The 57,671-nt window shown below is 27.6% G+C and carries 63 protein-coding genes, 1 tRNA gene and 1 rRNA gene (1 of these 65 cut by a window edge); 51 read left to right on the top strand and 14 right to left on the bottom strand.

What is annotated here, in order from left to right:
* The 5 genes from ACQZHJ_RS15395 to ACQZHJ_RS15375 all read left to right on the top strand — a co-directional run.
* A 23S ribosomal RNA gene (locus ACQZHJ_RS15395) occupies positions 1-2,283 on the top strand; it begins 624 nt to the left of the window's first position.
* A 52-nt stretch (positions 2,284-2,335) separates the two neighbouring features.
* Positions 2,336-2,410: transfer RNA gene (locus ACQZHJ_RS15390), tRNA-Asn, on the top strand.
* Positions 2,411-2,684: 274 nt separating this feature from the next.
* Positions 2,685-3,368 carry a response regulator transcription factor gene (locus ACQZHJ_RS15385; protein ID WP_430486414.1) on the top strand — a complete coding sequence of 228 codons (684 nt, stop codon included), beginning with the start codon at positions 2,685-2,687 and terminating at the stop codon, positions 3,366-3,368.
* A 48-nt stretch (positions 3,369-3,416) separates the two neighbouring features.
* Positions 3,417-4,832: an ATP-binding protein gene (locus ACQZHJ_RS15380; protein WP_430486413.1), complete on the top strand. Its 1,416-nt coding sequence runs from the start codon at positions 3,417-3,419 to the stop codon at positions 4,830-4,832.
* Positions 4,833-4,849: 17 nt separating this feature from the next.
* Positions 4,850-6,367, top strand: coding sequence for a hypothetical protein (locus ACQZHJ_RS15375; RefSeq protein WP_430486412.1), 1,518 nt, complete (start codon positions 4,850-4,852; stop codon positions 6,365-6,367).
* 48 nt (positions 6,368-6,415) lie between these two features.
* Here the strand turns inward: ACQZHJ_RS15375 and ACQZHJ_RS15370 are convergent, their stop codons facing one another.
* Entirely contained in the window at positions 6,416-8,308 is a 1,893-nt protein-coding gene (locus tag ACQZHJ_RS15370; protein WP_430486411.1) for an LTA synthase family protein, read from the bottom strand.
* 181 nt (positions 8,309-8,489) lie between these two features.
* Between ACQZHJ_RS15370 and yedF the strand changes: the two genes are divergently transcribed.
* Positions 8,490-9,062: a sulfurtransferase-like selenium metabolism protein YedF gene (yedF, locus tag ACQZHJ_RS15365; RefSeq protein WP_430486410.1), complete on the top strand. Its 573-nt coding sequence runs from the start codon at positions 8,490-8,492 to the stop codon at positions 9,060-9,062.
* Between the two features lie 48 nt (positions 9,063-9,110).
* Positions 9,111-10,073 carry an NAD(P)/FAD-dependent oxidoreductase gene (locus ACQZHJ_RS15360; RefSeq protein ID WP_430486409.1) on the top strand — a complete coding sequence of 321 codons (963 nt, stop codon included), beginning with the start codon at positions 9,111-9,113 and terminating at the stop codon, positions 10,071-10,073.
* A 110-nt stretch (positions 10,074-10,183) separates the two neighbouring features.
* On the opposite strand, the gene ACQZHJ_RS15355 is transcribed toward ACQZHJ_RS15360, so the two are convergent.
* Positions 10,184-10,741 carry a GDSL-type esterase/lipase family protein gene (locus tag ACQZHJ_RS15355; RefSeq protein WP_430486408.1) on the bottom strand — a complete coding sequence of 186 codons (558 nt, stop codon included), beginning with the start codon at positions 10,739-10,741 and terminating at the stop codon, positions 10,184-10,186.
* Between the two features lie 8 nt (positions 10,742-10,749).
* A complete protein-coding gene (locus ACQZHJ_RS15350) occupies positions 10,750-11,382 on the bottom strand; it encodes a RusA family crossover junction endodeoxyribonuclease (protein WP_430486407.1) in 633 nt (210 codons plus the stop codon).
* Between the two features lie 301 nt (positions 11,383-11,683).
* On the opposite strand from ACQZHJ_RS15350, the gene ACQZHJ_RS15345 reads away from it, so the two are divergent.
* From ACQZHJ_RS15345 to ACQZHJ_RS15190, 32 genes are all read left to right on the top strand, one after another.
* Positions 11,684-12,103: a hypothetical protein gene (locus ACQZHJ_RS15345; RefSeq protein WP_430486406.1), complete on the top strand. Its 420-nt coding sequence runs from the start codon at positions 11,684-11,686 to the stop codon at positions 12,101-12,103.
* 14 nt (positions 12,104-12,117) lie between these two features.
* Entirely contained in the window at positions 12,118-12,909 is a 792-nt protein-coding gene (locus ACQZHJ_RS15340; protein ID WP_430486405.1) for a hypothetical protein, read from the top strand.
* A gap of 33 nt (positions 12,910-12,942) precedes the next feature.
* The gene (locus tag ACQZHJ_RS15335) at positions 12,943-13,347 is read left to right on the top strand and encodes a type II toxin-antitoxin system PemK/MazF family toxin (protein ID WP_316317335.1); all 405 of its coding nucleotides are present in this window, start codon (positions 12,943-12,945) and stop codon (positions 13,345-13,347) included.
* A 14-nt stretch (positions 13,348-13,361) separates the two neighbouring features.
* On the top strand, positions 13,362-13,631 hold the full coding sequence (locus ACQZHJ_RS15330) for a hypothetical protein (RefSeq protein ID WP_430486404.1): 270 nt from the start codon (positions 13,362-13,364) through the stop codon (positions 13,629-13,631).
* A 58-nt stretch (positions 13,632-13,689) separates the two neighbouring features.
* Entirely contained in the window at positions 13,690-14,814 is a 1,125-nt protein-coding gene (locus ACQZHJ_RS15325) for a CAP domain-containing protein (protein WP_430486403.1), read from the top strand.
* Positions 14,815-14,914: 100 nt separating this feature from the next.
* Positions 14,915-15,265, top strand: a complete 351-nt coding sequence (locus ACQZHJ_RS15320) for a YopX family protein (RefSeq protein ID WP_430486402.1) — start codon at positions 14,915-14,917, stop codon at positions 15,263-15,265.
* A 158-nt stretch (positions 15,266-15,423) separates the two neighbouring features.
* Positions 15,424-19,257, top strand: coding sequence for a SpaA isopeptide-forming pilin-related protein (locus ACQZHJ_RS15315; protein ID WP_430486401.1), 3,834 nt, complete (start codon positions 15,424-15,426; stop codon positions 19,255-19,257).
* 288 nt (positions 19,258-19,545) lie between these two features.
* A complete protein-coding gene (locus ACQZHJ_RS15310) occupies positions 19,546-19,794 on the top strand; it encodes a hypothetical protein (protein WP_208336792.1) in 249 nt (82 codons plus the stop codon).
* Positions 19,795-19,800: 6 nt separating this feature from the next.
* The gene (locus ACQZHJ_RS15305; RefSeq protein ID WP_430486400.1) at positions 19,801-20,397 is read left to right on the top strand and encodes a class D sortase; all 597 of its coding nucleotides are present in this window, start codon (positions 19,801-19,803) and stop codon (positions 20,395-20,397) included.
* On the top strand, positions 20,398-20,712 hold the full coding sequence (locus ACQZHJ_RS15300; RefSeq protein ID WP_430486399.1) for a hypothetical protein: 315 nt from the start codon (positions 20,398-20,400) through the stop codon (positions 20,710-20,712).
* Between the two features lie 175 nt (positions 20,713-20,887).
* A complete protein-coding gene (locus ACQZHJ_RS15295; protein WP_430486398.1) occupies positions 20,888-21,268 on the top strand; it encodes a single-stranded DNA-binding protein in 381 nt (126 codons plus the stop codon).
* A gap of 41 nt (positions 21,269-21,309) precedes the next feature.
* Positions 21,310-21,525, top strand: coding sequence for a helix-turn-helix domain-containing protein (locus ACQZHJ_RS15290; RefSeq protein ID WP_110078283.1), 216 nt, complete (start codon positions 21,310-21,312; stop codon positions 21,523-21,525).
* Positions 21,526-21,558: 33 nt separating this feature from the next.
* The gene (locus tag ACQZHJ_RS15285) at positions 21,559-21,795 is read left to right on the top strand and encodes a helix-turn-helix domain-containing protein (protein WP_221387997.1); all 237 of its coding nucleotides are present in this window, start codon (positions 21,559-21,561) and stop codon (positions 21,793-21,795) included.
* On the top strand, positions 21,785-21,994 hold the full coding sequence (locus ACQZHJ_RS15280) for a hypothetical protein (protein ID WP_003461553.1): 210 nt from the start codon (positions 21,785-21,787) through the stop codon (positions 21,992-21,994). The genes ACQZHJ_RS15285 and ACQZHJ_RS15280 overlap by 11 nt, the downstream gene beginning before the upstream one ends.
* Positions 21,995-22,281: 287 nt before the next feature.
* Positions 22,282-22,467 carry a hypothetical protein gene (locus tag ACQZHJ_RS15275; protein ID WP_003480885.1) on the top strand — a complete coding sequence of 62 codons (186 nt, stop codon included), beginning with the start codon at positions 22,282-22,284 and terminating at the stop codon, positions 22,465-22,467.
* 1 nt (position 22,468) lies between these two features.
* Positions 22,469-22,729 carry a hypothetical protein gene (locus tag ACQZHJ_RS15270; protein WP_060794929.1) on the top strand — a complete coding sequence of 87 codons (261 nt, stop codon included), beginning with the start codon at positions 22,469-22,471 and terminating at the stop codon, positions 22,727-22,729.
* An 83-nt stretch (positions 22,730-22,812) separates the two neighbouring features.
* Entirely contained in the window at positions 22,813-25,008 is a 2,196-nt protein-coding gene (locus ACQZHJ_RS15265) for a VirD4-like conjugal transfer protein, CD1115 family (RefSeq protein WP_430486397.1), read from the top strand.
* A gap of 4 nt (positions 25,009-25,012) precedes the next feature.
* The gene (locus ACQZHJ_RS15260) at positions 25,013-26,893 is read left to right on the top strand and encodes a pLS20_p028 family conjugation system transmembrane protein (protein ID WP_430486396.1); all 1,881 of its coding nucleotides are present in this window, start codon (positions 25,013-25,015) and stop codon (positions 26,891-26,893) included.
* Entirely contained in the window at positions 26,890-27,174 is a 285-nt protein-coding gene (locus ACQZHJ_RS15255) for a DUF5592 family protein (RefSeq protein WP_003480890.1), read from the top strand. The genes ACQZHJ_RS15260 and ACQZHJ_RS15255 overlap by 4 nt, the downstream gene beginning before the upstream one ends.
* Positions 27,175-27,226: 52 nt before the next feature.
* Positions 27,227-27,889: a hypothetical protein gene (locus tag ACQZHJ_RS15250; RefSeq protein WP_430486395.1), complete on the top strand. Its 663-nt coding sequence runs from the start codon at positions 27,227-27,229 to the stop codon at positions 27,887-27,889.
* A 14-nt stretch (positions 27,890-27,903) separates the two neighbouring features.
* Positions 27,904-29,793 (top strand): VirB4 family type IV secretion system protein, encoded by a 1,890-nt coding sequence (locus ACQZHJ_RS15245; protein WP_430486394.1) that lies wholly within the window; start codon positions 27,904-27,906, stop codon positions 29,791-29,793.
* Between the two features lies 1 nt (position 29,794).
* Positions 29,795-30,394, top strand: coding sequence for a hypothetical protein (locus ACQZHJ_RS15240; RefSeq protein ID WP_430486393.1), 600 nt, complete (start codon positions 29,795-29,797; stop codon positions 30,392-30,394).
* A gap of 133 nt (positions 30,395-30,527) precedes the next feature.
* Positions 30,528-31,076, top strand: a complete 549-nt coding sequence (locus ACQZHJ_RS15235; protein WP_430486392.1) for a hypothetical protein — start codon at positions 30,528-30,530, stop codon at positions 31,074-31,076.
* A gap of 184 nt (positions 31,077-31,260) precedes the next feature.
* Positions 31,261-32,412: an NlpC/P60 family protein gene (locus ACQZHJ_RS15230; protein ID WP_430486391.1), complete on the top strand. Its 1,152-nt coding sequence runs from the start codon at positions 31,261-31,263 to the stop codon at positions 32,410-32,412.
* A gap of 22 nt (positions 32,413-32,434) precedes the next feature.
* Positions 32,435-33,280 carry a hypothetical protein gene (locus ACQZHJ_RS15225; RefSeq protein ID WP_430486390.1) on the top strand — a complete coding sequence of 282 codons (846 nt, stop codon included), beginning with the start codon at positions 32,435-32,437 and terminating at the stop codon, positions 33,278-33,280.
* 300 nt (positions 33,281-33,580) lie between these two features.
* On the top strand, positions 33,581-33,868 hold the full coding sequence (locus ACQZHJ_RS15220) for a hypothetical protein (RefSeq protein ID WP_110014615.1): 288 nt from the start codon (positions 33,581-33,583) through the stop codon (positions 33,866-33,868).
* A gap of 3 nt (positions 33,869-33,871) precedes the next feature.
* On the top strand, positions 33,872-34,276 hold the full coding sequence (locus ACQZHJ_RS15215; protein WP_003480912.1) for a helix-turn-helix domain-containing protein: 405 nt from the start codon (positions 33,872-33,874) through the stop codon (positions 34,274-34,276).
* Positions 34,277-34,278: 2 nt separating this feature from the next.
* Positions 34,279-35,406 carry a MobP2 family relaxase gene (gene mobP2 / locus ACQZHJ_RS15210; RefSeq protein WP_430486389.1) on the top strand — a complete coding sequence of 376 codons (1,128 nt, stop codon included), beginning with the start codon at positions 34,279-34,281 and terminating at the stop codon, positions 35,404-35,406.
* A 109-nt stretch (positions 35,407-35,515) separates the two neighbouring features.
* Positions 35,516-35,704, top strand: coding sequence for a hypothetical protein (locus ACQZHJ_RS15205; RefSeq protein WP_430486388.1), 189 nt, complete (start codon positions 35,516-35,518; stop codon positions 35,702-35,704).
* A 49-nt stretch (positions 35,705-35,753) separates the two neighbouring features.
* Positions 35,754-36,131 (top strand): hypothetical protein, encoded by a 378-nt coding sequence (locus ACQZHJ_RS15200; protein ID WP_430486387.1) that lies wholly within the window; start codon positions 35,754-35,756, stop codon positions 36,129-36,131.
* 186 nt (positions 36,132-36,317) lie between these two features.
* Positions 36,318-36,524 (top strand): hypothetical protein, encoded by a 207-nt coding sequence (locus ACQZHJ_RS15195; RefSeq protein WP_430486386.1) that lies wholly within the window; start codon positions 36,318-36,320, stop codon positions 36,522-36,524.
* A gap of 51 nt (positions 36,525-36,575) precedes the next feature.
* Entirely contained in the window at positions 36,576-38,087 is a 1,512-nt protein-coding gene (locus ACQZHJ_RS15190; protein ID WP_430486385.1) for a pentapeptide repeat-containing protein, read from the top strand.
* Positions 38,088-38,281: 194 nt separating this feature from the next.
* Here the strand turns inward: ACQZHJ_RS15190 and ACQZHJ_RS15185 are convergent, their stop codons facing one another.
* The 4 genes from ACQZHJ_RS15185 to ACQZHJ_RS15170 all read right to left on the bottom strand — a co-directional run bounded on the left by ACQZHJ_RS15185 (position 38,282) and on the right by ACQZHJ_RS15170 (position 39,416).
* Positions 38,282-38,590: a hypothetical protein gene (locus tag ACQZHJ_RS15185; RefSeq protein ID WP_430486384.1), complete on the bottom strand. Its 309-nt coding sequence runs from the start codon at positions 38,588-38,590 to the stop codon at positions 38,282-38,284.
* A gap of 70 nt (positions 38,591-38,660) precedes the next feature.
* On the bottom strand, positions 38,661-38,957 hold the full coding sequence (locus tag ACQZHJ_RS15180) for a hypothetical protein (RefSeq protein WP_430486383.1): 297 nt from the start codon (positions 38,955-38,957) through the stop codon (positions 38,661-38,663).
* A gap of 100 nt (positions 38,958-39,057) precedes the next feature.
* Entirely contained in the window at positions 39,058-39,261 is a 204-nt protein-coding gene (locus tag ACQZHJ_RS15175; RefSeq protein WP_430486382.1) for a hypothetical protein, read from the bottom strand.
* Between the two features lie 11 nt (positions 39,262-39,272).
* Entirely contained in the window at positions 39,273-39,416 is a 144-nt protein-coding gene (locus tag ACQZHJ_RS15170) for a hypothetical protein (RefSeq protein ID WP_430486381.1), read from the bottom strand.
* Between the two features lie 432 nt (positions 39,417-39,848).
* Between ACQZHJ_RS15170 and ACQZHJ_RS15165 the strand changes: the two genes are divergently transcribed.
* Genes ACQZHJ_RS15165 through ACQZHJ_RS15155 form a run of 3 tightly spaced genes read left to right on the top strand, consistent with a single transcriptional unit; the run spans position 39,849 to position 42,409 of the window.
* Positions 39,849-40,949 carry a toll/interleukin-1 receptor domain-containing protein gene (locus tag ACQZHJ_RS15165; protein WP_430486380.1) on the top strand — a complete coding sequence of 367 codons (1,101 nt, stop codon included), beginning with the start codon at positions 39,849-39,851 and terminating at the stop codon, positions 40,947-40,949.
* A gap of 16 nt (positions 40,950-40,965) precedes the next feature.
* Entirely contained in the window at positions 40,966-41,832 is an 867-nt protein-coding gene (locus tag ACQZHJ_RS15160) for a macro domain-containing protein (RefSeq protein WP_430486379.1), read from the top strand.
* Positions 41,825-42,409: a TIR domain-containing protein gene (locus tag ACQZHJ_RS15155; RefSeq protein WP_430486378.1), complete on the top strand. Its 585-nt coding sequence runs from the start codon at positions 41,825-41,827 to the stop codon at positions 42,407-42,409. Before ACQZHJ_RS15160 ends, ACQZHJ_RS15155 begins: the two co-directional genes overlap by 8 nt.
* A gap of 692 nt (positions 42,410-43,101) precedes the next feature.
* Here ACQZHJ_RS15155 and ACQZHJ_RS15150 read toward each other — a convergent pair.
* From ACQZHJ_RS15150 to ACQZHJ_RS15140, 3 genes are all read right to left on the bottom strand, one after another.
* Positions 43,102-44,295 carry a ParB/RepB/Spo0J family partition protein gene (locus tag ACQZHJ_RS15150; protein WP_430486377.1) on the bottom strand — a complete coding sequence of 398 codons (1,194 nt, stop codon included), beginning with the start codon at positions 44,293-44,295 and terminating at the stop codon, positions 43,102-43,104.
* 68 nt (positions 44,296-44,363) lie between these two features.
* A complete protein-coding gene (locus ACQZHJ_RS15145) occupies positions 44,364-45,116 on the bottom strand; it encodes a ParA family protein (RefSeq protein WP_430486904.1) in 753 nt (250 codons plus the stop codon).
* Between the two features lie 68 nt (positions 45,117-45,184).
* Positions 45,185-45,409 (bottom strand): hypothetical protein, encoded by a 225-nt coding sequence (locus ACQZHJ_RS15140; RefSeq protein WP_078209830.1) that lies wholly within the window; start codon positions 45,407-45,409, stop codon positions 45,185-45,187.
* A 431-nt stretch (positions 45,410-45,840) separates the two neighbouring features.
* On the opposite strand from ACQZHJ_RS15140, the gene ACQZHJ_RS15135 reads away from it, so the two are divergent.
* The 6 genes from ACQZHJ_RS15135 to eutH all read left to right on the top strand — a co-directional run bounded on the left by ACQZHJ_RS15135 (position 45,841) and on the right by eutH (position 53,301).
* Entirely contained in the window at positions 45,841-47,193 is a 1,353-nt protein-coding gene (locus ACQZHJ_RS15135; protein ID WP_430486376.1) for an IS110 family transposase, read from the top strand.
* A 602-nt stretch (positions 47,194-47,795) separates the two neighbouring features.
* Positions 47,796-48,815 carry a tRNA (adenosine(37)-N6)-threonylcarbamoyltransferase complex transferase subunit TsaD gene (tsaD, locus tag ACQZHJ_RS15130; protein WP_430486375.1) on the top strand — a complete coding sequence of 340 codons (1,020 nt, stop codon included), beginning with the start codon at positions 47,796-47,798 and terminating at the stop codon, positions 48,813-48,815.
* Positions 48,816-48,830: 15 nt separating this feature from the next.
* The gene (locus ACQZHJ_RS15125) at positions 48,831-49,847 is read left to right on the top strand and encodes an alpha/beta hydrolase (protein ID WP_430486374.1); all 1,017 of its coding nucleotides are present in this window, start codon (positions 48,831-48,833) and stop codon (positions 49,845-49,847) included.
* 136 nt (positions 49,848-49,983) lie between these two features.
* The gene (locus ACQZHJ_RS15120; protein WP_430486373.1) at positions 49,984-51,354 is read left to right on the top strand and encodes a S1C family serine protease; all 1,371 of its coding nucleotides are present in this window, start codon (positions 49,984-49,986) and stop codon (positions 51,352-51,354) included.
* A gap of 297 nt (positions 51,355-51,651) precedes the next feature.
* Positions 51,652-51,981 (top strand): PTS sugar transporter subunit IIB, encoded by a 330-nt coding sequence (locus ACQZHJ_RS15115; RefSeq protein ID WP_430486372.1) that lies wholly within the window; start codon positions 51,652-51,654, stop codon positions 51,979-51,981.
* Positions 51,982-52,185: 204 nt separating this feature from the next.
* The gene (eutH, locus tag ACQZHJ_RS15110; protein ID WP_430486371.1) at positions 52,186-53,301 is read left to right on the top strand and encodes an ethanolamine utilization protein EutH; all 1,116 of its coding nucleotides are present in this window, start codon (positions 52,186-52,188) and stop codon (positions 53,299-53,301) included.
* A gap of 42 nt (positions 53,302-53,343) precedes the next feature.
* On the opposite strand, the gene ACQZHJ_RS15105 is transcribed toward eutH, so the two are convergent.
* The gene (locus ACQZHJ_RS15105) at positions 53,344-53,805 is read right to left on the bottom strand and encodes a hypothetical protein (RefSeq protein ID WP_430486370.1); all 462 of its coding nucleotides are present in this window, start codon (positions 53,803-53,805) and stop codon (positions 53,344-53,346) included.
* An 82-nt stretch (positions 53,806-53,887) separates the two neighbouring features.
* On the bottom strand, positions 53,888-54,283 hold the full coding sequence (locus tag ACQZHJ_RS15100; protein ID WP_430486369.1) for a hypothetical protein: 396 nt from the start codon (positions 54,281-54,283) through the stop codon (positions 53,888-53,890).
* Between the two features lie 156 nt (positions 54,284-54,439).
* Here ACQZHJ_RS15100 and ACQZHJ_RS15095 point away from each other — a divergent pair, with 156 nt between their 5' ends.
* The gene (locus ACQZHJ_RS15095) at positions 54,440-54,997 is read left to right on the top strand and encodes a serine/threonine protein kinase (protein WP_430486368.1); all 558 of its coding nucleotides are present in this window, start codon (positions 54,440-54,442) and stop codon (positions 54,995-54,997) included.
* Positions 54,998-55,077: 80 nt separating this feature from the next.
* On the opposite strand, the gene ACQZHJ_RS15090 is transcribed toward ACQZHJ_RS15095, so the two are convergent.
* Both ACQZHJ_RS15090 and ACQZHJ_RS15085 read right to left on the bottom strand, forming a co-directional pair.
* Positions 55,078-56,106 (bottom strand): FAD:protein FMN transferase, encoded by a 1,029-nt coding sequence (locus tag ACQZHJ_RS15090; RefSeq protein ID WP_430486367.1) that lies wholly within the window; start codon positions 56,104-56,106, stop codon positions 55,078-55,080.
* A gap of 31 nt (positions 56,107-56,137) precedes the next feature.
* Positions 56,138-56,581 (bottom strand): FMN-binding protein, encoded by a 444-nt coding sequence (locus tag ACQZHJ_RS15085; protein ID WP_430486366.1) that lies wholly within the window; start codon positions 56,579-56,581, stop codon positions 56,138-56,140.
* Positions 56,582-56,723: 142 nt separating this feature from the next.
* Here ACQZHJ_RS15085 and ACQZHJ_RS15080 point away from each other — a divergent pair, with 142 nt between their 5' ends.
* On the top strand, positions 56,724-57,092 hold the full coding sequence (locus ACQZHJ_RS15080; protein ID WP_430486365.1) for a NusG domain II-containing protein: 369 nt from the start codon (positions 56,724-56,726) through the stop codon (positions 57,090-57,092).
* Positions 57,093-57,110: 18 nt separating this feature from the next.
* A complete protein-coding gene (locus ACQZHJ_RS15075; RefSeq protein ID WP_430486364.1) occupies positions 57,111-57,638 on the top strand; it encodes a Gx transporter family protein in 528 nt (175 codons plus the stop codon).
* The last annotated feature ends 33 nt before the right edge of the window (positions 57,639-57,671 follow it).

Below are 57,671 nucleotides of genomic sequence, written 5' to 3'. Positions count from 1 at the left end.
CGGTATGTAGCAAGGTTAAGTACTTAAGGTACGGAGCCGAAGGGAAACCGAGTCTGAATAGGGCGACTAGTTGCATGCCGTAGACCCGAAACCGGGTGACCTATCCATGGCCAGGTTGAAGCGAGGGTAAAACCTCGTGGAGGGACCGAACCACGTTGCTGTTGAAAAAGCATGGGATGAGCTGTGGATAGCGGAGAAATTCCAATCGAACCCGGAGATAGCTGGTTCTCTCCGAAATAGCTTTAGGGCTAGCGTCGAGTATGAGTAGTGGAGGTAGAGCACTGAATGGGCTAGGGGGCATAGCGCTTACCGAACCTTATCAAACTCCGAATGCCACATACTATGAGCTCGGCAGTCAGACTGCGAATGATAAGATCCGTAGTCAAAAGGGAAACAGCCCAGATCGTCAGCTAAGGTCCCAAAGTGTAAGTTAAGTGGGAAAGGATGTGAGATTTCTAAGACAACTAGGATGTTGGCTTAGAAGCAGCCACTCATTAAAAGAGTGCGTAATAGCTCACTAGTCGAGAGATCTTGCGCCGAAAATGTAACGGGGCTAAACTTACCACCGAAGCTACGGGCTTGAATTTAATTCAAGCGGTAGGAGAGCGTCGTAATCGGGCTGAAGTCGTACCGTAAGGAGCGGTGGACTGATTACGAGTGAGAATGTTGGCATCAGTAGCGAGATGTGGGTGAGAATCCCACAGGCCGAAAACCTAAGGTTTCCTCAGGAAGGTTCGTCCGCTGAGGGTTAGTCGGGACCTAAGCCGAGGCCGAAAGGCGTAGGTGATGGACAACTGGTTGATATTCCAGTACCACTACCATCGTTATTATCGATGGCGTGACGCAGGAGGATAGTGTGTGCTAGCTATTGGATGCTAGTCTAAGCACTTAGGCAGTGAAAGTAGGCAAATCCGCTTTCATAATGCTGAGGTGTGATGGGGAAGGTTCCACGGAACCGAAGTACATGATTCCACGCTGCCAAGAAAAGCGTCTAGAGAGAGAAGTAGTGCCCGTACCGCAAACCGACACAGGTAGGTGAGGAGAGAATCCTAAGGCCGGCGGAAGAATTACAGTTAAGGAACTCGGCAAATTGACCCCGTAAGTTCGCGAGAAGGGGTGCCTACGAGAGTAGGCCGCAGAGAATAGGCCCAAGCAACTGTTTAGCAAAAACACAGGTCTCTGCTAAAGCGTAAGCTGATGTATAGGGGCTGACGCCTGCCCGGTGCTGGAAGGTTAAGGGGAATACTTAGCGCAAGCGAAGGTATGAACTTAAGCCCCAGTAAACGGCGGCCGTAACTATAACGGTCCTAAGGTAGCGAAATTCCTTGTCAGGTAAGTTCTGACCCGCACGAATGGCGTAATGACTTGGGCACTGTCTCAACTGTAAATCCGGCGAAGTTGTAGTGCGAGTGAAGATGCTCGCTACCCGCGATTGGACGGAAAGACCCCGTAGAGCTTTACTGTAGCTTAGCATTGAGTTTTGGTATTGTCTGTACAGGATAGGTGGGAGACTAGGAAACTAGGGCGTCAGCCTTAGTGGAGTCATCCTTGGGATACCACCCTGACAGTACTGAAATTCTAACTGGCGGCCATGAATCTGGTCACAGGACATTGTTAGGTGGGCAGTTTGACTGGGGCGGTCGCCTCCTAAAAAGTAACGGAGGCGCCCAAAGGTTCCCTCAGAACGGTCGGAAATCGTTCGAAGAGTGCAAAGGCAGAAGGGAGCCTGACTGCGACACCCACAAGTGGAGCAGGGACGAAAGTCGGGCTTAGTGATCCGGTGGTACCTCGTGGGAGGGCCATCGCTCAACGGATAAAAGCTACCTCGGGGATAACAGGCTGATCTCCCCCAAGAGTCCACATCGACGGGGAGGTTTGGCACCTCGATGTCGGCTCGTCGCATCCTGGGGCTGAAGTAGGTCCCAAGGGTTGGGCTGTTCGCCCATTAAAGCGGCACGCGAGCTGGGTTCAGAACGTCGTGAGACAGTTCGGTCCCTATCCGTCGCGGGCGTAGGAAATTTGAGAGGAGCTGTCCTTAGTACGAGAGGACCGGGATGGACTGACCTCTGGTGTACCAGTTGTTCCGCCAGGAGCACAGCTGGGTAGCTAAGTCGGGAATGGATAAACGCTGAAAGCATCTAAGCGTGAAGCCAACCTCAAGATGAGATTTCCCATAGCGTAAGCTAGTAAGATCCCTTGAAGAACACAAGGTTGATAGGTCGGGGGTGTAAGCATGGTAACATGTTCAGCTGACCGATACTAATAGATCGAGGGCTTGACCAAATATAGTATTAATTATGTGCAATTTTGAAAGAACAATCTTTCAGTAAAATGTTCCTCGGTAGCTCAATGGTGGAGCACTCGGCTGTTAACCGATAGGTTGGAGGTTCGAGTCCTCTCCGAGGAGCCATTTTTTTTATCTAAAATTAAGTAAGCAGAGCAAGTTATGAATTAATAATTATATTAGTTTATAGCTTTTTTTTATATTCAAAAATAGAGTTGATTATTTTAGGTAATTTTAGTGTAAGCTATTTGTAATTAAAGTAAGGCCAATATTGGATATAATTAAATAAGAAAAATAATGATTTTATTTTGATTAAGCAATGATTTTAAATTCTTTATTTATAAATAAAAAATTTAAGTAAGAGTATATTAAATTAAAGGTGTTATGAGGAGTTGAAGGTATGAAGATTTTACTTGTTGAAGATGAAGAGAGTATAAGAGGATTTTTAAGAATAAATTTTCAAAGAGAAAAATTTGATGTTATAGAATGTGAAAATGGAGAAGAGGGAGTTAGAAAAGCTTTAATTGAGAAGCCTGATATAGCAATATTGGATGTTATGTTACCTGGTATGAATGGCTTTGAGGTTTGCCAAAAATTAAGAGAAACATTTCCGCATATGGGTATAATAATGCTTACTGCTAAAGGAGAAGATATGGATAAGATAATGGGTCTACAGTTTGGTGCAGATGATTATGTTTTAAAGCCATTCAATCCATTAGAAATAACTTTAAGAGTCAAAGCATTAATAAGAAGAATAGAGGGTATAAATGAAGATGAGAATAATGATAGTATAGAAGTGGATAATTTTAAGCTTGATTTATATTCACAGAGTCTTTATAAAGAAGATATTGAAATAGATGTTACCCCAAAGGAATTTTTATTGATGAAAATATTTATGCAAAATCCAGGAAAAGCATTTACTAGAGATGAACTTCTAAATTTAGTATGGGGAATTGATTTCTTTGGAGATCCTAAGATTGTTGATGTTAATATAAGAAGATTAAGATCTAAGATAGAGGATAATTCATCAAAACCTAAGTATATAGAGACTGTTTGGGGGACAGGTTATAGATGGAAGAGATAATAGTTTGATTTAGCATGACTGATAAATGTAGATAGGAGTATATATTGTATGAAAAGTATAAAGACTAGGCTAATGAAAAATTTCTTAGTTGTATTATTATCAACTATTATAATTGTCTCAGCCATGTTTTTGATTTTTATTTCTAGGTATTATTATCAAAATACCGAGGAAATATTATTAAGTCAAATTAATACATCAGTAGAATTTTATAAAAGATATCTTTCTAATTCTAGTTTAGAGAATAATGTTTATGATGATGTAGATATTTTTTGGAAGCAAACTGATGCACAGGTTCAGATATATGATTTAAAAGGGCAATTAATAATGGATTCTATAGGACTTGAGCCAAAAGAATATGGAACACCTATGGATGTTAAGAGAGCCTTAGAAGGAGATACTGCTAAGTGGGTAGGAACTGAACAAGATTACACAGGAAAGGTAATGGCTATTTCAGCACCGCTAAAAAATGCTTCTAATGAAATAGTAGGAGTTATAAGATACATAAGTTCTCTTAGAAATGTTGATAATTTTATACTTAACTTTTTCTTAGTATTTATAGTTATTGGATTAACAGTTTTGGCTATTGGTATAATATTAAGTTATTTCTTGGCTAATAGTATAGTAAATCCAATTACAGAACTTATAAAGGTTTCGGAGCAGATGGCTAAGGGTAATTTAAAGGTAAGAAATAAGATTGTTACTAATGATGAGATTGAGACGCTTGCTGATACTCTTAACATAATGGCAGAGGAAATCGAAAATAGAGAAACACTTAAGAATGAGTTTATATCTTCTGTTTCTCATGAACTTAGAACTCCTTTAACTTCCATTAAGGGATGGGCTATCACATTAAATAATGATTTTACTGACAGAGAAACTTTAAAAATGGGATTTGATATAATTGAAAAGGAAGCGGATAGATTAAGCAATATGGTTGAAGAGTTATTAGACTTCTCTAAGTTTGTCAGCGGAAAAATAAAGTTGAAATATGAAGAGATAAATTTAAAAGATTTCATAGAATATTTAAAGCTTTATATGAATCCTAGAGCTGAAAGAGAAAATAAACAATTAATATTAAAAGGTATAGATGATGATTTTATAATTGTTGGTGATAAGGATAGATTAAAGCAGGTATTTATTAATATTCTAGATAATGCTTTTAAATTTACACCAGAGAATGGCTCCATAACAATTGAATTTTTATGTGGAAAAGAAGGAATATATATAAATATAATTGATACTGGTTGTGGAATAAGTAAGGAAGAATTGCCTAGAGTAAAAGAAAAGTTCTACAAGGGTAAAAATTCAAAATCTCAAAATGGTATAGGACTTTCTATATGTGATGAAATAGTATTATTACATGAAGGAACTTTGGATATTACAAGTGAATTAGGAATGGGAACAAAAATAACTATATATTTACCTAAAAAGTTAATTAAAAGCATTGAGGATAATACAGATTAAATTATAAGAGGTGATTTATGAAGAAAATTTTTACATTCTTCTTGATTATTATTAGTGTATTAATGGTTGGTTGTTCTCAGAATGATGAATCTTTTGATGTATCGAAGATAACACCACCTGAATCAAATAATATAAAGATATTAGGGGAATGGGAAGTCACAAATAATATTTATAGTGAAAAAACTACTGATGATTCAGATATTACAAATGGAATTTTTCATTTAAAATCTGGAGACAAAATAATTATAGGAAAAGATAAAGTTGTATTGAATGATATTTCTGTTGAAAATCCAAATTTTAAGCTAAAGAGAATGGAAAGAGATAAATTTTTTCAAGAAGTAGATGATGTTGAAATAAAAAATGAAATAAAAAATACAATAAAAAGTGATTATGTAGATATAACATCAATTTATGATAGTAATAAAACTTATATAAATATAATTTCTATAAATAATGATGAAGCATATCTATTACTTTCAGATAAATTAGTCAAACTAAAGAAAATATCAGATAAGCTAGAGGAACAATCTGTTGTTGAAGATAAGAATGAAAAGGTAGCTAAAAGTAATGATATAAAGAGTAATGAAAATTCTGAGTATTATAATAAGGATGTTGGAGTATTACTTGGTATAAAGAAACCAGCAAAAATGGAAGATGGATACTATGAAGCTTCTACTTATAAAACATTATGGATATCTATAATTAATGATGAGCTTCAACCAATAAATATTTTAGACAATTCTCTTTTACTACCTAGAATAAATGGATTCTCTAACATAAGTTTAACATCAGAGTATAATGGGGATGAAATTGAAAATAAGCTTACAGTTACAAGTAGGAAAAAAGATGAGAAGGAAGTTAAGGGAGAACAAATTAGAAAAGGTATCTATGAGGAAATAACTTTTGTAGGAAATGATTATATTGGACTAGAATCCTATGTTGGCAATAACTTCGATGGACAGTATAATTCATATAGCATAACACCCATAGATAAAGTTGATTCGGCTAGAAGTATGGATATAGCCAATCTTTTTGGAAAGCAAGAAGAAGAAAATTATAATACTAGTGAAAAGAATGCAATACAAAAATATGATGTGGATGGAAAATCATATTATGCTCAAAATAAATATTCTAACATAACTCTTCAAAGAAAGAATGGAAATTGGAATTTGGAAGGTATGTTAAATAATAAAAAAGATTTTAATGATTTCAGAATTTTTGATATTAATATTAATCCTGTACCAATATTAATAAATTATGACACATTAATGGTTCCTTGGAGTCAAGTTGTTTCATTGGGAAGAGGAGTACGAGATATTGTAACTGCTCCTAATGGAAAGATTGCAATTACATTATCAGATAGTAAATTAACTATATATAAAATTACTGATGGTAGATTGGGAGAAAAATTAGGTTCAATATATATAGAACCTAATGAAGAGATTGTTATGGCAGAGTGGGCTGTAGGGGATTACGTTAAATATTGGGATGAGACGGTTGAAAATATTTATGGTGCAAAAGGTATAGATGAATAATAAAAAGAGCTGAATTAATTTCAGCTCTTTTTGTTTAAATAAATTATGCTAATTGTTTTGAGGAGTATTGTTCTCTGGAACTTTTCCCTTAAAATAGTTAGCTCTAATCATTTTATCAGATAAATCTAAAGCATTTCCTACAATTTCTTTTTCTTTATCAGTTAAATCGCCTTTTACAGTTCTATCAGTTAAAACAGCATAAGATCTATTTGTATTTAATAGATTTCTTCCTAAAGCAGTGTTTTCATAAACACTATTATCAATACCTAATAGATATAATAATGTTGGCATTATATCTATTTGACCACCATAAACTTCATCTTTAACAGGTTCTTTTACGCTTGGGTTGTAGATAACTAGTGGAACTGTATGATTTCCATTGTCTAACCACCACTGTTCAGGGTTAGATAATGTTTCTATTTTACTATTGTAATATTTATGAGGACCAGTATGGTCACCTTCTATTGCAACAACAGTATTTTCTAAAAGCCCTTCTTTTTGAAGTAAATCTAAGAACATTCCAATTTGAGCATCAGTGTAATGAATACTTTGGAAGTATCCACCTAAAACATTTTTATCAAGCTCAGGGCTAAGTTTTAATTTACGATACTCTCCTGGTAAATCAAATGGACCATGGCTTGTTAATGTAACTGTAAATGCATAGAATGGTTCTTTCATTTCTTTTAACATTGGAGCAACTTGCTTGAAGTAGCTTCCATCACTTAATCCCATTCCAATAACTTCGTCTTGATTAAATGAATAGTAGTCAGTGAATTTATCAAATCCTATACCAGTTAATCCTTGAGCATAGTTCCAGAATGAACCTTTATCTGGATGGATGGCAACTGTGCTATATCCATCTTTCTCTAAAATATTAGGCAGTGAGTTATAAGTTGTATTTGGATATCTAAAGAAAGTACTTCCTTGTCTTAATGGTAACATTGAAGTATTCATCATTAAGTCTGAATCTGAGCTTGTACCTTCGTTAACTTGTTCAAATATATTAGGGAAGTAAATAGAATTATTTAATATTCTATTTATGTTTGGTGTTATCTCTTGACCATCAACTTTTTGATTTATAACGAAATTTTCAAGAGATTCAACTTGGATAATAATTAAGTTCTTACCTTTAAACATTCCCTTATATTTATTATCAGGTAAATTTTCATTTTTGAAATCGTAGTACTCTTTAATTTGTGCTTGGTCCTCAGCAGTCATTTCATATGGCTTAGAATTCTTATAAACATTATATATATCAAATATATGATATCCAATAGGAGAGAAGTACTCTACAGTATTAGTAGGGTCATAGTTACTAAAGATGTATGAGTTTTTAACATTCTCTCTTTTTAAAACATTAACGTTAAATGGAACATATCCTATATAGCAAATAGAAACTATCCATACAATTAATGTAGCCTTCCAGTTTGATTTACACTTATTAAAGCTTTTTCTTAGGAAGATAAAAGCTATTATTAAGATTATAAAATCTATAAAGAATAGGAAGTCAGATGGACTAGCCATTGAGAATATACTATCCCCTAGATTATCTAAGTTAGCTGTTTGTTTTAATAGCATTATTGATGGAACTGTTTGGAATCCTCTAAAGTACCAAATATCCATCATTGTAAGTACTGTAATAAATAGGTCTAGAATTATTAATGCTATAAATTTTCCTTTGTTTTTAAATAAAAAACAAATACTTATAAATAGTGCTGCAAAAGCTATGTAATAATTTATGAAATAACTAGCTTGTCTAAATCCTAATCCAAAGTTAAGTAAGTATGGATCTTGATTTAAAGAAAATCCTAAAAAAAGTGCTCCTTTTAAAACTACGGCTAATATTGTGAATATATAGAAACCTAGTCTTATTAAAGCATTTTTATCAAGAGAATCTTTAAGCTTATCAAAAAAGTTATTTTTCTTTACTTTTTGTTGCATTAAAACACCCCTTTTAAAATTATTCAAAACTAGTAATATTATATCACAAAATAATATGTTGATTGTATGAAGGAATTATTACAAAAAAGGAGCGAAACAACTTTTTTTGGAAAACTTTAATTTTCTCAATATATAAAAATATGATATCTTTATATTATAGATTAATTTAAGAGGTGAGATTATGAAAAGAATAGAATGTATGGGAATGGCATGTCCTATGCCAGTTATAAACACAAAAAAATACTTTGATTCAATAGAAGAAGGTTGTGCAGAAGTAATAGTTGATAATGAAGTAGCAAAAAATAATATTTACAAATATGCTAGTGGATGCGGATATTCTGTAGAAGCAAGAGAAGAAAATGGAAACTATATAATTAACATAGAGAAAAAAGGCGAGATTAAAGAAGAGAAAAAAGAAGATGATTTTGTAATAGTTGTATCAAGTGACAAACTTGGTGAGGGTAATGATGATTTAGGAAAAATTCTTATGAAGGGATATTTATATACTTTATCAGAGAATGATAATATTCCTAAAGAACTTATTTTCTTAAATGGTGGAGTTAAATTAACAGTTAAGAATTCGGAAGTTTTAGAGTCTTTACAGAAGTTATATGACCGTGGAGTTAATATATTAAGTTGTGGAACTTGTTTAGATTTCTATGGAATAAAAGAGGAATTAGCTATAGGTGAAATAAGTAATATGTACACTATAGTTGAATCAATGAATACTTATAATAAGGTTATAAAACTATAATACTTTTTTGAGAGGAGGAAATATTTACTTTAGGTAAATATTTGCGATATGGAGAGTACTTTATTTGAATATGATGTTGTAGTTGTTGGTGGCGGAATAAGTGGAATGGCTGCGGCTATAAAATCAAAAGAAAATGGTATAGAAAAAGTTCTTTTATTAGAAAGAGAAGATGTGCTTGGTGGAGTTCTAAATCAATGCATACATTGTGGTTTTGGAAAAGAAACTTTGGGGGAACCTGTTACAGGAAGTGAATTTGTTGAATACTTTGTAAGTAAGGTTAATGAACTTGGTATAGAGGTTAAACTAAGCACCACTGTTTTAGGAATAAATAAAGAAAAAGAGATAAGCTATGTTAATCCAGATGAAGGCATGAAAACTATGAAAGCTAGAGCTATAATTTTAGCAACTGGAAGTAGAGAAAAGTTTAAGGGAAATGTAAGTGTACCTTTAAATAAATTTACTGGAATATATACTTCTGGGACAGCACATAGATTTATAAATCTATATGGATATCTTCCAGGAAAAAACATAGTTATAATAGGCTCACATGACAGTGATATGATTGTCGCTAGAAGGCTTATTGTAGAGGGAGCTAAAATAGAAGCTATAGTTGAAAGTAAGGATTATCTAAATTCATCTCAATATATTGTTGAAAATATAATAGAAGAGTTTAATATACCTGTTAAACTTGGATACACAATAAATGAAGTTTTAGGAACTGAGAGAGTTGAAGGGGTAATGATAAGTAAGAGTGGAGAAGAAGAAAGTTTTATAAAATGCGATTCACTTTTAATATCTGTACCTTGGATTCCAGAAAGCATATTAGGAAAAAAATTAGGATTAAGAATTTCTAATAGTAGTGAAACTATTTTAGTGAATGATAATTTTGAAACATCTGAAGAAGGAATATTTGCCTGCGGTAATGTCCTGCATGCATATGAGTTATCCGATATAGCAGTAGATGAAGGATATAAGGTTGGAGATTCTGTATTTAATTATTTAAATAATTAAAATTAAAGCTTTGCTTTTCTAATTGTTGAATTAGATGATAATCAACAATTGAAAAGCAAAGCTTTATCATTAAATAACAAAATTTTAGTACATATTGAGGATATAAAATTTTAATCAAAAATTAATTCTCTTTTTAATAATTCAGCTATTAAAATGTTCCCTTTGATACTGATGTGTAGTCCATCAGTATAGTTTGATGGGTTAAATGGAATAGAATGAGTTATATCTATAAACTTAATATTATTTTTTATTGAGTACATCTTTAATTCTTTAGAAAAACTCTCAAGTTTAATATTTATGTTTAAATAGTCTAAAGAAGAATCCCAATGTTTTAAAGCTAGTTCTCCAAAAATTTTTGGAGGTGACATTAAAACTGGTTTAATATTTAATGAGTCACAGTCTTTTATCATTAAATCTATGTTTTCAATGATTGATTCAATTGATTTTTCCATAAGGATATCATTTGAACCACACATAATTACACATACATCTGGTTTAGCAGAAGTTAGAGTACTATATATTCTAGATAATATACCAGTAGAAGTATCTCCATTAATGCCTCTGTTTATTGTAGTAAAATTTAAGTCATTTATTTTTGTTACCCAAGAATTTTCTTGCCCAACACCATATCCAAAGGTAAGAGAATCCCCAATGCATAATATATTCATTTAATCACCTACATTCTTAACAAACATTTTTTACATACTATAGTTGTCCCTTTATTAGCGGTAACGAAATCATTACCTACTATAGACTTATTACATATTGAGCAAATAACTCCAGTTGATTCTGCTTTAGGAGTAGATTTTTTTATTTCTTTAGTAGTATTAGTAGATTTTCTTTTTTTATTAGGTGGTGGTGAATAAAGTAATTTTGGAGCTTCCTCTTTACGCTTTGTAATATTGTAGTTAAAATCATAAGTACTTTCTCCAAAGAACTCTAATTCAAATCTAGGATTTTCTTTATCATAAAACTCTTCAGTTATTATTCTTCTGATTTGCATATCGTTTATTATTAAGCCGCTTTTTTCTATTCCATCAAAAATACTTTTGGTTATATTACCTGTATCTGGATGTCTTTTTGAACTCTTGTAATAAACTTTAAGAACTGCAATTAAAGATTCTTCTAAAATTACATTTGGGTTTTGAATTCTAGCTTCATAAGCAATTTGCTCTTCATATAAAGCATATCTATCATGATACTTACCAGAATTTGATGGAAGTATAGCTCGTCCTTGAGCATTTGATAATTTAAAGTTCGATTTAGTAATAGGAGAGCCTTTTACTACAACTTTTGCATATGAATTCATATTAAGCCTCCAATCATATGATATAATAATATAGATTATATCATAATGTAACACTAGGTATTTACATTTCTTGAATGTATTTAATGGATAAAGAAATGTTATTTTAAACTTATTTAACTGTTGAAAAAATGCGTTAACATTTGATAAATTATTAGTATAAATTACTAATTAATTTATTAATTGTAAAAAACGCATTTTTTTTATTTTATAAAATTTATGAACAATGCGTAAATTTTATTAATAAAAATAAATTTTCCACGGCTTATGGTATGGAATAACTATACACTTTTACAGGTTGGAGGTGGGGAAAATTAAAAAAGGTAATTGGACAAGGGAAGAAGATTTAAAAGTTGAGGAGCTTTTTTATTTAGGATATACAGCTAGAGAAATTGGAGCTGAGTTAGATAGAAGCAAAGATGCTGTGCAAAAGAGAATACAGTTATTAACTCGTAAAGGAGTTATAGATAAAAACAAGATAAATAGACTTGTTTTTACAAATAAAGAGAGTTTAAGACTTAGAGAAAATCTTCAAAAACAAACTGAAAAAGAAATTAATAGAGCATTAAACCATGAAAGTAATAAGTATCTAACTGGAGAAAGCTTAGGAAAACAATGTAAAAGTGCTTATGAAAATTATAGTGGTGGTAAAAGGCTAAAAAAGGAAACTGATAATATGGTTTATCCGAAGGATATGCCTAAATATATAAAAACTAATTTATAAAGGGGGTGAAAATAATGGCTTATAAAATACCGTTTACAAAAGAACAAAAAGATAAATTAAGTGAAATTGGAAGCAAAAAGAAAATAAAAAATGCTGGTTCTGTATTAGCTTATATTATAAAATATGTGAACAAAGAAACAGGATATTTAGATTTTTCTATAGAAAAATTACATAGTAAACATGCAGAAAGTAAGAAAAAAATAGTTAATGGGAAAAAGAAAGCTCAAATTTCTTTAACTTACTTTAAAAAATTAGCAGACATAATGGTAGATAAAGCAATTTTAAGTATAAGGAGAGAAGGAAAATTAAAATTTTATGGGATAAACTCCGTTTCAGACGAAGAAAAAGAAGATAAAGATAATGATGATACAAAAGAAGAAAAAGTACAAGATGATACAAGTGATGAAGGGTTAATAGCACGATTAGCAAAAGCTTATAAAGGTGTAGAATACAATGTTATAGCAACAAAGAAACAATTAAAAACTATAGCAAAAGCTTTGTTAGTAGCAAATAATTTAAATTCTAATTCAGTTCACGATAAATGTGTTCAATGGTTGGTATTTAAAAAGATTAAAAATAGTTTGCAAAGGATTAATTTAGTTGGGGCTATAAGGTACATAGAAACAATACTTTATGAAAAATTAATTGAGGTACAAGATGATAATTTTAATGTACCAATGTGGCTATATAATAACCTTGAATTGCCAAAGGTAAACTTCACTCAAAGAAATTATACCAAAGAAGATTTTGAAAAATTGGAGCAAGAATGTCAAGAAGATTTATGGAATGGTACAGCTTTAGTTTAATACATATAAGTTTAACAAGGAAGGAGGAAAAATATGAGAACAATAAGAGAAGAGTTTTTTAAAATAAATTCAACAAGAGCTTATTTAAGGGGAGATATTTTTTATGCAGACTTACCCGATCAAAATGGTTCTGAACAAAGTGGAGTAAGACCGGTTGTAATTATTCAGAATAACTTAGGCAATAAATATGGGAGAACTCTTATTGTAGCACCAATAACATCAAGGGATAAAAAAGATTTACCAGTACATAGCGAAATTTATAATAATAATTTAGAAAGGGATTCTACAATTCTTTTAGAACAAGTAACAACAATAGATAAAAATAAGGTTAAAGAATTTGTAGGTCATCTAACAAGAAATGAATTAAAAAAATTAAATATAGCTTTAGCAAGAAGTGTTGGACTAATGGACTTAAACTCTTTGGAATTTATTATATGATAGGAGATTAGCTTATGAGTAAAGAGTATTTAAAAATGAATGAATGTCCTTATTGTAAAAGTGATGAAGGATATTTTTTTAGAAGTTCATATCGAGGGACATATCATGAACGTTATAACTTTAATGGAGAAATGGCTGAAGAAATGGGAGATATACATGATCATGCTATTTATAAGCAAGGTAAGATAGCTTATTGTAGAAATTGTGGTAAAAAATTATTTAAGGTAGATAATAGTTCAGAATTTTATAATGATATTAAAAATAAAAGGCTAAATGAAATATAAAAGTGTTCCCGAGGGACACATAATAAATTTATATTTATAAATGAAAGGGGTTTTTTTAATGAATAAAAAAATAAAAGCAATTATTGAATTTGTGAAGGTACATAAAAAAGAAACAATAGGAGTTGCAGTAGCTTTAGGTATAGCAGTTATTGGTATAGGAGGATATGCTATAAGCAATCATTATAATTCAAAAGCAGAGAATAACTTAGCTTTAGCAGAGAAGAAAAATACAGATGAAGCAAAGCAAAATGATGAAAAAAAAGAAGATGATACTAATTCTACAGAAGATACAAAAAATGAAAATTCTGATGTAATTGTAGAAGAACAAGAAGATGGAACAATGATTGTAAAAGACAAAGAAGGTAATACTATTGCTGACAGTTCTAAGGGTGATGATGTTTCTAAAATTGTAGAAGAAAAGAAAGAAGCTGGAAGCAATATTACAATAAAAAATACAAAGGGTGAAGTTAAAAAAGTAGAAAAAGTTGAAAATGGAGCTATTAAAATAGCAAGTGGTGAAACAGTAACACCTAAAGTAGAGAAACCAGTTTCAACAACTTCATCAAAAGAACAAAATGGTGAGAAGGTTGAAGAAGTAAAAGATATAAAAGGAGCTACTGGAAGTAGCGAGGGTAGTATTACAATTGTAAAGCCTAATAAAGAAGAAAATTCTAATAAATCTGAAAGTAAACCACAAGATAACCCTAAAGAAGAAGCTTCACAGCCTTCTCAAAAAGAAGAAACAAAGGAAGAAGTTAAGCCAGTTGAACCAGTAAAACCAGTTGAAAAACCACAAGAGCCAAAAGAAGAAGTTAAGCCACAAAGAACTTGGGAGTATCAAGAAGGAATGACAAATCAACTTTGGAGTGAATTTAATGATTATAGACAATCGAAGGGATTAAATGCTTTAAAGTGGAGTGGTAAATATGCTGAATGGACAAAAACTCATTGTGAGGAAATGGCTAAGAAAGAAACATCTTTCCATAAAAGCTATCCTGAAGGTGGTCAAGTAGTTGGATTAAATGGGACTAAAAATATGAGTGCAAGTAAGATACTACAAGGATTTAAAAACTCACCAGCACATGATAGAAATTTATTAGATGATGAAATTACAGAAGGAGCTTGTGCAGTATATAAAGATAGTAATGGTGTTTACTATTTTACAATAGGTTTCAATTATTAATACAAATAATGATCCCCCATAATTTAAATATAGATTACAGAACCTTAGAATATTCTAAGGTTCTTTTTTATGATTAAATTAAAACTTAGGAGTGATTAAAATGATGCAAAGAGATTATATTGCTTTACATACATCTATAAAGAAATTTGTATCAGTTGAAAATATTGATTTTAGCCATATGTATATAACAATTAAAGATGGTGATGAACTTTTAACAGATACTTCTGATATGTTTCTTTTAAGACAGTATACAGGATTAAAAGATAAGAAGGGAAATAAAATATATGAAAAAGATACTATTGATATTAAAAGCGAAAAATATTCCTTTTTAGAAGAAGGAGAAAATTTTGTGTATTTTGCAGATGGAATGTTTAAAGTAGGCAAAATTCCATTAGGTTATATAAATGAAAAAATTGAAATAGAAGATAGAAATAAATATTGGATAGGCTAATTAAAGCTAATTCAAGGGAATTACTCAATAAGAGTAGTTCCCTTTTATTTATAAATAAAATTTAAAAAAGGGGTAATATTATGGGTTATTTTGATACATCTTAAATTAATTTATAAAAAATAAAATTAAAAATTATAAATTTAATGGAGGAAAAAATATTGAAAAGAAAAAAGAAATTCAAATTAATAACGGCAATTACTTTAATATTTACATTTTTATTAACTAATATTAAGGTATTTGCAATCGAAATAACATCTACAGAAGCAGAAAGCTATCTAAATTATGATTCACCTACATGGGGAAAAGTTCTTCCAATAGGAAACCACAGATACTATGTTCCAGATAGTTTAAAAACTTGTTATTGTTTAAATACAGGTGCATTAAATCCTACGGGACAAGATTATACTAAGGAAATACCAGTAGATGCTGGTATAGAAACAATTATCTATTGGGGTTATCCAGCTAGAGATGGTTCTGAATGGGGACTGACTAAAGATGAATACAGATATGTTACTCAACTTGCTATTTGGGCTTACCAAAAAGAAGCTGGATTAAGTAGGGGCTTGGTTAGAGAAAGACTTCAAAGTGGTACTGTTCCACTAAGTAAGCTAAAACCAGCAATAGACTTTTTAGTTGAAAAAGCACATGCTAAGGAATTACCAACATTTTTTGAAGTTACTCCTAGTAATATAGAAGCTCATCAAGAAGGTGATTATTTTGTCAGTGAACCTATAAAAATAAAATCTGATTATACTTTTTCAGATGCTAAGGTTACTATAAAAAGTTCAAGTAATCCTAACTTAATGGATGTAATAAAGATAAAGGACATGGATGGGGATGAAAGAAATAAATTTAGTGCTAATGAAAGCTTTAGAGTTTATATTCCAATAGACGCCGAAACTGGGGATATTAAAGTTGGAGTTAAAGCTTCTATTGAGTTGCCAGCAACCTTAGCTTATGCTACTCCAGTAGAAGGAAAACAAGATATGGCAATTGCTCCTTTAGAATATCAAAACATGAATAAAGATAATATTACTGTATCATGGACTGGTTTAAATGGAGCAGTACAAGTTATTAAAAAAGGTGATGATGGCAAACTTTTAACAGGTGCTAAATTTGTTCTTAAAAATGCTAATGGCGAAAATGTTGCAGAAGCAACTTCACAAGATGGTAAAGCAGTATTCAATGATATTAAACCAGCAGAATACACTATACACGAAGTGGAAGCTCCACAAGGCTATTTAGTTACTAATCCAGTTAATGTTACTGTAAAACCTAATAAGGTGTCTATAGCTGAAATGACTGATACTCAAATTAAAGGTAAAATTCAAGTCCTTAAAGTTGATGAAGAAACAAATACTCCATTACAAGGAGCTGAATTTGAAATAACTCAAGATGGTAAGCATATTGAAACTATAACTACTGGTGAAAATGGTATTGCTACAAGTAGCTTACTTCCTTTTGGAAACTATTTAGTTAAGGAAATTAAAGCTCCAGCTAAGTATGTTTTAAATGGAGAAGAACATCCAGTTACTATAAGTGAAAATGGCAAGACTATTGAAATAACTCACACAAACAAAATTATAAAGGGTAAAGTAGCAGTTAAGAAAACAGATAGTGAAATAGCTGACTTAAATTTAGAAGGTGCTGAATTTACTATTTATGATAATAACAAAAATTCAGTAGCAACTATAACTACTAATAAAGACGGATATGCTGAAAGCGAACCTTTAAATTATGGAACTTACACTATGCAAGAAACTAAAGCCCCTAAAGGATATTTATTAATTAATAAAGTATGGGATATAAATATAACTGAGGATGGTAAAGTTTATAGTTACGATATAACTAATGATGTTATAAAAGGAAAGTTGCAAATTGTTAAGGTTGATAGTGAAAATGAAGAAAAACCAGTTGAAAGTGCTGGATTTGATGTTATAGCAGTTAATGTTAATGGTATCAAAGAAGGAACTGTTGTAGATCATGTTGTTACAGATAAAAATGGATTTGCTTATACTAAAGACCTTAGATATGGAGATTATAAGTTCCATGAAATAGATACTCCAAAAGGATATTGGAAATCTGATAAAGATTATTCATTTAGCATTACTGAAAACGGAAAAACTTATGTTAAATACGTTAAGAACTCTCCTATACAAGCTAAAGTTAGAGTTATAAAAGTAGATTCTAAAGATGGAAAGCCATTAAAAGGAGTTAAGTTCCAAATAAGAAATGCTGACACTAAAAAGTTAGTAGAGTTTACAAACTTTATAGGTATAATTCCTTATAAAACTACAACTTTAGAAACTAATAAAAACGGTGAATTAGTAACTCCACAAAATTTAGCTTATGGAAATTATGTTCTTGAAGAAGTTGAACCATTAGAAGGATATATTAAAGCTAATCCTATACCTTTTAAAATAGATGAAAATTCCGTTTTAGAAGAAATAAAAGATTTAGGAACTATTTATACTCAAAAGGTGTTTAACGACCGTATAACAGCGAATATGGAGCTTTTAAAGTTAGATAAGGAAACTAATAAGCCTTTATCAAATATTGAATTTAAAGTTACTGCATTAGATGGCTTTATGAAAGGTCAAACTTGGAACTTAAAGAGTGATGATAAAGGATTAGTTAGTTTAAAAGGCTTAGAATATGGAAATTACCGTGTAGACGAAGTTAAAACAAGATGGAATTACGTATTAAATAAAGAGCCTATCTTCTTTAGTGTTAAAGAAAATGGAAAAACTATTAAACTTCAAATGACCAATAAAAAGATAAGGGGTTCTGTAGAGCTATTTAAGTTCGATAAAGATACTAATAGACCACTAGAAGGAGTTAAGTTCGACCTATTAAATGGTGATAATAAAAAAGTAGGAACTTATACTACAGATAATACTGGTAAGATAACAGTTAATAATTTAGAAGCTGGTAACTACACTTGGGTAGAAGTAGAAGCAATAGATCATTACAACAAAGTTGATAAAAAATATGACTTTAATATTTATAAAGATGGACAATTAGAAAAAATAGATGTTGCCAATACAGTAAAAACTGGGGAATTAGACTTTAGTAAGACAGATGTTACTACTGGAGATTCTATAGATGGTGCTAAGGTTAAAATTACAGGATTAGAACCACAAAACAAGCATATAAACATAGAGTTTATTTCTTCTAAAGAAGGTAACAAATTCACACTCCCTGAAGGAAAGTACACATTTGAAGAAACTTCAGCTCCTAATGGATATAGAATAAATAAAGAAGTTGGAACATTTGAAATAAAAGACGGAGAAATTACAAAAGCTAATCTTAAAGATGAAAGAAAAGAAGGTGATTTAGAGTTTACTAAAACAGATGTTACAACTGGTAAAGTTATTGAAGGTGCTAAGATAAAAATAACTTGTATAGAAGGATTAAGTGAAGGAAAAGTAATAGAATTTACTTCTTTCAATGATGTGAATAAGTTTACTTTAGACGAAGGAAAATACACATTTGAGGAAATTTCAGCTCCTAATGGATATGAAATAAATAAAGAAGTTGGAACATTTGAAATAAAAGATGGTCAAGTAACTAAAGCTAATCTTAAAGATGAAAGAACAACCGGAGTTTTAGAATTTACTAAAACAGACGTTGCTACTGGAGAAATTTTAGAAGGTGCTAAGATAAAAATAGAGTGTCTTGAAGGCTTGGATCAAGGAAAAGTAATAGAGTTTACTTCTAGCAAAGAAGGAAATAAATTTACTCTTGCAAAAGGTAAATACAGAATTTCTGAAACACAAGCACCTAATGGTTATGAACTTACAAATGAAACAGGTGAGTTTGAAATAAATGAACAAGGACAAGTAGTTAAATGTAATTTAACTAACAAAAAGTTTGAAATAGTTAAAACTGGTTCAAACTTTGATTTCAATTCTTTATTACCACTAGGATTAGTTTTAGTAGTTGGAGGATTAGGAGTATTAACATTAACTAGAAAAAGAAAAAATGCTTAATTTAAAAAAGAGTTAACTAATTTAGTTAGCTCTTTAATTTTATATTTTTTAGAGAATAGTTAAGCCTTGCCTAAATATTAACTATTCTCTAAAACTATTTGAATTGTTTGTTAGGAGGATAATATGAAGTTTTTAACTATATTAGTTTTATGGTCATTAATAGCAAAAGCTTATTTAGCTTTATTTAAAGTAGCTTCAAAAGCTGATAAGGAACTAAGCAGATTATATTAGAAGCTAAAATAAATAAAGGAATAAAATTTAAAAATAGGGATTAAGGAGGGAAAGAATATGGTAAAAGACTTATTTTTAGAACTTGAAAGTATAGATATAGAGTTAAGTAGATTAACTTTGAAAAATTTAAATAAAAATGAAAGGGAATATAGAAAGTATTTAGTATCAAAAATTGAAAGAGTATCTAAAGAAATAATGATAAAAGGTAAAAAAGAAGAAATTTTTAGGTTAGAATATATTCTAAGAAATTTTCTTTTCAATTATGAAATTAAAGAATATTATAAACATTTTAATAGAGCTATGTGATTTGATATGAGAAAAGGATTAATAGTTTTAAGTATAATAGGTGTAATTTTAGTGGTAGTATCATTATTTTTAGATTTTAAAGCTAAAAGTATTAAAGATAATTTAATTAGAGATTATGAAGCTAGAGTTGAAGAACATAATAAGAATAAAATAGCTGAAGATAATGTTGAAGTAGAAAATAAAAATTCAGAAGGATATAAAAATAATAATAGTGCTACTAATAAACTAAGCACAATTGCTATTTTAAAAATTAGTAGCATTGATTTAGAAGCTCCTATTGTAAATGGAGAAGATAATTTAAAGTATGTTGTTGCAAAGTATAGAAATAGTCCTAATTTCGGAGAAAAGGGAAATACAATATTAGCTGGACATAATAACATGGATGGTTCAATTTTTAAAAACCTATATAAAGTTAAAGTAGGCGATATTGTAGAAGTTCAATACGGAAATAAGATATTTAAATATAAAATATCTCAAAAAGAAATCGTAGAGCCTAATGATTCTAGTTTATTAACACAAGATTTAAGTAAAAAAGAAATAACATTAATAACTTGTACTAATAGAGCTAAACAAAGACTAATACTTAAAGGGGAGTTGATTTAAATGAGATTAGCAATATTATCTATTATATTGTCAGTAATTGCTGTTATTCTAGCTTTTACAAATGTAGGCATAATATATCATAAGTATTTAGATTATTTAAATTCTAAAAAAAATAATACTGATTATGAAGATGATGAAGAAGATGATGATACATTTCAAAAGGCTATTATTTTTATAGGAAATGAAAAGATAGAAATTGATGTTGATTATTGTTATGTTGATGATTCTACTACTAGAATTGAAAGTACAGATGGAAAAGTATACTTAACAGATATTAAAAATGTATTATTGATAGATTATAAATGTGATATATGAATTTCTAGGATTTTAGCTAAAAGGGAGATGTTTTAAAGTGAATGTTTTTATGATTTTAGGATTAGATTTTATAATCCTATTTTTATTAATAATATTGTTATTTAAGTTTGAAAATTATGAGTTGAAATTTGGGAAAAGATAGATAATTCTCTTAATAAGAAAGTGGGGAAAATAAATGAATAAAATAGTATTAGGTGGAAGATTAGTAAAAGAACCAGAGATTAAATTTCTTGATGGAAGTGGAACAGCTATTGCTAGATTTACTATAGCAGTAAATAGAAAAATTAAAGGAAAAGATGGTAAGAGAGAAACTGATTTTTTTAACTGTGTTATATTTGGAAAGTTAGCAGAAGGCATTACTAAATATGCCAATAAAGGACAAGAAATTGTTTTAGTAGGAGAAGTAAGAAATAGAAGTTATGAAGATAAGGACAATATAAAAAGATATATTACAGAAGTATATGTAAGTGAATTTGATTTGTTTGGAAGTTATAAGAAAGAAGAAAATAATAATATAGATTATCCAGAAGAATTAGATGGAGATCCGCCGTTTTAAAGTGTCCATAGGGAACATTTTTTTAGATTGGGGGTGGTTAAATGAAAGTAAAGAATGAAGAAGTTAACTTATCAAAAAACTTAAAAGAAAACAGATTAAAGAAAAATCTTACACAAAGAGCATTAGCTGAAAAGTGTGGATTAGATTTTCATACTATAAGTTTAAATGAGAATAAAGAAAGAAACTCTAGTTTTGAAATTATATTAAGATTAGCATTAGGATTAAATATTTCTTTAGAAGAATTATTAGTAGGATAGTGTTCCCCGAGGACACAATTAGGAGGGCTTTGTATGGACAGAATTTTAGAAGAATACTTAGAAGAAACAATACAAAATGTTGGTACAAACATAAAAAAAAGAAGATTAAAAAAAGGGTGGTCGCTTAAACAACTTTCTAAGAAAAGTGGAGTAGGAATAAAAACAATCAATGATATTGAACTTGGCATTAATAAGCCATCTAAAAATACACTATATAAATTATCAAGGGGATTTGGGGTAACCATAGATAAATTAGTTTATGGAAAATAGAAATGTATATTCAGTTAGTTTTAAAAGGTCTGAAAAGGAACTTAAAGAATTTGCATTAACTCATGAGGGGTTTTCAGAATACATAAAAAGATTAATAAAATTGGATAAAGAAAGAGCAGAGAATATATTTACTGATGAAGAAATAAAAGAGATAAATAGATTAATAGAAAATAAGCTAAAAGAGAAAAGGTGTCCCTAGGGAACACTTTTATTTTTTATAATTATATTTGATTAAACAACTGAAACTATAATGCAGCGTAGCAAATAAATTATAGTTGAAGGCGTTAGCTCCAAGTGGGTGAGGGAGAATAGAGGAAGATTTATGAAAGATTAAATAAAGAGTTTAAAGAAAATCTAATTTTAGCTGAAATATAGGAAGGTAAAAAGTGTTCACTGTGGACACTTTTATTTATAAATATTTATATATGGTGTCCATAGGGGACATCTTTTTTATTGCAATTTTTACTTGAAAGGGGGTGATTAATCATGAGTGCTAGAAGAAAAGATAAAGATAGTTTTGAGAAAAAGTTAGTTATTAAATTACTTGAACTTAAAAATAAAAATTATGAGGAATGGTTAGAAGAAAAGCATAGAGAGTTTTTAGACAATGAAGATGTTGAGGAACAAGTATTAGCAGGATTAGATACATTAAAGGAATTAGGAGGAGTTTAATATGTTATCAAATGTATATGTTTTTGCAGATGTTTTTACAAGTTTAAATAATATGGGAATTGAATTTTTAGGAAAAATTCAAACTTTAGGTTGGATTTGTTTAGCATTAGCACTTGCAACAGCAGGATTTTCTTGGATAATTGGTGGAAGTGAAGGAATGAGAAAAGCTAAAGTAATAATTATAGGCGGAATAGCTGGATTTATATTAATTGTAGGAGCTAATTCTATTGCAACATATTTCAAAGATACTATTGCATTTTAATATTAGGATATATGAAGTGGACTAAAAATGTTCACTTCAATATCCTTATTTTTTTACTTTAAATTAAGGTAGGGTGATTAAAGATGAATTTCTTTAAAAAACTATTTAGAAAAATAAAAATTTATTATAGTACAGATGATGAAACTAATAGGGAAATTAAGAGAGCAAAATTTTTAGCAAGTAGAAAATTTTCTTTATTATTAATAGTAGTATTTATTTTAATGACAACATTAATAAGTAACATAATTACAAATGGATTAGATATATTTTTTTATAATATGAAAGGAGAAGGAAAAAGTTTTGACATAGTACAAGCTGTTTTTTTCTTTGGAATTAGAAAGTATTGGTATGTGTATATATTTAATTATTTAATGATGGTATTAATCATTATTAAAATTCAATTTAGATTAAAAACTTCTTTTAGAAGTATAAATGAAGGGCAAAAAGGAAAATGTAGATTTTGTTCGCTAACAGAAATAGAAAGTCAATATAAGTCAGTGCCAAAGAAGGAAAAAGATTTTGATGGAAAAGGTGGAGTTGTAATTTCAAGTTATGGAGATAGTGTCTTTATAGATGAAGGAGATGTAAATAACTTAGTAATAGGAACAACAAGAAGTGGTAAAGGAGAATTATTTTTATTTCCAACCATTGATGTCTATTCGAGAGCTAAAGTTAAGTCCTCATTAATAATAAACGATCCAAAGGGAGAGTTCCTTGCTTCAAGTAAAGATACTTTAGAAAAAAGGGGATATAGGATAGAAGTATTAAACTTAATTAATCCTAATAATTCAATGAGTTATAATCCACTTAATTTAATAGTAGAAGCTTATTTAGAAAAAGATTATGGAGAAGCTCAAAAACTATGTAAGTCATTAACTTATTCTATGTACTATAAGCCTAATGTTAAAGACCCATTTTGGCAAAATTCTTCAATGAGTTTAGTCAATGCTTTAATATTAGCAATACTTGAGGAATGTTATGAAAAATATGGTGAAGAAGAAATGAAAAATAGAGTAACAATGTTTACTGTTGCTAATATGCTTTCAGAATTAGGTTCAGCTTATGATGAGGATGGTAATAATGAGTTGGATAAATACTTTAGAAATTTACCTTCAAATTCAATTGCTAAAATGCAGTATGCTACAAGTAACTTTGCTAAAGGAAGTGCTAGAAGTGGTATTTTTTCATTTGCTATGACAGAGATAGAGAAATTTACAATGGAAAAGATAGCAAAAATGACTTCAAGGAACTCAATAAATTTGAAAGACTTTGGATTCATTAATAAAGAAGATGATAGACCAATAGCATTATTTATGATACTTCCAGACTATGATAATTCAGATTATTTTATAGCGTCTATGTTTATAAGACAACTTTATTGGGTACTGTCTAAGGAAGCTACCTTAACTAAAGGTGGGAAGTGTGAAAGGGAAGTTGTCTTTTTAATTGATGAAGCTGGTAATATGCCACCAATAGAGCAATTAGAAGTTATGCTAACAGTATGTTTAGGAAGAAATATAAAATTTACTCTAGTAGTACAAGCATTTTCACAAATAGAAGAAAAATATGGAAAGGATAAATCGAAAACTATAATAGGTAACTGTGCAAATAAAGTATATATAATGACTACAGAATATGATACAGCAGAAGATTTTTCAAAGCTTTTAGGAGATAAGACTATAGTTAATATATCAAGAAGTGGAGAAATAACAGATACTACAAAGCATTATACAGAGAGTGTTGATTCACAAAGATTAAAAAATGCAAATGACCTAATGTTATTAAAAATGGGTGAAACAGTCGTTACAAGGAACTTGAAAAGAGAAGATAAAAAGAAAAATAGAATAGTTCCTAATCCTATATTTAATAGTGGAAAAACAAGTATACAATATAGATATGAATATTTATCTAAGTGGTTTGATAACAATAGCTCTATTGCTGATGTAGAAATACCATCTTTACATAAAGATGTAAATTTAGATGATTTAATATTATTTGAAAATGTAGAACCGATAATAGTTGAAGAACAAATTATAGAAGATATTAAGCAAGAAGAAAAAGAGAGAAAAGTTCTTCTAAATGAAATATTTTCTCCAATGGAAATTAAGGAAATAATGGAACTGGTTGAAACTAGATATAAAAAGGGAAAAACAAAAATTCACTTAGATAGTACCTTTGAAGATTTAGAAAAGGCTTGTGAAGAAAATAATGATAATAAAGAAATTAAAGCCTTTGTTGAGAAAGGATTTGAATATATAAAAGAAATGGAAAGGAAGTGAAGTAGTGAGTAATATAGAATTTTTGAAAACTTTAACAGAAAATAATGTATTAGAACTTGTAGGAATATTCAGTTTTGGACTTAGGTACTTAGGTTGGGTTTTTATTAAAGGTTTAGTTAATATAGTAGATGGTTTAGAAGATTCTATTAGTGCAATATATAATATTAATAGTTTTTTTGAAACAAAAGAAGTAGCAAACTTTTTAAATGATTACAAACCAGTTCTTTGGACTATATTTGCAATAGCTTTAGCTATTGTAGGGTTTCAAATAATATTTCAAAGAAAGAGAGATAAGGGACAAGTTCCAGTTAATATATTAATTTCTATATCAATAATAGTTGGGTTACCATTTCTAATGACGCAGTTAAACGATGCTACTAAACTAATAGTTGATAATAATATAGGTACGTATAAATCAAGTGCGAGAGAAATAGTTAAGGGAAATTTATCAGATTTATACTATTTAGATAGTGTAGGATATGATTTAGCAGATAAGAAAAACAATATATATATTGATAATATTATGAATATTGATATTAATGAAAAGTTAGAACCAAATAAATTAAAAGACCCTATGTACAAAGATGTTTTTAAAAGAAAGTTAATTGAAAAAAGCAATGGAGAAACAAGTATAGTTGATTTAGATAAAGGTTGGTTTTCATTTTTAGATGAAGATTACTATAGATATAACTTGAATTTTCTTGTAGTTATTTGCTCCTTATTGGTTTCTATGGTAGCAATATTATTTTCATGTTTGAAGGTAGGAAGAATACTTATAGAATTGGCTTTTAATAAGATTTTAGCAACTGTTTTAGCATTTAGTGATATAGGAACTGGAAAGAAGCTTAAAATGGTTGTTGAAAACATATTATCAATGTTTGCTATATTAATAACAGTATCGGTTTTATTAAAGCTATATGTTGTTTTTACAGGGTGGTTAAGTAGTCCAGACGTTGCTATACAAAATCCTATGGTTAAGTTATTAGCACTTGGAGCAGGTTCATGGGCAGTTATAGATGGACCTAATATAATTGAAAGAATTTTTGGAATAGATGCTGGTATTAAATCAAGTTGGGGAGCTGTAGTTGCTGGTATTGAAGGAGCTAGAATGGCAGGAAAAGGAGCAAAAAGTATTGCAGGAGCAGGAAAGAAAATTTATTCAGGTAGTAAAAGTGCTTATTCTAACATTAAGGATAGAATTAGTAAGCCAAATGGTTCTATAAAAGATAATTTAAAATCAAGCGAAGGTTCAAGTAGTATTAAAAATAATAACAATAGTAATATGAGTAATAATCCGAATATAAAAAGCAACTCTGATGTTAAAAACAATTCAAATTTAAAAACAAATAAATCGAATAAAGATGGAAATTTAAATTTAAATAAAAGTTCTAGTGGGAATTCTAGTAGTAACAGTAATAGCAATATGAATGTAAATAGTAGTGGGGTTAATAAAAATAATGATAATAGCAAAGTAAATTTAGAAAAGGGAACTTTAAAAGATAATTCTAATCAAAAAGGGACAAGTGTAAATAGTAGTAAAGGAAATATAGGGGACATAAAAAATAACAGTAGTTCAGCAGAAAAAGAAAAACTATTAAAAGAAGCTATATTAAAAAATAAAAATAGATCAGCAAATAATGGACAAGGAATAAATCATGATAATAAAGAAAAAAGTGATAAGTTTAATAAGGCAATAAATAAAAATGAAAGTTATAAAGGAAATGGGCAAATCAATAAATTTAATTCAAGTGGAGTTAAAGAAAGTAAATATAGTGGTAGTAACATGAAAAGAAACTATAATAACGTATCTGAAAGCAAAAAATTTATTATAGGAGATAAAAGTAAGTTTAATATAAAAAATAAAGGAGGAAAGAAAAAATTATGATTTTTAATATACCAAAAGATATAAATGTAGAAATAAAAGTTTATAATGCAATAACATTTTTTGATATAGCTTTTATAGTCTTATTTATGGCAGTTGCAAAAATACTAAGTTTTTTAGTATATTCTAAATTTATATTTATATATTATATTTTTTGTTTTTGTTCGGCTATATTTTTAACATCTAAAAGTATAAGTAACCCTAAGAGAAGAAATTTTCAAAGTATATATTTAGCCTTTATAAGAGATAGAAATATCTATCATAGAATAAAAATTAATGAATAATAAAAGTGTTCCCTAGGGACACTTTTTATTTTTTACTTTTAGGAGGAAAGAAATGTATAAAAATTTTGATGATATAAAAATAGGAGAAGAAAAAAAGAAGTTAACAAGAAAAGAGAAAAAAGAATTGAAAAAACAAAAGAAAGAAGAAAATAAAAGTAAAAAGGAAGAAGCTAGGCTATTAAAAAAAGAAAAAAGGAATTCACCTAAAATACGAAAAAACGTTTTAAATAAAATGGAGGAGATAGATGTAACAGATAATGAATTTATAAAAACTAAAAGTGGTTACCTAAATATATATCAAGTTAGTGGCAAGGATGTAGATTCATTATCAAATTATGAGCAAGAAGATTTAATAAGAAATTTTATGTTTTTTCTAAGAGAGTTTATTTATGATTTTAAAATAGTAGCAATGAATTTTCCTGTTAATACAAGTGAACAACAAACATATATACAAAAGAGAATAAATAGAACAGAAAATGAATTATACAAAATATTTTTAAATGAAAAGTTAGAAAAACTTATAGAGCTAGAAAAAACTAAAACGAACATAGAGTATTACATTATTATTTTCATTGATAAGGAAGATTTATCAAATGATGTTTTAAATAATTTGATAAGAAGTACGAATAAAGATATTAGTTTAAGTGAGATAGATTTAGAAAAAAAGTTAAAGGTACTATATAAACTTAATAATTTAAATAGTAAAATACTTTAAAGGAGATATTGCTTATGAAAAAGTTGGAATACAACCCCTATTTAATAGATAAAATTCAACCTTGTGGTGGAATTATTTTTAAAGATAATTATATTAAAAAAGGTGATGGCTATGAAGCTTGTATAAATATCTATGATTATCCAAGTGAAGTTAGCCATTTTTGGTTGAAAGGATTAATAAAAGAATTAGATGATACTGTAATAACAGTTGATGTTGGAACAGCCAATATAAATGAAGTGTTAAAGAAAGTAAATAAATCTATGAATGAACATAATTCAAGGATTGAAGATAGCAGAGATTATACAACAGCTATAAATTCTAATAATGAATTTGGAGCATTATCAGCTTTAACTGATGATATTGTTAATAATAGTGAGGTAATGAAACAGATTGTTACAAGGATTTTTGTATGGGATAGAACTTTAGAAGGTTTAGAGAATAAGGAAAAAAATATATTAGAAAAATTAGAAACTTTAAAATATAAAGGTGCTATTTTTATAAATGAACAGGAATATGAATGGAAGTCAATTAAATTACCTATGTCAAAGCAAGAAAAATTACCTAATGGAATAATAAAACAACCTATACAAGCTTTAAGCCTAGCAGGAGGGTATCCATTTGATTTTATAGAGCTAAAAGATAAAACAGGTATGCCTTTAGGAACAACTAGAGTTGGTGGTAGTGTAATTTTTGATTTATTTACTAAAAATTCTATAAGAAAATCATTTAATGCACTTATTTTAGGCGTAACTGGTGCTGGTAAATCTACTTTATTAAAAAAGTTGATGAATGATAATGCTATATTAGAAAATACAATAAGGATTTTAGATTTAACTGGAGAATTTGGAGAAACTATTGAGCGATTGGGAGGAAAAGTAATTAAGTTAGATGGTAGTAATGGAATGATAAATCCATTTCAGATTTTTGCTACTATGATTGATACAGATACAAATGATATTTTAGAAGAACAGTCATATATGTTTCATATAAATAAGCTATCAATGACTTATAGATTTTTAGCAGAAGGATGTTCAAGTGAGGAAATTAGGGAGTTTGAAAACTTAGTTAATGATTTTTATATTGATTTTGGAATTAAAAGAGATAAATGTACTACGTATAAAGTGAAAGAATATCCAATAATGGAAGAATTCTTGAACTTCATAAAGAAACAATTGTATAATAATGTTGAAAAAGAAGAATTAAAGACTAATTTAACCACTAAAAGGCAAGAAAGAATTGAAAGTATAAAATTAACCATTGAAAATGCAATAAATAATTACAGTAAATTATTTAATGGATATTCTACTATAGAAGATATGTCATCAGAGAGAATATTAAGTTTTGAGTTAAGAAATTTATCTCAATTTGACAATAGAATATTTAATGCACAAATGTTTAGTATATTAACTATGCTTTGGAATGGAGCTTTAAAACAAGGTATTAAGCAGAAAAAATTATTTGATAGTGGAGCAGTTACACTAGATGAAGCTACAAAATATCTTTTATTTATAGATGAAGCACATAAGTATATAAATTCAGATAATGAATTGGCAGTAGATTTCTTTATAACTTTTGAAAGAGAAGCTAGAAAGTATTTTTCAGGACTTGTTTTTGCAACACATAGTATAAATGATGTTGTTCCAGAAAGTTCAGATAAAACTATTTTAGGAAAGATAAAAACTTTATTTGAATTAACTCAATATAAATTTATAATGCAACAAGACAATAATGCTAAGAAGGCTTTAGAAACAATATTTGAGGGGCAATTAAATGAAAATGAAATTAATAATATACCTACATTTGGACAAGGGGATACTACTTTAATAATAAATGGTATGAATAATATAACATTCCATGTTGAAATTTCAGAAGAAGAAAAAATATTATTTGAAGGAGGCGTATAATGTGGACAAGAAAAAGTTAATAATAGGTGGATCAATATTAGTAATATTAATTATTGGTGGAACTATATTTTCATTAAACAAGTTGAAAAATAACAAGCAAGAACCTATAAAAGTAGAAGAAAATAAAAAAGATAATAAAATAGTAGAAAAAAGTAATGAAGAAAATAAAGGGTTAAGTGATGAAGAATTAAAAAAGAAATATTACCTTTTACAAAACAGTAATATTTCAGTAAAAGATAGAGTTGAAGCTTCAGAAGTTGCTAGAAAGTTTGCAAAAGATATGACAGAGTTTGATATAAATAATCCTAAGAAAAATGAGGAAGAAGCTTTAAGCTTAGTATCAACAGATATAGATAAGGAAGTCGAAGGTTACTTTATAACTTTAGGTCAAAGTAAGGAAATAAAAGAAAAGAAAGTAACTAAAATAAGAAGTGAAGAAGAAGATAATGAAGATAATAATGGATATGTATATATTTATGTTACAGTAGCATATGATAATATTGATGGAAATAATCAGAAAAAGCAAGATTCTAAATCTTATAAAATACAATTATTAAAAATAGATAGTAAATATAAAGTAACAAGTTATAAAGAGTATTAAAAGGAGAACTAACTTAATTTTAAGTTGGGTATTTCTTTAGAGTATATATAAGTAATTTTATTGTAAAAAATTGCTATTTTAGATATAATGAATTTAATAAATTATTATTTATTAATAAGGGGTTGAGTAAAATATGGGAAACTATAGAGAAACATTGATTCAGACAGTCCTTGATTCTTCGGTCAGTAAATCGTGGATGAGTGCTGTATATGAATGGGAAATTGAAGATTGCATTGAAGATGACTTAAATAAATCATCTTGTATTTGTGGAAAAGAAAATATTAAATATCTTTACACAATACATAATATGAAAAATGGGGAAATATTAAAGCCTATTGGAAGTACATGTATAAAAAAATTTAATCGTGTTGATTTAAATGAGCAGACTACTATAAATGAAAAATTGTTCAAGTTATTACATGCTATCAAAGAGAATAGGTTTATTTCTTTGAATTCAGAATTTTTTTCAAAAAAATTATTAAGATATTTATATGAGGAAGGAGTATTTAAGCCTACTCAATATAATAAATTCAATGGAGAAAATGATTACAATTTTTTTATAAATATGTTTAATAAAAAAAATAAGTTAACTAAAAAGCAGGAAGCAAAGATTAGTGCAATAATCGTTTCTTCAATTCGACCGTATTTAGTTGAAAAGTTAAATGACAAAATTATACATTAAATTACACTTTTTTGACTTGACAAATAAAGGGTTTAAGTTTTAAAAAATAATATTTAAATTAGTGTACATTTATTAATTAATTTTAAAATTTTTATAAATAATAAATATTTCTTAATATTATGAAAGAACCAACTTAATTTCAAAGTTGGTTCTTTTTATATGTCTTTTTTAGGTAGGTGATAGTTTGAAAAAGAAAATAATTAAAAAAATAATTCTCACAATAGGAGTAACAAACTGTTTAGTTATTTTCTTGGCTACTATTATTATGGTTGGAGTTATAGGAATAATTGGAGAAGGAAATAAAAAGAGTTATTCTAATATAACTGATATAGGAGCTATGGGAGTACCTTTAGAATTTGTTCCTTATTTTAATGAAACATCAGAATTAGTTGGAATTCCTAATTGGGTTTTATGTGCCATTGCTAAACAAGAAAGTAATTTTAATCCCAATGATGAGTATGGTGGAGCTTATGGAATAATGCAGCAACAAAGATATGATTTTAGTGGTGATGATATATTTAAATATTATATGGATTACGGATTAGCCGATTTATATAGAAAAGTAGGTTATGAATTTAATAGTATTGATGATATGTGGAGTATATTTTTAAAAGATGCAAGAGCACAAATTATAGCTGGTGGATTTGAAACAATGTATTATGCTAACTATGTTTTGTATAGAAAAGGTATTATTAATACTCAAAAATTTAATAATGTTGAAAATATGAAACTCATAGATTGGGGAGCAAGTGAAACAGATTCAAACTTTAGAGAATTATTAAGAAGAATTTTTGCTTGTTACAATGGAGGTCAAGGTTATGGAATGGATGTTGATTTAGATAAAGCACAAAATAATTATCCTAATAGTGTATTCAAGTATGCTATGGAATTTAGAAATGCTGGTATTACTGGAAGTGGTATAAAAGGAGATAATGAAACAATAGAAAAAGCTATTGAAGCAGGAATGAAATGGGTAGGAAAATCACCTTATGTTTGGGGTGGTGGTCGTAATCAAGCTGATGTAGATGCGGGAAGATTTGATTGTAGTTCTTTAGTTCATTATTGCTACTCAAATGCTGGAATACAACTTGGTGATCGCTCAAGTGTAACAACATGGTCATTATTAGAGCTAGGTAGAGCAGTTCCACCATCAGAAATGAAGCGTGGAGATTTATTGTTTTTTGATACCGCTGGAAGAAATGGACACGTTGGAATTTGGCTAGGAGATGGCAAATTTTTAAATGATAGTTCAAGTAAAGGGGTTAGTATAGGAGATTTAAATTCACCTTATTGGAAAAGTAATTTTAATGGGAATGTTAGAAGAATAATAGAATAGTTAACGAAAGGAGAAAATAGAATTGAAAGAAAAGATATTAGAGTTTCAAAAAAATGCTGAAAATAAATTTAAAAAGTTTAAAAGAAGTAAGAACCAATCCATTATTTATTATTGTGCAACTTCAATAATAATTTTTGGAATGGTCTTTTTTTTAACTTCAAATAGACTTTTTAATCAAGATTTTTTTGTTAAAAGTACAACTTTAAATAAAGAAATACTATTTGAAAATAACAATATAAAGGTACTAGATAGAGAGTATAATCCAAGTACAGGAGTATTTGAAATGTTTCTTAATATAAAAAATAGTAACCCTAATATTAATAAACCAATAAATGTTTCACTAAGAGAAAAGAACCATTTAGAAGATAAAATGAAATGTGAATTAATTAAAGTTGGAATAAATGATTATGTTATTTATTCTAAATTACCTACAGATTGGTCAGCAGTTTCTATTAGTATTACTTCTTCTGATAAGGATAATAGTTTAGGAGATACGCTTAAACTTTATTCAGATCGAAAGGACACTAAAGAAAATATTAACTTAAAAGATGAAGATATTAATGGATATAAAATTAAGTTTGTAGACATAGAAATAGAAAACTTGAATAATGAAATTTCAGAATTAGATAAATTAATTGAAGAAAAAAATACAACTGAAAGTAATTTAAAGAGAATAAATAGTGAACTTGAAGAAGATAAAAAGTACCAAACTGAAAATGAAAAACAAGAAAGTGAGAATAAAATTAATGCAAATAAAAATACAATAGATAAACTAAATAGAGAAAAAGAAGGACTTAATAAAGATAAAAAAGAGCTTAAAAATAAAATTATTAATCTTAATAATAAGAAAAATGACTTGAAAAAATAGGCGTAGAACTTTCGCATTTTATACGCTTTTTATGCGATTTATATGCGATTAACTTCCGCATTTAAGTAGAATTTTGATATCATTGAAACGCTAGGCTTTGCCTAGTCTAGCACCTTGTGTGATAGCAGTTTCTCCTTATGCCCTTTTTATTAAGAAGTAACAAGAAGTAAATAGTAACATAGAGAGTAGAAAAGCAAAAATATTTTTGTTAACTTTTTTTACAAAAAGTTTGCGACTAAGATTTTAATTTTAAAATTTTAGTCGCTTTAATTTTAGATTTATTTATATAAGGAGGTACAAATGAGTGATATTTTAATAAGAGATTTATCAGAAGATATTATTTTTAAGATAGATGAACTAGCAAAAAAGAGCGGAGCAAAAAGTCGAAACGACTTTTTAAAAAGACAATTAGAATTAATGTCATCACTAGAAGAGTTAAAAAGAATTGAGGGGAATTATTCCTACTTAATTAAAAAACTTGGGAAGATAATAGAATATAATTCCGCATTAATGGAAGTATTGGCAGAAGAAATATTAGGTGAAAATATAGGAGATATAATTTCAAAAAGAAAAAAAGGAGATGATTAGTGTATGGCTAGAAAGAAAAAAGACTTTATGTTTTCTGAAAAAAATTTAGAGTATATAGAAGAAATAAAAGAAAAAAATGATTTTAAATATTCTAGTGAAGCTTTAGATTTAATAATAAGAGAGCATAGAGAAAATGAAAAGATGTCTATTAAAATGCTTAGAGAATATTTGGCTCATGAAATATCGGAAGCCTTAAAAGATGAATTTAAAATGTTAATGAAGGTAAATAAATTTACAGATAAAAATACACAAGTAATTATAGAAATGTTAAATGGTATGTTTATAAAAGAAGAGTATGGAAAAATAATAACTACAAATGAGGAAGTTTGTAAAGCATTAACTATTGCAGAGAATACTATTGAAGAAAGAATAAACAAAAATTATAAGAAAGGAAATAGATTATATTAATTATGGGAAGTCCGGGAATTGTTTATAAGTTAAGGTTTATAACTCCACAAGAAGGTTATAATTTTGAAAGTTATATTAACTATATTGATAGAGATAAGGCAACAAAAAAATACCATGATAATGATTATGCTAGTTTTAATGATTATATGGGAAATGCAAAAAAGAAAGGTTCTTTATTTACAAGAGATAAAGATGAATTAAATGAAAAAGAAATTGAAAGTTTAAAAAATGCTTTTACAGTTGCACAAAATAGGGGGAGTAATTTATGGCAAGATGTATTTAGTTTTAATAATGATTGGTTAGAAGAACAGGGGATTTATAATTCAAAAACTAAAGTTTTAGATGAAGAAAGAATACATAAAGCCATAAGATCAACTATGAATACCTTAGAAAGAAAATGCGGATATAAAGATTTGGTTTGGTCAGCTTCATTACATTATAATACTAAGCACATTCATGTTCATGTAGCAACAGTACAACTTAATCCAGATGAGCGAGGGAAAAGAGAGTACAAAGTTTTAAGAGCAATGAAGAGTAGTTTTGCTAATTCATTATCTGACTTTAGCAAAGAATATAAAGAAATAAATAATATAATAAGAGAAAGATTGGTTGACAATAGAAAAAGTTATGACTTTACAAAAGATAAAATGATGAAAGAAAATGTAAAGCAAATAATTAAATTACTTCCCAAAGATAAAAGACAATGGAGCTATAATTATAATTCTTTACAAGAAGTTAAACCATATTTAGATGAAATAACAAGGAGCTTTATAGATGATAATTTTAAAGAAGATTATAAACTATTAATTAAAAAGTTAGATGAGCAAGAAATTAAACTTAAAAATATGTATGGAGAAAAAAATACAAGCCTATATAAATATTATAAAGATAACAAAGTAGACGATCTTTATACAAGGATGGGAAATGTTACTTTAAAGCAAATAAAAGATAATGTATATGAGAATGAAAACAAAAAGTTTATAAACTCTAATAGAGAACCAGTAGTAACCAATAGAGCATTAAGTAAGATAAAAAAAGCATTAAGGAAAGATTTTGATAGTGTTAAAAACATGAGAGAATATGAAAAACTTCAAAATGAAATAGAATATTCAAGACAAATGAATATGTAATAAATTAATTGAGGATAAATTAGAAGATGACGCATATATAGATTATGTTTCTGATGATATTATTCAAATTAGATTTGAAAGAGAAACAAATGAAAATACATTTAAATATGTGGTTGATTTTTATAAAAAATATATAGAATACAATAAAAGTATAACTAATTACTGTGATGTAAAACTTGTATTAGAGTTAGAAGATTTTCTAATCAATGAAAATGGTAAGAGTTATAATTCAGAAGAATTTACTTTTGATGAAATTATAAGAATTGTTAAATATTTAAAATTTGAAGAAAAAGAATAGTTTAATACTATTCTTTTTCTTTTTAGAAATAAATATATGAGGTTTAAATATGGAGAATTTAAATAGTATAAATAATAAGTTAGAGATAGCAAAAGAGCTATTTTCAAATACCAAAAACATAAATTTAAAAAATTTCATTAAAGAATATATAAACAATTTTGATGAAATTCAAAACAAAAATAATAAAAACTTAGAAAATTTAAGTTTGTTTAAATATATAAATTTTGATAGATGTATTGAGTATATTGTTACCTCAAATTTTAATATTCGAGAATGGTCTTTATATGATATACCACTTTCAAATATTTATACATTTTATAATGAAAATAGGAAATATTATTTTGATTTAATTGTTTATAATGATAATGTAACTCCTCAATATTTAGATGAAAATTATAATACATCTGATGCAAATTCTATTCAATAAGCAATAGAAAAATATATAAACTAAAATTAAAAAAATATAGTAAAATGCGGATTTAAGAATTTTAAAGTGCCTGGCATTTATCCTGGTACTTTAAAATTAATTAATCATGTTTTTGGCCAACGATTAGTAGGCTAAAAACGGAAATATGACTAAGTTTAAAATTTGAATTTTTAGGAGGATAGATATATGGGAGATAATTTAGCATTAGTTGAAAAGATATTAAATGAAACAGAAGTACAGGTCTATACTTTAGATACAAAAGAAACTATAGTTTTAAAACTTAAATATTATGAGGTAGAAGATTTAAAAGATTCTATAGAAAATGAAGAAACAATTATTATTGGATATGATAGAGAAAATAAAACTATTGATAGAAATATAAAAGAATTTTAAAAGTGTCCTTGATGGACACTTTTATTTTTATGGATGAAAGGAGTATATAAAATGGCTTATAAGAAAAAAGAGTACAAAAGTAGTAAATCACAAGAAGAAAAAAGAAAAGATATAGATTTTCTTGTAAAACAAGCAGATGAAAAAATAGATAAGGTATTTAGTAGTTCTAATGATTTAAAGGAATATCTTTCTTTTATGGCTAAATTTCATAACTATTCTTATAGAAATTCAATTCTTATTGAAGAACAATTTAGGGGAGCAGTTGCAGTTGGAAGTTTTGCATTTTGGAAAGAGAAAGGATATTCGGTAAACAAAGGAGAAAAGGGAATAAAAATATTAGTTCCAACAAAACTTGGAGATAGGTTTATAGCAGAAGATGGCACTATAAAATTAATAAGTAAAGCTAATGAAAAAGAAAAACAGTTAATAAGAAGTGGAGAATTAGAAACACTTGAAGGAGCTATTAAGTTTAAGCAAGGATATGTTTTTGATGTAAGTCAGACTAATATGCCATCAAGTGAATTGCCTAAAATATTTCCTAATAAATGGCTTGAGGGGGATGTTAAAAATTATAAAGCTTTTTATAAATCACTAGAAAATGTGGCTAGTAAGATAGGGGTTAAGATAATAGAGCCTAAATCAGAACTTGGATTAGTTAAAGGGGTTAGTTATACATCAACTAGGGAAGTAGCTTTAAATCCTAGAAATTCAGAATTACAGAATGTTAAGACTTTAATACATGAGTTAGCACACGCAAAACTTCATACTGTAGAAACAAGAGATAATTACACAAAGGCAGAGAAAGAATTTCAAGCTGAAATGGTTGCATTATCAGTAAGTAGTTATTTTGGAATTAATACAGAAGAATATTCACTTAGATATTTAAGTGAATGGACTAAAAATGCAACCTTTAAGGATAAAGAAAAATTGTTAAAAGAAGTAAGTACAACTGTAAAAGAATATGTAGAGATAATGGAAGATAGCTTAAATGCAGAAAGGGAATTAACTAAGGGAAATGAATTAGTTAACTCCCTTTCTGATAAAAATATAAAAAATGAAAGTGAATTAAATTTAGAAATGGAAGGAGAGATGGATTTTGAAAATGAAAAAATCATAAAAATTAAAGATGAAATTAATAAGGAGGGCAACATGAAGAAGTATAAATTAGATAATGATATCTCAGAGAAAATAAGAAAGCATGAATTATGGCTTGAAAGTAATAAAAAAAAGGGTGAAAGATTAGATTTAGAAGGAAGGAATCTGAGGGGAGTTAGATTTTTAAATGTAAATTTAAAAGAAGCTAATTTTAAAAATAGTGATTTAGAAGGAGTGATATTTTTTGCAAATTTAACAGGTGCAAACTTAGAAGGAACAAATTTAAAAAACACTAAATTTATAGGTTCTAATATAAAAGATATAATTATAGAGCCAAATAAGCTGGAACGAATTAATTTAGAGATTAGTGAAGAAGTAGAATTTCATAATAAAATGAATAAGACTTTAAAAACTAATAATAAAGAAAAAAGTAAATCTAAAGAAAATAATTATGAAATGGAGTTTTGATTTATATACGTAAATAATATACTCGTAAATGAATATAAAATATAATAAAAAGGAAAATACATTACTTGAAAAATATTATAAAATAATATGTCATTTATTGCATAAGAAAAAATTTCAAATTTAATATCTTAATTTACATGTTTTATAAATGATAGAAACTAAAAAAAGGAAAGGATTTAAAATCCTTTCCTTTTTTATTCATAAGGTAGTTTTACTATTATTGATAGTATATCTTTTTCAGTATCAAATTTACTTTTTATCCAAATAAAAATATTATTTATAATATATACTCCAGTAAAAATTTCATCAAATTTTGGATTTCTATTTTTAATATAAAATCCTTCAATTAGCATACGATTTTGTTCTTCTTTATCATCTGAATTGAGTTCGCCCCAATCATTTTTACAAAACCTAGATAGTATAATATCAATTTCTTTTTTTGAAAGATAGTTATCTTTTATTAGATTTTTAATACCGATACTCATATTTGCAATTGCCTTCATAGTATTTGCTCCTTAAAAATATATTTTGTTTTTTTATTAAAAGGTGTCCTCGGAGGACACCTTTTAAATTTTAGTATTCATGTGGGAATAAAACAGTTATTATTAAGGTATCTATTGTATAATCGTATTCACTCATAATCCAAATCTTAATATTTTTCATTAATTTATATATTCCCATAAATCTATGATGTAGTTTAGCGTCAACTTTTTTGATTAATGAGTTTTGAAGTTCAGTATCTTCTTGACATAAATCTCCCCAATTATTCTCTAAAAACTTAAAAAGTTGAAGTTGTAAATCAAATTCGTAAATCTCCTTATTTTGTAGAGCATTGCTAACTCCATGAGTTAATAAAATAGTTTTTTTCATAATTTTAAATTCCTCCTTGATAAACATTACCAAACAGGATATAATAATTTTGGATATCTTATTAATTAGGTGTTGCCTGTTTGGGTAATGCCTTTTTTATCTAATTTTGATTAGTAACAATTCTAGTTATTTCAGATAATTCTTGATTAGTTAGATTTTGAAAATAGCCATGTCTGCAAGATGTGCCTTTTAGAGCAGTTAAGTTCTTATCAAAATCTATATCTAAATAATCACTTACTCCATAAATATTTTCTTTGATTTTATAAATAGTTAAATTAATTTTTTCAATGTACTTAATTTCCATTTTAAAATCTCCTATAGTCTATACTTTAAAGTTTCAAGTAAGTTTTCTAACATTTGAAGTTTAGCTTCTTCAAGTTCAAGCCTTCTTTTTTCAAGTCTTTCCTTAGAACTTTCAAGAATTTCCTTCATTAAGATTTCTAAAATTTCATTATTCATAAAAATTCTCCTTTCAATAAAACACTATTGTTAAACACTTCGTGTTGTTGTTTTTTTGATGAGCCTAAGACTACACATAGAAGCGAATTGTAAAGGAAAATGGAGCAAAAAATTTTAGCTGCTATGGAAGAATGGAATGGCTGATAAAAATTTTTGTGGAATGGCTTTACAATTTTAGCGTATATGTGATAGGCTAGTGCCACAAAAAATAAATATTATTCAGAATTACGACAGTAATTCTTTCATTATTTGAAAAATATTTCAAAATAAATTAAAATATTAATGTGATGCACAACAAATAAAGGTGGGATATACTAATGTCAATAATAAGAATATAACTAATTAAAGAGGAGTTGGATATATAAAAATAAGATAGTAAAATTAAATCTATTATGATTATTTAAAAATATATAAATAAGGGGGGAGAAAAGTATGGTACCTAAAGTATTTATATCTTATGCACATGATACAGAAAGTTTTTCGGACAGAATATTAAATTTTTCTAATAAGTTAAGAGAAAATAATATAGATGCTAATATTGATCAGTATGAAGAATCACCACCAGAAGGCTGGGCAAGATGGATGGATAATCAGATTGAAGATTCTGATTTTGTTATTATTGTGTGTACTAAATTATACTACGATAAATTTAAAATGTTTAAATCAACTGAAGGTAGGGGTGTAAATTGGGAGATAAATATTATATATCAACATTTATATGAATCGTGTTGTAACAATACAAAGTTTATACCCGTAATATTTAATGATTATACCACAACGAAAATATTAAAACCACTTCAAAGTTCAACATATTATTACGTTGATAGAGAAAAGGATTTTAAAAAATTATGCAATAGACTTAAAGGAATAAAAAACACAGTGAAACCACCACTTGGTAAGTCGGAAAGTGAAGAATATTTAAAGGTAAAAGAAAGAAAAAACCTGTTTATTACTTCATTTATAGATGTAAAGACTTGGGATAATGCAAAATGGAGAGGAATTTCATACTTATTTTTTGAAGATAATAAATCTTTACCAGTTATGGGGTTATTATATCAAAATAGAGAAAATGCAATCAAAATATTTAAAGAATGGAAAAAAGTTTGTAAGGATAATATATTTAGTGAATTAGAAATTAGTATAATTGAAAAGAAAAATGTGGGTATAAAGGATGGATATTTTGTTTATATAACCACTAATATGGATGAATGTAAAAAAAGAGCAGAAAAGCAAGGGTTTGATATAGATGAAACAGTGTTTTCAGTATATTCAAGATATCAATATATGACTATAGATATTTTTAAAAATAATCTTGCTATTTTTAAAAAACAATTACAAGATAAAAAGGAATTTTATATTGCTCCAGCTATAATAGATGCTTATAGTGAAAATCCTACCATGAATGATATTAATTTTGATTTAAGTTTAAAAATAAAAATGAATAAAATAAAGTTTAAAGATTTTGATAGTTTAACTCCAAAGGATATTGAGTATGATGTAGTGAGTAATTTGGAACATTTTATTAATAAATAGCATTAGGAGATTAAAAATGAAGTTTAGTATATTTGATAAAAGAGTTGCAATTAAATGCTGTAGTAGTATATTTACATTTGGTGGAGCTATTATAGGTGTTATATCAGCATTATTTAGTAACTGGGTATCTAAAAATGTTGTTTTTATATTGATGGCATGGGGATTTTTATGGTTTCTTTATTATTTTTTTATCTTGTTTAAAGAATATAGAATGGATAGACTAGTATTAAAAATAAATGATTCAGAGGTTGAAATTATTAATGGTGATATACTAAGAAACTGCGAAGATGATTCTTTAAGAGTTATAGCTTTTAATGAATATTTTGATACTTTAGTAGATGAAAAAATAATTTCAAGTGGGTCTATAAATGGTAAATTTTTAAATACTTTAACTAGTAATGAATTAAATGAATTAGATGATTTTATAGAAAACAATAATGAGTTAAGTGATAGGTTTATATTACAGAATGTTAACAGAAAGCGAGGTAAAAAGAAAAAATATAAAATAGGATCAATTTTATGTTATAAAAAAAATTATTTATTAACTGCTTTTAGTAAATTTGATGAAAAAGACAGAGCAAATTTAACATTAGCAGAGTATATTGAGTTTTTAATGGAATTTTGGAATGAAATTGACAGGGTATATGCAGGAAGAACTGTTGAACTTCCACTTTTAGGTGGAGGAATAACACGCTTTAAAGATACTGGAAATAGTTTATCTCATCAAGAACTTATAGAAAATATTTTATGGACTTTTAAAATCAGTAGATTAAAGTTTAGTTATCCAGCAAAAATAAGGATTTTATTATATAAAGATGAAAAAGTGAATGAAATGAAAAAAATAGATTTAATAAAATTAAAGGAGATGTTTAAAAATGAGTAGAAATTATAGAAATGGAACTTATGTAGCATTTGATGGAAATGGTGAGGTTAATCCAACTAAAAGTGATTTAAAATATTTTTGTATTTTGAAGGCATGGCAAGAGAATGATAGTATCGATTTTAATTTTATAAATAGTCATGAAAAGACTTATTCAGTTAGAGATACAAGTTCAGAGGAGACTTTAAAGAGTAGATTGAATGAAAGGATGAAAAATTCTAAAAATTTACTTGTTATCGTATCAGAAGATACAAACTATGATAGAGGATTTTTAAATTATGAAATATCTAGAGCTATAAAAGCATATGATTTACCAGTTATAATAGCATATGTTGGAGAGTTTGATAGTATTGAATTTAAATATGGGTATTTTTGGGATGTGATAGGAGTGAGAAAAGGTAATAACTCTCGTATAAGTTTAAAAGGTAGATTACCAAAAGAATTAAAAGATGCAATTGAAAATTCTAATATTAATTGTATTCATATACCATTTAATAAAGATGTAATAAAAGAGTGTATAAATAAATATGGGTGTAATTATAGTAATTTAAAAGGACATAAAAATACAATGGGTGTATAAATTGGGGGGATAGTATATAGAATCTGACAAATTTACTTAAGGATAAATAAAAAGAAAATTTATATACTGCTTATTGTATAGAAGAATTAAAATCTAATAATTATAAATGGGAGAAAACACTTTCTCCCACACCCACTTGGAGCTACCGCCTGTAATAATAATTTCATTTCATTACATTATTATTACAGTTGGTTTAAGGTATTGAATTTATATTTAAATGTATATTACAATTAATTTAATTCATTCATTTAAAGTAATCCAATTACTTTCTCATAATAATATGGTAAGAGTGTATTCATAATATTAATGAGTACACTTTTTATTTTATGTTGTAATAGTTATTAACTTAATGTATAATATTAAATATCAAAAAATAGTAATTATCTAACTATAACTTTATTTACAAGATAAAAGATGGGAGAAAATAAAATTTCTCTCATTTTTCATTGTAATATTTTAATAAATATATTATAATGTTTACAAAATAAATATATTTAAAGTTAACATTCTAGTTGGGCATATAGTGCTTAATATCTCCTTTTGTTGACTGAAAACAGTTTAACGTATAAAAGTAGTATTATATTTTAATACTACTTTTATATTGGGAGAATAAAGTTAAATATAAATGCTTCCTATTTGTTTAAATTAACATAAAAATAAAAAGAGAGAATAGTTTATTCTCTCTTTTTATTTTACTTTATAGTATCTAATAGAGTTTTTAAATCTATTGGACTATATGAACTTAGAAAGTTTTTAGTATCATCAGATATTTTTATATTATCTTTTCTCATTTTATCAATTTGTTTATATAGGGAACTTAGAGAATTTTCTATATTTTTTAAGTTTTGTATAAGTGTTATATTTTCTTTAAATTCCATTGTAACATCTTTAGGAGCATTAGCTTTTAGTTTAGAGATTTCATCTTTTAATTTAGCTTTTTCATCAGTTTGTTTTTTTACTTCATCTTTTATACTATTTAGCTTATCAGCGTATTTACTTTCTAATTCTTTTTCAAGTTCAATTCTTAATTGTCCTTCAAGTTCTTTTCTTTCTTCATTAGTTTTTTCTATATTAGAATTTAATTTGCTTTTTAGAGTAGAGTTCTCTTTGATTAACTTTTCTCTTTCTTTATATTCAAGTTCTTTTTCTTCTTCAATTTTCTTTAATTTATTTTTAAGTTCAATGGCTTCATTTTTAGATAAATTTACATTTGAGATTATTAATTCTAAAATAATTTTCTGATTATCTTCACTTAGATTAGCAAATTCACTAGCATTGGCTATTGTTAAGTTACCTTTTTCAAGTACATTTTTTAGTTCGGGAATAAGACTACTGTTAATCTTTTCATATCTTCCAACTTGGGTAGGGGATAGTTTTAAGTCATTAGCAATAATTTCTCTTATTTTGCCTGGCACTTTTTCTCCTTTAGCTTTTTTATCTTTATATAGTTCTTTTAGTCTTTGAACTTGTTTAAGTTTTTCAACTTCTGTTAATTCTCTAGTTTGTGCATTGGCTTGTATAAGAATTATTTCAGCGTCTGTGTCATTAGCTTCAATTACTTTACAAGGAACTAAAGCAAAAGTTTTATTTCCTTCTTTAACAAGTTTACTAAGAGCAGTATATCTTCTTTCACCACTTATTAATTCAAATTGACCATTATCTAATTTTCTAACAACTAAGTTGTGATTTAATCCATTCAATTTTATATCCTCAGCAAGTTCTTCTACATCTACTATGTCATAGAAGTTTTTCTCATTCCTTTTTATATTTTCTATATCTATGTACTCAACTTTGAAATTGTCCTTAGCTTCAATTTCTTCAACTTTTTTTACATTCTTTGAAATTCCGTTTAACATTCCTTCGCTTATTGAAAATTTCTTACTCATTTTATTAACTCCTTCGACTATAAATTTTATTATTCGGTGTCCCTAGGGGACACCTTTAAATTTAATAATTAAAATATTTCATTGCTTAATTCTATGTAATTTAAACTAGCCCTTGCTTTCTTTGAAGAAAAGACAACTGGACATTCTTCAAAGGTGCTTTCAACAACTTTGACATTTTGCTTAATAGTTGTATTAAAGACTTTATCACCTAGTATATTTTTAAGTTCTTGTTTTATTACTTTATTTACTGTAGTAGCAGAGTCCATTGTAATGAAGCAACCTTTAAAGTTTAGACTTGGATTAAATTCGTCTTTTATTTCTTCTATGCTATCAAGTAGGTATTCTAATCCATCTAGTGCGAACTTGTCTATTTTTATAGGTACTAAAACATCATGAGAAGAACAAAGAGCATTTACTGTTATCATATTAAGAGCAGGAGGGCAATCTATTAAACAGTAATCATATTCATCTTTTATGCTTTCTAAAGCTTTTGATAATCTATTTTGTTGACTACGGCTAACATCAAGTAGTATTTTTCTTTCTGCAAAAGCAAGGTTAACATTAGCTGGTAGTATATCAATATTTTCAAAATCAGTTTTCTTTATTACCCTATGTAAATCTAAATTCTTATTTAAAAGAACATCAGCAATTGATAAATCTTCCATGTTATAAGTCTTAAATAGCTTTGTTAAGTTAGATTGAGGGTCTAAGTCTACAAGTAATACTTTCTTTCCATTTTGGCTTAAACAAGCTCCAAAATTTGCAGTTGATGTTGTTTTAGCAACTCCACCTTTAATATTAAAAATTGATAAGTTTTTCATCATAAATTCCTTCTTTCTTTTATAAATTTTATTTTGGGGTTATGGTGTCCTTAAGGGACACCTAATAATTACTTTTTAAAAATTTCTATGTACCTTACTTTACGAGGAACTAATAAGTTTCCTTGCTTAACTAAATCCTCATATCCTTTAGTTATATATTTTATATTAAAGTATTTAAGTTCGGGAATATCTTTAATTTTCATATCTCCTAATAAATCAACTCTAAGTTTAGCACCATTAGTAAGTTTATTAAATTGAGGTGCTAAGAATAAATTATATTTTTTATTGACCATATAGATACCTCCTTCAAATTAAGTAAACACTAGCGTTTAACACTTCGTGTTGTTGTTTTTTTGTTGAGCCTAAGACTACACATGGGAGTGAATTGTAAAGGAAAATGGAGCAAAAAATTTTAGCTGCTATGGAAGTATGGAATGGCCGATAAAAATTTTTGTGGAATGGCTTTACAATTTTAGCGGATATGTGATAGGCTGATGCCACAAAAAAACAAGAACTTAAAAGAACTAGCCTAAGCTAGTTCTTACTTCTTGGGTTTGTTAAACTTTATTAAAGTTTATGGGTGAGCGGAGCGAGGGCAAAGCCCTATTATTAACGTATAAGTATTAAAATATCTAAATCTTATAAATTAATAAAAATTAATATAGATTTAATAAATTTTAGATGATAATATTTCCTTAAATTATAAAAATAAGGAGGATATATTATGAATTTATATATAGGAGTAGATATAGGTAAGGAATTTAATTATGCTTCTTTTTTAAATGAAAAAGGAGTAGAAATAGATAAAAGGTTTAAATTTAAAAATAATTATTTGGGATTTTTAAAACTTAAAGATAATATAGATAAGCTAACATATGATTATAGTTTAAAGTATGATGATATTTTGGTTGGTTTTGAGTCTACAGGGCATTATTGGATAAATATTGATTGGTTTTTAACAGAAAAATTAAATATTAAAACTGTAATGGTTAGAAATGATGCTGTTAGACATACTAGAGCATTAAATTCACAAGGAAAAGGAAAGAACGATTCACTAGATAGTAGGACAATAGCAGAGTGTTTAAAAAATGGATATTATTTTGATGTTCAAGGTAGAAAAGAAGATTATATTGTACTAAGGCGACTTACAAGAGAGAGAAGTGAGTTAGAGAAGGAGATAGCAAGATATAAAAATAGATTTAGAGCTTGGCTAGATGTTAATAATCCAATATTTTTAGAAAACTTTTCAAATGTCTTTTCGGCTGGAGCATTAGCACTATTAAAAGTATATCCATCACCTTTAGATATAATAAAAGATAGTTATTTAGAAGTAAGAGAGAAGTTAAGAGAAGTAGGATATAGTAGAACAAATAAAACTTTAAAAATTTATTATGAGGAAGTAGAAACATATAAAAATATTATTAATGGAATAAGTTATGCAGATAGGCTAGAAATAAGTGAGTACATAGAAGCTTTAGAAATGTATATGAAGAAAAAAGAAAATTTAGATGAAAGAATAGAAGCATTAATGAATTTTTTAGAAGGTAAAGTTTATACTTCATTATCAGAAATTAAAGGTATGCCAAAAGCACAAGTAGCTTCTCTAATAGCTGAAATAGGAAATATAAATAATTTTAAATCAGCTATACATTTAATTAGTTATGCTGGATTAAATCTTCAAGGGGAAGGATCAGGAAAGAATAAGGGACATTCTTGGATAAGTAAAACAGGAAATAGAAAGATTAGAAAAGAACTTTATGTAATTACATTTAATTTAGTAAGACACAATGATTATTTTAGGGGATTGTACTGTTACTATAAAAGTTATAAAAGACCTAATGAAAAATCCAGTAAGGAAATGCTTATTGCTTTAATGTGTAAATTACTTAGAGTTGTATATGGTATGCTTAAATATAATGTAGAGTTTAATTTAAATGAAATGTTTAAAAACTATGATTTTAGAAACATAAATAAAGAAAAATTTATAGATGAATTTTTAGGAAATAGTGAGAAAAAACAAAAAATAATTCCACAAGAAATAGAAGGAATATTTTTAAATAATAAAAAAAGTAACTAAAAAAGTAACTAAAAAAGTGATGATTTAAAATGGTGGACAAAGCTAGTAATAATGAGCCTTTAGGGAGTAAATGACAATGTATAATTATATAATCTATTTAATCGATTAATATATACTTATTACTTATATATAATAAAAAATTGAATTGAAAAGTAGCTTAAAATTTAATATAATTAACAATGTAATGTAGGTGGTGTATTATACTTAAAGTTTAAATTTGGAGATAAAGAATTAACCACGTTACACCATAGAATATATTAAGCGGAATAACATTTTAAATGAACTCTCTAAGTTGTTATATGGTAAATAGGAGTGTATGCTAATATATTCATTTAAAAGGTGTAAGAGCGTGCATTGTTAGTTTTGACAAATGCAGGCTTTTACATCTTTTTTTAAAATTTAAGGTGTGAAGGTCTATTTGTCGTGATGAAATTTAAGTTTTTATGATATAAAATTTGAAAAATAATAGTTTTTTTTGAAGAAAAATATGTAAAAGCAAGAAATTCTAAGAAAATAAGAGTATTTTCTACATAATGTAATTTAATTAAAGGAGTATAATACTCTATGTTTACATATAAAATTTAAAAATACGAGGGATTAAAATGGATAGAAAAGTTATATTAGCAATAGAAAGTAGTTGTGATGAAACAGCAGCAGCTGTAGTAGTTAACGGTAGAGAAGTTTTATCAAACATAATTTCTTCTCAAATAGATACACATACAAAATTTGGTGGAGTTGTTCCAGAAGTAGCTTCAAGAAAGCATATAGAAGCTATAAATGCTGTAGTTCAAGAGGCTATAGAAGAGGCAGGAGTGACTTTTGATGACATAGATGCGATAGCAGTTACATATGGTCCAGGACTTGTTGGAGCTTTATTAGTAGGACTTCAATATGCAAAGGGATTAGCTTATTCATTAGATAAGCCCTTAATAGGAGTTAATCATATAGAAGGACATATAAGTGCAAACTTTATAGATCATAAAGATTTAGAGCCACCTTTTGCTTGTTTAGTGGTATCAGGAGGGCATACTTTTGTGGTTCATGTAGAGGATTATGGAAAGTATGAGATTATAGGAGAAACAAGAGATGATGCAGCTGGGGAAGCTTTTGATAAGGTTGCAAGAGCCGTTGGATTAGGATACCCAGGTGGTCCTAAAATAGATAAATTAGCTAAGGAAGGAAATAAAGATGCAATAAAATTCCCAAAGGCTAATTTTCATGATGATACTTTAGACTTTTCATTTAGTGGAGTTAAATCAGCAGTATTAAACTACCTAAATAAAATGGAAATGAAAAATGAAGAGATAAATAAGGCAGACGTAGTTGCTAGTTTCCAAAAGGCAGTTGTAGAAGTTTTAACTGATAATGCAATAAAAACTTGCAAGCTAAGAAAGGCAGATAAGATTGCTATAGCAGGGGGAGTTGCTTCAAATAGTGCTTTAAGAGAAAATCTTCTTAAAGAATGTGAAAAGAGAGGAATAAAGGTATTGTTCCCATCACCAATACTTTGTACAGACAATGCTGCTATGATAGGAAGTGCCGCATACTTTGAAATGATGAAGGGAAATAAATCAGAGATGAATCTTAATGCAAAACCTAATTTAAGATTAGGTGAAAGATAAGGGGCTGAATTATAAATGAAGTTTATTCCGTACTCAAATGGATTTCATAAGATGAACAGAAATATAGAAATAAAGCCTATGAGTATTATAAAAAATATATTTTTACTTATATTAATTTTAGTATTTATAGGATTTGCTTATCAAGGGATAGTAAATAAAATAGATAAAAGCAAGATTGAGCCAGAAAATAAGTATACAAGAATAGACAGTAAGAAGAATTATTTTAAATATGATGGTGAAAATAAGCCAACTATAATAATGGATTCAGATATTGGTTTGGATATGAATGCTTGGGAAAAAGAAGTGAAGCTTATTGAAGATGAATATGGATTTAAGACTTTTACTTATGATAGAGCTGGATATGGTTTTTCAGAACTGGGAAAACCAAAGACTGTTAAAGAACAAGCTCAGCATTTAAGGATGATTTTAAAAAAGGCTGGAATTAGTGGTCCATTTATACTTGTAGGTGAAGGTTATGGAGGATTAGTAATGTGTAATTTCGCAGAACTTTATCCTGAACTCGTTCAAGGTGTGGTACTAATAGATCCTATAAGTGAAGCGGCTTTAAATAATGAAGATTATATGAAACAATTCTCAAAACAAAAAATTAGCAGATTTGTTCAAAAATATGGATCATATTTTGGTTTAACATCAATTATGAATAAATTTGGTATGATAGATAATCCAATTGGATTGGATGAAAATCTAAGCAAAGAGCATTTAAATGCTTATAACATATTAAGAACAAAAAGTGATTATAATGGTGGATATTATAATGAACTAACAAATATTTTAAATCAAAGTAGTAATTCTCAAAAAGAAGGATTATTAAATGGGAAACCATTGAGCATAATAGTAAATAACAAGGCATTTGTAAATGAGCAAGAAAGCTTAAAGAAGCTTACTACAGAAGGAAAGGTTCAAATAATAAATGCTAAAAATTCTACTGATATAATTCCTTTAGAGAAGCCAGAATTACTTTTAGACAGTATAAAATTTATTCAAGATAATACTCCAGAAGAGGAAAAATAGAGTTTATAAAAATATATCCTAAGGCATGAATGAATATTAAATATGACATTGAACTGCCATAAATATGACATTGAAATGACACAAAAAATGGTTATTATAGACTCATGGAAATCGAATATTTAGGAGGGTATGTAAAATGAGTGATTTTAATAAAAATGATAATAATGACTACTTTGGATTTAATGATAAAAATAAAGAAAATTTAGTTTCAGATAAAGAGAAAAACAATACTGATGATGGAATCAAAATTGATGAAACTCAAGAGATTAACTTAGAGGGTGAAAAAGTTAATAATGAATCAATGGAAACTAAACAAGATAATCATAAAGTGAATGACAGCAATTATGAAGAAGTGAAATCTAATGATGAAATAAAAGAGAAAAAAGTACCTAAAGATAAACCTAAGAAAAAAGGTGGTTTTAAAAAGAAGTTAGGTCTAATAGCTGGAGCAGTAGTAATAGCTATGCTAGGCGGAGCAATGGGTGCTGGTGGAGTTTACTTTGCATTAAAGGATACTGGCGCTGTTGTAGGTGGCGAATCATCTTTAAATAAAACTTCAGCTGCGAATCCACCATCATTTAAAAATGAAGAGGGTGCACTAACAGTTCCTCAGGTTGTTGAAAAAGTTACACCTGCAGTAGTAGGAGTATCAACAAAGAGTTTAGTTAGAGATCAATTCTTCAACGTAAGAGAGCAAGAAGGATTAGGATCAGGTTTTATAATAAATGAAGAGGGATATGTTGTTACTAACTATCATGTTATTAAAGGGGCTCAAGAGGTTAAAGTAATATTCTATGATGGTAAAGAGGTTAACGCTAAGGTTGTTAACTATGATGCTGAAAGAGATATTGCAGTTATTAAAATAACTGATGATGTAAAAATGCCTGGAATAGCTCAGTTAGGTGATTCAGCAACAGTTAAATCAGGTGAAGAAGTAATTGCTATAGGAAATCCTTTAGGAAAAGAGTTTAGTTCAACTGTAACTAAAGGAGTAGTAAGTTCACCAAACAGAAAAATGAGTACAGAAAACGGAAATGTTTTAGATTATATACAAACAGATGCAGCAATTAACCCTGGTAACAGTGGTGAACCATTAATAAACTCAAAAGGGCAAGTTATTGGTGTAAATACTGCTAAAAAAGTTGGGGAAGATATAGAAGGTATTGGATTTGCAATTCCTATAAATGAAGTTAAAGATAGATTAACTTCATTATCAAAACCAATATTAAAACTTGGAATTCAAGCTAGAACAATAACTCCTGAAATAGCAAAAGAAAACAACCTTCAAGAAGGTGTTTATGTTGTAGGTGTTCAAGAGTTCAGTCCAGCTGAAAAAGCAGGATTAAGAAATGGTGATTTAATAGTTGAATTTGGCGGAGAAAAAATAAAAACTTTAGAAGAGTTAAATGAAGCTAAAGAAAAATATAATGATGGTGATTCAGTACCATTAGAAGTTATAAGAGATGGTAAGAAGATTAAATTAAATATAACTTTAGTAGCTAATTAGTAATAAAAGAACTCAGTTTTCTGAGTTCTTTTTATTTTAAGTAAAGTAGTTTAGCGCTATAATAAAAAAATTTAGCTACTATGATAAATAAAATGTAAAATTTTAAATAAAAACAAAAGATAATTCATATACTTAATTGTTAAATAAGCTTTTTAGCTATAAAATAGTTATAGAAGGCTTTTTAGTTTTAGAAAGGGGGAAGTATATTAGATTATATACTCAGAATATTGTAAGACTAAATATAGCTTTTAATATGGTAGAAATAAATAGGGTATTAATTCGTTGGGAGGATTAAAAATGAAAAATATAGTATTATTATGTACATCAGGAATGTCTACATCTTTACTTGTTTCAAAAATGAGAAAAGCAGCAAAGGAATTAAATTTTGATTGTTCCATAACTGCTATAGGTGAATGTGACTTAAGAAAGTATGAAAAAAAAGCAGATGTATTGTTACTAGGTCCTCAGGTTAAATATTTATCTAACAGATTGAGCAAAAAGTTTGAGGGAGAGTTTCCAGTAGGTCTTATAAATAGTTCTGATTATGGAACAATGAACGGAAAAAATGTTTTAAAGCAAGCTTTAGAATTAATGAATAATCAAGAGCTGGTAGTTAGCAATATATAAAAATTATATTTAAAATTAAGTTGTATTAGGTATAGATTTTAATAGCAAATTTAAATCTATTCTTAATACAACTTTTTATTTTTTCATAAGAATTTTACTATTTAGAATATAATTTAACAAATTGAAAACTTAGTTATGTATATATTGAATTGATATAGATAGTAAAATATACTAAAAAAATAGTAGTTTTTTGTGGGGGGCATTATGGATAAAGTAGTATTGAGCATAATAGCTATATTCTTTGTTATAAGTGGGTTTGATTACATAAATAATAATAAGCTAGGGCTTGGAGAAAAATTTAAAGAAGGAATGGGAGCTATGGGAGCTATAGCCATTTCTATGGTTGGTATATATTCATTTTCACCATTAATAGGAGAAGTTATAGGTAGACTACTTACGCCTATTGGGGAATTAATTGGTATAGACTCAGCAATATTTCCTTCTATGTTTTTAGCAATAGATATGGGAGCTTTAGGAATAGCTGAAAATATTTCTTCAAATATAGAAATGTATTGGATTTCTGGGGTAATAATAGCATCTACTTTAGGTGCAACCATAAGTTTTTCTATTCCATTAGCTTTAGGAATAATTGATGATAAGTATATTAAGGATTTATCTACAGGACTTTTATATGGAATTATGACAATTCCAGTAGCACCATTTTTAGCAGGAATATTTTTAGGGGTAAACATCAAGGTTTTGTTTATAAATATGTTACCCTTATTAATTTTTGTAGGAATACTTGTTTATGGGATGATTAAGTTTAAAGGGAAAACTATAAATGTTTTTGCAAAATTAGGAAAGGTGATTCAGGTAGTAAGTATAGTTGGATTATTAATTTTAGGTTTTTGCGAAATTATAGGTATTGAAAGCATAGGACTTATACTACCAATAGATGAAGGCCTAAGTGTAGTTGGAAAAATTGCTATATTTTTAGGAGGTGCATATCCTCTTATAAATTTAATAACTATTAAGTTTTCTAAATCTCTAAGTAAAATTGGAAATAAGATAAATTTAGATGAATATTCAATAGCTGCTTTTTTAGGAACACTTGCATCAAACATAATATTATTTCAAAGCTTTGATAAGATGAAATCACGAGGAAGAATTGCATTAACTGCATTTAGTGTTAGTGGTGCTTTTGTAATAGGTGGTCAATTAGGGTTTGTATCATTAAAAACACCAGAAATAATAAATATTTATATATTAACTAAATTAATATCTGGGTTCTCAGCCTTATTATTAGCATTATTTTTAAATAAAGAATCAAAAGATCTTATTGATAATGAAAATGAAATTAATATTAATTTGGTTAAATAGTAAAAAAATACTGCTAAACTAATGTTAGCAGTATTTTTTTATTTATTTGGATTTACAATTTTCTAATCTTTTTGCAGCTTCAGGATAGCAATGTTTAAGCTCTTTGAAAGCTTCTTTGTCGCCTTTAGCTATTAAGAATAATAAAACTAATAAATAAGAATTTTCAATAGATGATTCATCTTCAAGAGAATTTTTTAATTTTATATGATTTCCAACATCACCTATAACAGTTTTGCTTTTGCTTTTATTCTTAACATAAGATTTCTCAGTTTCTATTTCTGATTGAGATTGAGTGTTTTTTTGATGCTGGTTTTGTTCTTGATCTTGATGTTGAGCTTGTAATTGAGCTTGAAGTTGTTCTTGAAGTTGAGCTTGCTCTTGAAGTTGTTTTTGAATTTGTTCTTGAACTTGAGCTTGAGCTTGCAATTGTATTTGTATATCATTTAATATTTTTATTACATTATTAATGTATTCGCAACAATCATTTTGATAATAATCTTTCATATAAACCTCCGAAATTTTATCCTATTACTAGAATATAATAGACATAATACATATTATGAAAAATATAGAAAAAAGTTCAATATTAATTTGTATCTGGAGTAAATTCTTTTAATTTTGAAACTATCTCACTAAAATCTTCCTTATCATAAAGATCATTTTTTTCTATTAGTAGCAAGATTAATCCAATTATTGGTGCTATATCTATACTAACTGCAATTTTATTACCAACATCTCCTATTTCGACTTTGGATGAGTTTTTATTATCTGTTTCTGATTCAAAGTTACCTTCTGGAATTAAGCAAGAATGTATAACGGATGTTAATTCATCTAATTGCTCTTCAAGTTTTCTTTGATTTTCTTCATACTCTATTTGTTGATTTTTTAGTGTCAATACGACTTTATATAGGCTTTTTCTTAATGACTGAATTTCAAAATATAAATCCGAATTATTATTTATGGTTTCATCAAAATAAGTCATAATAGTTCTCCTAATGAAGATATTACTTATATTTACAATATATGTAATAATTATTTAAAAGTGAAAAAATGATTAAGATTTAAATAACATATTAATGTAGCATAAGAGAGAAAGAAACATATAATAAATTATGTAAATCTTAAAGGCGGGTTGATTATGAAATTATATTGTGGAATAAATGTTGATAAATTGAAGCTTATTGGCGAGGGAACTCAAGGGAAGGTTTATCTTTTAACACCTAATAAAGTTATAAAGGTATTTAAGAAGAAAAAATCTTGTAAGGATCAATTAGATATATTGCTAAATGGGCAGAAGAGTAAGTTTTTCACAACTATTTATGATTATGATGAAGATTCTATTATAATGGAATTTTTGCCTGGAGAGGATTTAAAAAAATATTTAAAAAAGAATAAGTTAACAAAAGAAATTGCTTTGCAATTAGTTGAGATATTTAGAGACTTTAAAATGCTTGGATTTAAAAGAGTAGATATTAGATTGTTGCATATTTTTTTACAACCTGATAAGTCATTAAAAGTCATTGATCCAAGAAAAAGTTATATTAGAGAAACATCTTATCCAAAATCAATGTTGAGAGGTTTGGATAAGTTAAATATGCTAGAGGATTTTTGGAATTTTATAAAAGAAAAATATCCTAATGAATACTCTGAATGGAAATACAAATTTGATAAAAAATTAGAGTTTGACAAGAAATAAAAGTTTATTAAGAAGGTTTTTAGGAAACTGTGAAGAAAGGTGGCTATTAAATTTAAGCCACCTTTTATTTAATAAAAAATTTATTCTATTAACTTGAATGAGTTATCAATTAAATTAAAATTTGATTTTATATTTGAACTTAGAAAAACTTCTTTGTCAGTAGTTACAAAAATAGCATCTACATTTTCTAATGATTCAATAAGTTTTAATCCTTCAGAAAATCCAAGAGCGAAAACAGCTGTTGATAGTGCATCACCATCTAGTGATTTATCTGAAATTATAGTCACAGAGGATAAATCATTGTTAAATGGATAACCAGTTTTAGGATTTAAAATATGATGATATTTTACACCATCTTCTTCAAAAAATCTTTCATATATTCCAGAGGTTACGATAGATTTATTTGAAATTTCTAATGTACCTAAAGGGACACCACGATTTTCAAATGGATTTTGAATTCCAATATTCCAAGGCGCTTTATTAGATTTTTCTCCTAAGGCAAATATATTTCCACCCAAATCAATAATAGCCTTCTCTACACCTTCTTCTATTAATATATTACATATAATATCGGCTATGTAGCCTTTAGCTATTCCACCTAAGTCAATAATCATATCTTCTTTTTCTAGATAAACACTTGAGTTAGAACTATCTAATATTATGTTATTAAAATTTATTAGTTTTATTGTAGAATTTATTTCAGTTTCTGTAGGCACTTTAGCATTTGCTGTTCCTATATCCCAAAGTTGAACTAATGGACCTATGGTTATATCAAAATATCCATTTGATAGTTCGGATATTTCAATAGATTTTTCTATTATGTTAAAAGTTGACTCACTAACTTTTACAGGTTTAATACCAGCATTATTATTTATTTCATTAATTTCTGAAGTTGTAATATTAAGACTAAGTTGTTTTTCTATTTTACTTATTTCATTAAAAATTTTTTGAAAGATTTTTTCATCAGTTTTATCATATAGAGTTAAATTAACTAATGTACCCATAAAGAAATTTGATTGACTTACAGGTTCTTTATTAGTGGTACAAGCTTTTAAATTAAAAGTTAAAATTAATAATAATAATATAATTATATTTCTTAAGTAGACCATTTTACCCTCCCGGAAGTAAGATTATTTATGTTTAATCAACAAGAGCTGCCTCAGTTACTCCTTCTTTAGCATTTTCTAAAACTTTTTCTGCTAAAGTTTTAAATTGTTCAGATGATCCAGTTGCACCGGTTACTACATCAATTTCTGCGGATTGAGCTTTTACTAAAGCTTCTTCTAGTTGAGGTTCGAAATCAGCAGGGCCAATACCAGAGACCTCAGTCATTTTTGTATTATAACCTTCATCATTACGTTTAAGTTCGTTTGTCTCAGCACTAAACTCATTATAATTAGCTTCTGTTATTTTTCCATCTTCAACTTTTATGCTAAGTTTGGCTTTATATCCATGGTCATCAGCATTTTTAGTTTCTACTGAATAACTACCATCCTTAAATTCAGAAGTGCTAGTTGAGCCACAGGCTACCAAATTACTAAGTGCAAAAAGAGAAAGAGCTATAACAAAAAACTTTTTTTTCATAAAAAATCCTCCTAAAGATTTAAATTACTATAAATATACTTTCAAATAAAGAAAACATTCCTCAAATGAAAAAATAATAAATTAAAGTTTTTAAACATATATACATAATAAAGAAATAGTTATTAGATTGGAGTAAATAATTATGAAAAAATGGGACATAGTAATTATTATTTTTTTAATTATTTTATCTATTTTACCAATAGCTTTAATTTTTAATAAAGTTGAAGACTCTGGTGAGAAAGAAGTTCTTATAAGTGTTGATGGAAAAGAATATAGTAGATTTTTATTAAGTGATGAGGAAAGAGAAATATTAATTGAAAATGGGGGGAGGGTAAATGTGATTCACATAAGAGGCGAAAGTGTGCTTATGAAAAATACAGATTGCCCAGATAGATTATGCACTAAAAAAGGAGAAATAAGAAAAATAGGAGAAAGTATAGTATGTCTTCCTAATAAAATTTTTATAGAGATAATAGGAAGTTCTGAAGAGGACATTATTATGTCTTATTAAAAGAGGGAGGGATTGGTTGTGGAAATAAGAAGGCTTATTTATATAGGTGTTTTAGTGGCACAGGCTTTAGTTTTATATATTTTTGAAAGTATGATACCAGCTCCATTTATAACTCCAGGAGCAAAATTAGGCTTGGCTAATTTGATTATTGTTATTGGCATTTATACATTAGATAACTATAAGGAATGCATAATATTAATTTTTTTAAAGTTAATATTATCTACGTTATTAATGGGGTCAATATCTACTTTTATTTTTGGCTTAGGAGGAACTGTATTAAGCTTTATTTCTATGATTTTTGTAAAAAATATATTAAAGGATAAGGTGTCAGCCATTGGAGTAAGTACTGTTGGAGGCGTTTTTCATAATGTAGGACAACTTTTGGTAGCATCTTTAATAATTAAAAATATAGGTTTAATGTCTTACTTACCTTTTCTTTCTATAGCTGGAATTGGTACAGGTATATTTATAGGTGTTACCGCTAATTATTTATTAAAACATATGAAAAGAATAAATAGTTTTAGTGCTAGTAAAAATATATTTTAAATTATGATCTGTTTTAAGTGAGTGTTGATTTCT

Source organism: Clostridium sp. B9 (assembly GCF_050509515.1).
Lineage (GTDB): Bacteria > Bacillota > Clostridia > Clostridiales > Clostridiaceae > Sarcina.
Note: the sequence above shows the minus strand (reverse complement) of the source record. Positions and strands in the feature narration are given on the sequence as shown.

What these genes read in the sequence shown, in the direction of transcription:
- ACQZHJ_RS15290 (WP_110078283.1), top strand. Translation starts at nt 21,310, where the DNA reads ATGAAAGTAAAGAATGAAGAAGTTAACTTATCAAAAAACTTAAAAGAA.
- ACQZHJ_RS15140 (WP_078209830.1), bottom strand. Translation starts at nt 45,409, where the DNA reads ATGGTCAATAAAAAATATAATTTATTCTTAGCACCTCAATTTAATAAA.
- ACQZHJ_RS15300 (WP_430486399.1), top strand. Translation starts at nt 20,398, where the DNA reads ATGAGATTAGCAATATTATCTATTATATTGTCAGTAATTGCTGTTATT.
- ACQZHJ_RS15100 (WP_430486369.1), bottom strand. Translation starts at nt 54,283, where the DNA reads ATGACTTATTTTGATGAAACCATAAATAATAATTCGGATTTATATTTT.
- ACQZHJ_RS15335 (WP_316317335.1), top strand. Translation starts at nt 12,943, where the DNA reads ATGAGAACAATAAGAGAAGAGTTTTTTAAAATAAATTCAACAAGAGCT.
- ACQZHJ_RS15155 (WP_430486378.1), top strand. Translation starts at nt 41,825, where the DNA reads ATGAGTAGAAATTATAGAAATGGAACTTATGTAGCATTTGATGGAAAT.
- ACQZHJ_RS15150 (WP_430486377.1), bottom strand. Translation starts at nt 44,295, where the DNA reads ATGAGTAAGAAATTTTCAATAAGCGAAGGAATGTTAAACGGAATTTCA.
- ACQZHJ_RS15380 (WP_430486413.1), top strand. Translation starts at nt 3,417, where the DNA reads ATGAAAAGTATAAAGACTAGGCTAATGAAAAATTTCTTAGTTGTATTA.
- ACQZHJ_RS15255 (WP_003480890.1), top strand. Translation starts at nt 26,890, where the DNA reads ATGATTTTTAATATACCAAAAGATATAAATGTAGAAATAAAAGTTTAT.
- ACQZHJ_RS15215 (WP_003480912.1), top strand. Translation starts at nt 33,872, where the DNA reads ATGGCTAGAAAGAAAAAAGACTTTATGTTTTCTGAAAAAAATTTAGAG.
- ACQZHJ_RS15270 (WP_060794929.1), top strand. Translation starts at nt 22,469, where the DNA reads ATGTTATCAAATGTATATGTTTTTGCAGATGTTTTTACAAGTTTAAAT.
- ACQZHJ_RS15170 (WP_430486381.1), bottom strand. Translation starts at nt 39,416, where the DNA reads ATGAATAATGAAATTTTAGAAATCTTAATGAAGGAAATTCTTGAAAGT.
- ACQZHJ_RS15105 (WP_430486370.1), bottom strand. Translation starts at nt 53,805, where the DNA reads ATGAAAGATTATTATCAAAATGATTGTTGCGAATACATTAATAATGTA.
- ACQZHJ_RS15220 (WP_110014615.1), top strand. Translation starts at nt 33,581, where the DNA reads ATGAGTGATATTTTAATAAGAGATTTATCAGAAGATATTATTTTTAAG.
- ACQZHJ_RS15310 (WP_208336792.1), top strand. Translation starts at nt 19,546, where the DNA reads ATGGTAAAAGACTTATTTTTAGAACTTGAAAGTATAGATATAGAGTTA.
- ACQZHJ_RS15180 (WP_430486383.1), bottom strand. Translation starts at nt 38,957, where the DNA reads ATGAAAAAAACTATTTTATTAACTCATGGAGTTAGCAATGCTCTACAA.
- mobP2 (WP_430486389.1), top strand. Translation starts at nt 34,279, where the DNA reads ATGGGAAGTCCGGGAATTGTTTATAAGTTAAGGTTTATAACTCCACAA.
- ACQZHJ_RS15305 (WP_430486400.1), top strand. Translation starts at nt 19,801, where the DNA reads ATGAGAAAAGGATTAATAGTTTTAAGTATAATAGGTGTAATTTTAGTG.
- ACQZHJ_RS15370 (WP_430486411.1), bottom strand. Translation starts at nt 8,308, where the DNA reads ATGCAACAAAAAGTAAAGAAAAATAACTTTTTTGATAAGCTTAAAGAT.
- ACQZHJ_RS15190 (WP_430486385.1), top strand. Translation starts at nt 36,576, where the DNA reads ATGGCTTATAAGAAAAAAGAGTACAAAAGTAGTAAATCACAAGAAGAA.
- ACQZHJ_RS15165 (WP_430486380.1), top strand. Translation starts at nt 39,849, where the DNA reads ATGGTACCTAAAGTATTTATATCTTATGCACATGATACAGAAAGTTTT.
- ACQZHJ_RS15125 (WP_430486374.1), top strand. Translation starts at nt 48,831, where the DNA reads ATGAAGTTTATTCCGTACTCAAATGGATTTCATAAGATGAACAGAAAT.
- ACQZHJ_RS15275 (WP_003480885.1), top strand. Translation starts at nt 22,282, where the DNA reads ATGAGTGCTAGAAGAAAAGATAAAGATAGTTTTGAGAAAAAGTTAGTT.
- ACQZHJ_RS15195 (WP_430486386.1), top strand. Translation starts at nt 36,318, where the DNA reads ATGGGAGATAATTTAGCATTAGTTGAAAAGATATTAAATGAAACAGAA.
- ACQZHJ_RS15350 (WP_430486407.1), bottom strand. Translation starts at nt 11,382, where the DNA reads ATGAATTCATATGCAAAAGTTGTAGTAAAAGGCTCTCCTATTACTAAA.
- ACQZHJ_RS15115 (WP_430486372.1), top strand. Translation starts at nt 51,652, where the DNA reads ATGAAAAATATAGTATTATTATGTACATCAGGAATGTCTACATCTTTA.
- ACQZHJ_RS15200 (WP_430486387.1), top strand. Translation starts at nt 35,754, where the DNA reads ATGGAGAATTTAAATAGTATAAATAATAAGTTAGAGATAGCAAAAGAG.
- ACQZHJ_RS15355 (WP_430486408.1), bottom strand. Translation starts at nt 10,741, where the DNA reads ATGAATATATTATGCATTGGGGATTCTCTTACCTTTGGATATGGTGTT.
- ACQZHJ_RS15185 (WP_430486384.1), bottom strand. Translation starts at nt 38,590, where the DNA reads ATGAAGGCAATTGCAAATATGAGTATCGGTATTAAAAATCTAATAAAA.
- ACQZHJ_RS15160 (WP_430486379.1), top strand. Translation starts at nt 40,966, where the DNA reads ATGAAGTTTAGTATATTTGATAAAAGAGTTGCAATTAAATGCTGTAGT.
- ACQZHJ_RS15085 (WP_430486366.1), bottom strand. Translation starts at nt 56,581, where the DNA reads ATGAAAAAAAAGTTTTTTGTTATAGCTCTTTCTCTTTTTGCACTTAGT.
- ACQZHJ_RS15175 (WP_430486382.1), bottom strand. Translation starts at nt 39,261, where the DNA reads ATGGAAATTAAGTACATTGAAAAAATTAATTTAACTATTTATAAAATC.
- ACQZHJ_RS15280 (WP_003461553.1), top strand. Translation starts at nt 21,785, where the DNA reads ATGGAAAATAGAAATGTATATTCAGTTAGTTTTAAAAGGTCTGAAAAG.
- ACQZHJ_RS15320 (WP_430486402.1), top strand. Translation starts at nt 14,915, where the DNA reads ATGATGCAAAGAGATTATATTGCTTTACATACATCTATAAAGAAATTT.
- ACQZHJ_RS15250 (WP_430486395.1), top strand. Translation starts at nt 27,227, where the DNA reads ATGTATAAAAATTTTGATGATATAAAAATAGGAGAAGAAAAAAAGAAG.
- ACQZHJ_RS15340 (WP_430486405.1), top strand. Translation starts at nt 12,118, where the DNA reads ATGGCTTATAAAATACCGTTTACAAAAGAACAAAAAGATAAATTAAGT.
- ACQZHJ_RS15360 (WP_430486409.1), top strand. Translation starts at nt 9,111, where the DNA reads ATGGAGAGTACTTTATTTGAATATGATGTTGTAGTTGTTGGTGGCGGA.
- ACQZHJ_RS15095 (WP_430486368.1), top strand. Translation starts at nt 54,440, where the DNA reads ATGAAATTATATTGTGGAATAAATGTTGATAAATTGAAGCTTATTGGC.
- ACQZHJ_RS15295 (WP_430486398.1), top strand. Translation starts at nt 20,888, where the DNA reads ATGAATAAAATAGTATTAGGTGGAAGATTAGTAAAAGAACCAGAGATT.
- ACQZHJ_RS15330 (WP_430486404.1), top strand. Translation starts at nt 13,362, where the DNA reads ATGAGTAAAGAGTATTTAAAAATGAATGAATGTCCTTATTGTAAAAGT.
- ACQZHJ_RS15375 (WP_430486412.1), top strand. Translation starts at nt 4,850, where the DNA reads ATGAAGAAAATTTTTACATTCTTCTTGATTATTATTAGTGTATTAATG.
- yedF (WP_430486410.1), top strand. Translation starts at nt 8,490, where the DNA reads ATGAAAAGAATAGAATGTATGGGAATGGCATGTCCTATGCCAGTTATA.
- ACQZHJ_RS15090 (WP_430486367.1), bottom strand. Translation starts at nt 56,106, where the DNA reads ATGGTCTACTTAAGAAATATAATTATATTATTATTATTAATTTTAACT.
- ACQZHJ_RS15235 (WP_430486392.1), top strand. Translation starts at nt 30,528, where the DNA reads ATGGGAAACTATAGAGAAACATTGATTCAGACAGTCCTTGATTCTTCG.
- ACQZHJ_RS15145 (WP_430486904.1), bottom strand. Translation starts at nt 45,116, where the DNA reads ATGAAAAACTTATCAATTTTTAATATTAAAGGTGGAGTTGCTAAAACA.
- ACQZHJ_RS15325 (WP_430486403.1), top strand. Translation starts at nt 13,690, where the DNA reads ATGAATAAAAAAATAAAAGCAATTATTGAATTTGTGAAGGTACATAAA.
- ACQZHJ_RS15285 (WP_221387997.1), top strand. Translation starts at nt 21,559, where the DNA reads ATGGACAGAATTTTAGAAGAATACTTAGAAGAAACAATACAAAATGTT.
- eutH (WP_430486371.1), top strand. Translation starts at nt 52,186, where the DNA reads ATGGATAAAGTAGTATTGAGCATAATAGCTATATTCTTTGTTATAAGT.
- ACQZHJ_RS15265 (WP_430486397.1), top strand. Translation starts at nt 22,813, where the DNA reads ATGAATTTCTTTAAAAAACTATTTAGAAAAATAAAAATTTATTATAGT.
- ACQZHJ_RS15385 (WP_430486414.1), top strand. Translation starts at nt 2,685, where the DNA reads ATGAAGATTTTACTTGTTGAAGATGAAGAGAGTATAAGAGGATTTTTA.
- ACQZHJ_RS15080 (WP_430486365.1), top strand. Translation starts at nt 56,724, where the DNA reads ATGAAAAAATGGGACATAGTAATTATTATTTTTTTAATTATTTTATCT.
- tsaD (WP_430486375.1), top strand. Translation starts at nt 47,796, where the DNA reads ATGGATAGAAAAGTTATATTAGCAATAGAAAGTAGTTGTGATGAAACA.
- ACQZHJ_RS15135 (WP_430486376.1), top strand. Translation starts at nt 45,841, where the DNA reads ATGAATTTATATATAGGAGTAGATATAGGTAAGGAATTTAATTATGCT.
- ACQZHJ_RS15245 (WP_430486394.1), top strand. Translation starts at nt 27,904, where the DNA reads ATGAAAAAGTTGGAATACAACCCCTATTTAATAGATAAAATTCAACCT.
- ACQZHJ_RS15120 (WP_430486373.1), top strand. Translation starts at nt 49,984, where the DNA reads ATGAGTGATTTTAATAAAAATGATAATAATGACTACTTTGGATTTAAT.